Here is a 48,296-nt window from a genome sequence, read left to right as displayed (position 1 = left end):
CGAGCCCTGCCCGGTGAACAGGAACGCCAGCCGCCCGGACGTACTGACCTGCCCGGCCTGCTCGCCCTCGGCGATCGCCCGCAGACCCGCCAGCAACTCACCGCGCTCCGCGCCGACGACCACCGCCCGGTGCCCGAAGTGCGTCCGCGCCGTCGCCAACGACCGCCCCACCGCAACGAGTTCACCGTCAGCGGCCGTCTCGAGCAACTGCTGCGCCTGCGCCCGCAACGCCTGCGCACTGCGCGCCGACACCGGCCAGGCGAGGACGCCGGGCGGGGGCGGGGTGGTGTCGTCGGCGGCCGGGGCGCCGGCCTCCTCGATGATGACGTGCGCGTTGGTGCCGCTGAGGCCGAACGCGGAGACGGCCGCCCGGCGGACGCGTTCGCCTGCGGGCCAGGGCGCCTCCTCGGTGAGCAGCCGGACGCCGCCGCGGCTCCAGTCCACGTGGGTGGAGGGCGTGTCCACGTGCAGGGTGCGGGGGAGCACACCGTGCTGCAGCGCCATCACCATCTTGATGACGCCCGCGACGCCCGCCGCGGCCTGGGTGTGCCCGACGTTGGACTTCACGGAGCCCAGCCACAGCGGCCGCCCGTCCTCCGGCCGTTCGCGCCCGTACGTGGCCAGCAGCGCCTGGGCCTCGATCGGGTCGCCCAGCGTGGTGCCGGTGCCGTGCGCCTCGACCGCGTCCACGTCCGCCGCGCTCAGCCCGGCATCGGCCAACGCGGCCCGGATGACCCGTTGTTGGGCGGGCCCGTTGGGCACGGTGAAGCCGCTGGAGGCGCCGTCCTGGTTGACGGCGGAGCCGCGCAGCACCGCGAGCACCCGGTGGCCGTTGCGGCGGGCGTCGGAGAGGCGCTCCAGCAGCAGGACGCCGACGCCCTCCGAGCAGCCGACGCCGTCGGCGGCGTCGGCGAAGGCCTTGCAGCGGCCGTCGGGGGCGAGGCCGCGCTGCTCGCTGAAGTAGACGAACATGTCGGGCTCGGTCATCACCGTCACGCCGCCCGCGAGGGCGAGGGTGCACTCGCCTCGGCGCAGGGCCTGGGCGGCCAGGTGCAGGCCGACCAGCGAGGAGGAGCAGGCGGTGTCGACCGAGACCGCCGGGCCCTCCAGGCCGAGGGTGTAGGAGACGCGGCCGGAGATCAGGCTGCCGTCGCTGCTGCCGGGGCCGTAGTCGTGGTACATGACGCCTGCGTAGACGCCGGTGGCGCTGCCGCGCAGCGCGCCGGGGCGGATCCCGGCGCGCTCCAGGGCCTCCCAGGAGGCTTCGAGCAGGAGCCGCTGCTGCGGGTCCATGCCGAGGGCCTCGCGGGGGGAGATGCCGAAGAACTCGGCGTCGAACTCGTCCGCGCGCTCGACGAAGCCGCCGTCCAGCGAGTAGGTGGTGCCGGGGGCGTAGGGCGCGCCGGGGACGGCGGAGCCGGGCTCGTAGAGCCGCCCCAGGTCCCAGCCGCGGTCGGTGGGGAAGGCGCCGACGGCGTCGCCGCCGTCGGCGACCAGGCGCCACAGCTCCTCGGGGGAGGTGACGCCGCCGGGGAAGCGGCAGCCCATGCCGATGATCGCCACGGGTTCGCCCTGGGCGGCCGCGAGCCGGTCGTTCTCCCGGCGCAGCACCGCGTTGTCGGAGACCGCCTGGCGCAGGGCCGCGACGATCCGCTCGGTGGATTGGGACTCGCTCACGACTGCTCTTCCTGTCCGCCGTAGACCGACTTCATCAGTTCCTCGACGCTCATCTCGGCGACCTCCTGCCGGATCGACGCGTCCTCGGCGGCGGCGCTGCCGCCGTCCGCCCGGTCGGCCGGGGCCGCGGGGGCGTCCGGGACCAGTTCGTCGAGCAGGTAGTCCGCGAGCGGCTGCGCCGTCGGGTAGTCGAAGACCAGCGTCGCGGGCAGGCGCAGCCCGGTCTCGGCGCCGATCCGGTTGCGCAGCTCGACGGCTGCCAGGGAGTCCAGGCCCAGGTCGGTGAAGCCCTTGTCGGGGTCGATCTGGGAGGCGTCCTTGTAGCCGAGGACGCCCGCCGTGTGGCGCAGGACCACCTCCAGGACGGCTGCTGTCCGCTGCTCGGGGGCCATCGCCGCCAGCCGCACGTCCAGGGCCGCCACCGGGGCGGCACCGGCCGCCGCGGCGGCCAGGGTGCGCCGGGCCGGGCCGCGCCGCAGGCCGCGCAGCAGGGCCGGGGGTTCGGGCAGCGCCTGCCCGGCCGGGGCCTGCGGGCGCGGGACCAGCTTGATCGGGGCCAGGGCCGGGTCGGCGGTGCCGAGCGCGGCGTCGAACAGGGCCAGGCCCTCCTCGGCGGTCAGCTCGGCGACGCCGGAGCGGGCGAGCCGCTCCAGGTCGACCTGGTCCTCGCTGCCCTGCCACGGGCCCCAGGCGAGGGACTTGGCGGGCAGGCCCTGGGCGGCGCGGTGCTCGGCGAGGGCGTCGAGGAACACGTTGGCCGCCGCGTAGTTGGCCTGTCCGGCGGTGAGGACGAGGCCGCCCGCCGAGGAGTAGAGCACGAACGCCGCGAGGTCCAGCCCCTTGGTCAGCTCGTGCAGGTGCCAGGCGGCGTCGACCTTGGGCCGCAGGACGGCGTCGACCTGTTCGGCGGTCAGCGAGCCGAACACGGCGCTGTCCATCAGACCGGCGGCGTGCACGACCGCGGTGAGCGGGTGCTCGGCCGGGACGGCGCCGAGCAGGGCGGCCAGCGCGTCCGGGTCGGCCGCGTCGCAGGCCGCGACCGTCGCCTCGGCGCCCGACCCGGCGAGTTCGGCGACCAGTTCGGCGGCGCCGGGGGCGTCCGGGCCGCGGCGGCCGGTCAGCAGCAGGTGCCGCACGCCGTACCGCTCGGCCAGGTGCCGGGCCAGGTGGCCGCCCAGCAGGCCGGTGCCGCCGGTGATCAGCACGGTGCCGTCCGGGTCCCACCCGGCCGGGTCGGCGGGGAGCGCCCCGGTCCGTTCCAGGCGCGGCAGCCAGACCGCGCCCGCGCGGACCGCGGCCTCCGGCTCGCCCGCGGCGAGGACCGCGGGCAGCGCCCGCAGCGACTCGGGCGTCCCGTCGGTGTCGACCAGCACGATCCGGCCCGGGTTCTCGGTCTGCGCGGACCGGACCAGGCCCCACAGCGGCGCCTGCACCAGGTCGGGGCCTCCGCTGTCGGCCGGGGCGGTGACGGCGCGGGTGGTCAGCACGACCAGGCGGGCGTCCGCGTACCGCGGGTCGGCCAGCCAGTCGGCGACCTGCGCCAGCGTCCGCCGGACCAGCGTCCGGGCCTCCTCCGGGAGGGAGCCGGAGTCGGGGTCGGTGCCGGGGGCGCAGGCCAGGACGGCGACCTCGGGACGCCGCGCCCCGTCGGCGGGGAGCACCGGGAACGGCAGGGCGGCTGCGCCGCCGAGCAGCGCCCAGTTCGCGGGGGCGGCCGCCGGGTCGGCGACGGGGCCGGGCTGCCAGCCGATCCGCAGCAGCGCGTCCCGGGCCGGGTCGGTGCCGCCGAGGCGGTCGGCGGTGACCGGGCGGACCACCAGCGCGTCGATCCGGCCCACCGGGGAGCCGGTCGGGTCGGCCAGCTCCAGGGCGGTGCCGCGGGCGCCGGGCCGGACCGTGACCCGCAGGGCGCTCGCACCCGCCGCGTACAGCCGCACGCCCGTCCAGGCGAACGGGATGGTCGCCTCGCCGACGGCCTTCGGGCCGCCCTCGGTGAGGAAGTCCGTCGCGCCCAGGGCGGAGTCCAGCAGCGCCGGGTGGAGGCCGAAGCCGGTGGTGTCGGTGCCCTCCGGGAGGGCGATCTCGGCGAAGACCTCGGCGGGGGCGCCGTCCGCGTCGCGGCGGCACCAGATCGCGCGCATCCCCTGGAACACCGGGCCGTAGCCGAAGCCCAGCCCGGCCAGGTCCGCGTAGACGCCGCCGATGTCCACCGGCTCGGCGCCGACGGGCGGCCACGGGTCGGTGCCGGGGGCGGGCGGTGCGGCCAGGTCGTTGCGGGCGAGGGTGCCCGCCGCGTGCTGGGTCCAGGGCGCGCCGACGGCCGCCGCGTCCCGCGAGTACACGGCCAGCGTGCGCCGACCGCCCTGCTCGCCGCCGAGCACCACGCGGACGCTGGTGGCGGCGCCGTCCCGCAGGACCAGCGGGGCCTGCTGGGTCAGCTCCTCCAGCAGGTCGAAGCCGACCTCGTCGCCGGCCCGGACGGCGAGCTCCACGAACGCCGCGCCGGGCAGCAGGACGGTGTCCATCACCCGGTGCTCGCGCAGCCAGGGCTGCCGGGCGGTGGAGAGGGTGCCGGTGAGCACCACGCCGCCGGTGTCCGGGAGTTCGACCACGGCGCCCAGCAGCGGGTGCCCGGCGCGGTCGACGCCGACCGAGGTCGCGTCCCCGGCGGGGGCGGTGGCGTTGAGCCAGTACTCCTTGCGCTGGAAGGCGTACGTCGGCAGCGCGACCTTGCGGGCGTCGCGGCCCGCGAACACGCCCTGCCAGTCCACCGGGACGCCGCGCACGTGCAGCCCGGCCAGGGCCTGCAGGACCGTCCGGGCCTCCTCTCCGGTGCGGCGCAGGGTGGGCAGCAGGACCTGGCCGTCGCCGGTGCCCTGCCCGGCCATGCCGGTCAGCACGGCGTCCGGGCCGAGTTCCAGGAACCGGGCGGTGCCGCTGGCGGTGAGGGTGGTGACGGCGTCGGCGAAGCGGACGCTCTCGCGGACGTGGCGCACCCAGTAGTCCGGGGAGCCGAGCTCCTCGGCGGTGGCGAGCCGGCCGGTGAGGGTGGAGACCACCGCGGTGGTCGGCGCGTGGTAGGCGAGCCGGGCGGCGACCGTGCGGAACTCCTCCAGCATCGGCTCCATCAGGGCCGAGTGGAAGGCGTGCGAGACGGTCAGCGCCTTGGTGCGCCGGAAGCCCGCGGCGACCTTCGCGACCGCTTCGGCCTCGCCCGAGACGACCACCGCCTGCGGACCGTTGACGGCCGCGACGTCGACGCCGGGGACGAGGGCCGCGCGGACCTCCTCCTCGGACGCGGCGATGGCGACCATGGCGCCGCCGGTGGGCAGCGCCTGCATCAGCCGCGCCCGGGCGCCGACCAGGGTGCAGGCGTCCGCCAGGGACCAGACCCCGGCGGTGTGGGCGGCGGCGAACTCGCCGATCGAGTGCCCGGCGACGTAGTCGGGCCGCACGCCCCAGGACTCGTGGAGCCGGTAGAGGGCGACCTCGAGGGCGAACAGCGCGCACTGGGCGTAGCCGGTGAGGGTGAGCGCCTCGGCGTCGGACCACATGACGTCCTTGAGCGGACGCTCCAGGCCCTTGTCCAGGAAGGCGCACGCCTCGTCGAGGGCGGCGGCGAACACCGGGAAGGTCCGGTACAGCTCCTCGCCCATCCCGACCCGCTGCGAGCCCTGCCCGGTGAACAGGAACGCCAGCCGCCCGGTCGAGCGGGCGGTCGCCTTGACCAGGCCCGCGGCCGCGCCGCCTGCGGCCAGGTCGGTCAGGGCGCGCACCGCCGCCTCGCGGTCCGCGGCCAGCACCACCGCGCGGTGGTCCAGGGCGGAGCGGGTGGTGGCGGCGGAGTAGGCCGCGTCCAGCAGCGAGGTCGAGTCGTCCAGCCGCGCGGCCAGCCGGGCGGCCTGCTCGCGCAGGGCGTCCGCGGTGCTGCCGGACACCGCCAGCGGGACCAGCGGCAGCGGCGGGGCGGACGCGGCGGCCCGCTCCGGCTGCGGGCGGCGCACCGGCGGGGCCTCCTCGACGATCACGTGGGCGTTGGTGCCGCTGATGCCGAACGAGGAGATCCCGGCCCGGCGGGGGCGGCCCTGCGCGGTCCACGGCCGGGCCTCGGTGAGCAGTCGCACGTGGCCGGTGCTCCAGTCCACGTGCGGGGACGGGGCGTCGACGTGGATGGTGCGCGGCAGCAGCTCGTGGCGCAGCGCCTGCACCACCTTGATCACGGCGGCGGCGCCGCCCGCGGCCTGCGCGTGGCCGATGTTGGACTTCACCGAACCCAGCCACAGCGGCCGGTCCTCGGGCCGGTCCTGGCCGTAGGTGGCCAGCAGCGCCTGGGCCTCGATCGGGTCGCCCAGCCGGGTGCCCGAGCCGTGCGCCTCGACCGCGTCCACGTCCGCCGGGGTGAGGGCCGCCGCGGCCAGCGCCGCCCGGATCACCCGCTCCTGGGACGGGCCGTTCGGGGCGGTCAGGCCGTTGGAGGCGCCGTCCTGGTTGACCGCGGAGGCGCGGACCACGGCCAGCACCTCGTGCCCGTTGCGCCGGGCGTCGGAGAGCCGCTCCAGCAGCAGCAGGCCCGCGCCCTCGGCCCAGCCGACGCCGTCGGCCGCCGCCGCGAAGGACTTCGAGCGGCCGTCGGGCGACAGCACGCCCTGGCGGCTGGAGTCGACGAACAGGTCGGTGGCGGACAGCACCGTGACACCGCCGGCCAGCGCCAGCGAGCACTCGCCGTTGCGCAGCGACTGGGTCGCCAGGTGCAGGCTGACCAGCGAGGACGAGCAGGCCGTGTCGACCGTCAGGGACGGGCCCTCCAGGCCGAACAGGTAGGAGATCCGGCCGGAGACCACCGCGCCGGAGCTGCCGTTGGCGAGGTAGCCCTCGACGTCGGCGGGCGCGTCCTTCAGGCGGCTGCCGTAGTCGTCGTACATGGCGCCCGCGAAGACGCCGGTCAGGGTGCCCTTGAGCGACCTCGGGTCGATCCCGGCGTGCTCGATGGTCTCCCAGGCGGTCTCCAGCAGCAGCCGCTGCTGCGGGTCCATGGCCATCGCCTCGCGCGGGCCGATGCCGAAGAACGCCGGGTCGAACATGGCGGCCTCGTGCAGGAACCCGCCCTCGTGGGCGTAGGTCTTGCCGCGCTTGCCCGGCACCGGGTCGTAGACGCCGTCGACGTCCCAGCCGCGGTTGGTCGGGAACGCGGTGACCGCGTCGACCTCGTCGACCAGCAGGCGCCACAGGTCCGCGGGGGAGGCGACGCCGCCCGCGTAGCGGCAGCCCATGCCGATGATCGCGATCGGCTCGTCGGTGCGGCCGCGGGCGGTGGTCGCGGACTTCGCCGCGGCGACCGGCTCGGCGCTCTCCAGCAGCCGTCCCATGATGAAGTCGGACACGGCCCGGGCGGTCGGGTAGTCGAAGACCATGGTCGCGGGCAGCGCCAGGCCGGTCGCGGCGTTCAGCGCGTTGCGCAGCTCCACCGCGGCCAGCGAGTCGAAGCCCAGCTCCTTGAACGCCCGGTCCCCGTCGATCGCCGAGGCGTCGGCGTGGCCGAGCACCGCGGCGATCTGCCCGGACACCAGCTCCAGCAGCACCCGCTCGCGCTCCGCCCCGGCCAGGTCGGCCAGCCGCCGGGCCAGCGCCAGCCCGCCGCGGGCCGGGCCCGCGGCACGCGCCGCGCGCCGCGCCGGGGCCGGGGCGAACGCGCGCAGCAGGGCGGGCAGTTCGTCGGCGCGGGTGCGCAGCACGGCCTGGTCCAGCCGCAGCGCGGCCAGCACCGCCGCCTCCGTGCCCAGCGCCCGGTCGAACAGGGCCAGGCCCTGGTCGGTCTCCAGCGCGGGCATGCCCTGGGCGGCCATCCGGCGCAGGTCCCCCTCGCCGAGCTCGCCGCCGAGGCCGGTGTTCAGGTTCCACAGCCCCCAGGCCAGCGCGGTGGCGGGCAGCCCGGCGGCGCGGCGGTGCTCGGCCAGCGCGTCCAGGAAGGTGTTCGCGGCCGCGTAGTTGGCCTGCCCGGAGGCCAGCACCAGGCCGCCCGCGGAGGAGAACAGCACGAACGCGGACAGCTCCAGACCCGCGGTCAGCTCGTGCAGGTGCCAGGCCGCGTCGACCTTCGGCGCCAGGACGGAGTGCAGCTGCTCGTCGGTCAGCGAGCCGACCAGGGCGCCGTCGGCGGTGCCCGCGGCGTGCACGACCGCGCTCAGCGGCCGCTCGGCGGGGACGGCGGCCAGCAGCGCCGCGACGGCGGCCCGGTCGGCGGTGTCGCAGGCGGCGACCGTCACCTCGGCGCCCAACGCGCCCAGCCGGTCCGCCAGTTCGGCGGCGCCCGGCGCGGCCGGGCCGCGGCGGCTGGTCAGCAGCAGGTGCCGCACGCCGTGCGCGGTGACCAGGTGCTCGGCGAGCAGGGCGCCGAGGCCGCCGGTGCCGCCGGTGACCAGGACGGTGCCGTCGCCCAGCGGCCGGTCGGCGGGCGCGGCGGGCGCCGCCTCCTCCACCAGCCGCGGCAGCAGGACGGCGCCGCCCCGGACGGCGGCCTCCGGCTCCCCGGCGGCCAGTACCGCGGGCAGCAGGTCGAGCGCGGCGCGGCCCTGCGGGTCGGCGTCGGAGTCGACCAGGACGAACCGGCCCGGGCTCTCCGCCTCGGCGGCCCGGACCAGGCCGGGCACCGGGGCGTGACCCAGGTCGCCGGTGCGGGTGAGCACCAGCAGCCGGGAGCCGCGCAGCCGCGGCTCGGCCAGCCAGGCCTGCAGCTCGGCCAGCACCAGGGCGGCCACCAGGTGGGCCCGCTCCGGCAGTTCGGCGCCGGTGGCGGGGTCCTCGGCCGGGCAGCGCAGCACGGCGACGGCCGGGGCCGCGGCGCCCGCGTCCAGGGCGGCGACCAGCGCGGCGACGTCCCGGTGCGGGGCCGTGCCGGGGGTGTCCCCGGCGCCGACCAGCGCCCAGTCGGCGGGCAGCGGCGCCGCGGTGGCGGCGGGCAGCGGGGCCAGGTCGATCCGCAGCAGCGAGCCCTGCCCGGCCTGCGGCCCGGCGCCCAACTGCTGGGCGCCGACCGGCCGGGAGACCAGCGAGGCGACCGAGGCGACCGGGTTGCCCTCGGCGTCGGCGACCTCGATGGCGGACAGCTCGTCGCCGTCCAGCCGGGTGATCCGCACCCGCAGTTCCCGGGCCCCGGCCGCGTGCAGGGTCACGCCGTTCCAGACGAACGGCAGCAGGGTCGCGCCCTGGCCGTCGTCCAGCAGGTCGGCGTGCATCGCCGCGTCGAGCAGCGCCGGGTGCAGGCCGAACGCGGCGCCGGTGGCGCCGATCTCCTCGGGCAGCGCGACCTCGGCGAACACCTCGTCGTCGCGCCGCCAGGCGGCCCGCAGGCCCTGGAAGGCCGGGCCGTAGCCGTAGCCGCGGGCGTTCAGCCGCTCGTAGGCGTCGGTGACGTCGAGCTGCTCGGCGCCCGGCGGCGGCCACTCGGCCAGGCCCGCGGGCTCGGCGGCCCCGGCCCGGGTCAGCAGGCCGGAGGCGTGCCTGGTCCACGGGTGGTCGGGCCGGTCGTCGGGCCGGGAGTGCACCTCGAACCGGCGCCGCCCGTCCTGCTCGCCCTCCACCAGCACCTGCAGCGCGACGCCGCGGTGCGCCTGCTCGCCGCCGGGCAGGACCAGCGGCGCCTCCAGGGTCAGTTCCTCCAGCGTCCGGTGGCCGACCTGGTCGCCCGCCCGGACCGCCAGCTCCACGAAACCGGTGCCGGGCACCAGGATCGCGCCGTTGACCACGTGGTCGGCCAGCCAGGGCTGGCGGCGGGCGCTGATCCGGCCGGTCAGCACCACCGAGTCGGTGCCGGGCAGCGGCACCACCGCGCCCAGCATCGGGTGGTCGGCGGCCAGTTGGCCCACCGAGGAGACGTCCCCGGCCGGGACGGGGTCCAGCCAGAAGCGACGGTGCTGGAAGGCGTACGTCGGCAGGTCCAGGCCGCCGGGCGCCCCGCCCAGCAGCGCCGGCCAGCGCACCCCGGCGCCGCGGGCGTGCAGCAGGGCCAGCGCGGCCAGCAGCGCCGGGGCCTCCGGCCGGTCGCGGCGGCAGGACGGCACGAACACCGGCGCGGCCGCCTCCCCGGCCGCCTCCACGCAGCGGGCGCCCAGCGCGCTCAGCACCGCGTCGGGGCCGAGCTCGACGAAGGTGCGCACGCCGTCGGCGGCCATCGCCCGCACCGCGTCGGCGAACCGGACCGCCCCGCGGGCGTGGCGCACCCAGTAGTCGGCGGAGCACAGGTCGTCCCCGGCGGCGGGCGCGCCGGTCACGGTGGAGACCACCGGGATCCGCGGCGCCCGGTAGGCCACCGCCTCGGCGACGGCGCGGAACTCCGCCAGCGCCGGGTCCATCAGCGGCGAGTGGAAGGCGTGGCCGACGTTCAGCCGGTGGGTCTCCGCGCCGCGCCCGCCGACCAGGCGCACCAGCGCCTCGACGGCCTCCGCGGCCCCGGACACCACCACCGAGCGCGGCCCGTTGACCGCGGCCACGTCCACCGGCCCGACGCCCTCGGCGAGGCCCGCGAGCAGCCCGGCGGCCTCCTCCTCGGTGACGCCCAGCGCGGCCATCGCGCCGCCCGCGGGCAGCGCCTGCATCAGCGCGCCGCGGGCCGCGACCAGCCGGGCCGCGTCCGCCAGCGAGAGCACGCCCGCGGCCTGGGCCGCGGCCAGCTCGCCGATCGAGTGCCCGGCCAGCACGTCCGGGGTCACGCCCCAGGACTCCAGCAGCCGGAACAGCGCCAACTCGACCGCGAACAGCGCGGCCTGGGTGTACTCGGTGCGGTCGAGCAGGCCGTCGCCGTCGTCGCCGAACACCACCTCGCGCAGCGGCCGCCACCGCTCGGGCGCCCACGCCTCGCCGTCCGCCCGGGCCGCGTGCACGGCCCCGTCGACGGCCGCGGCCACCGCGTCGAAGGCCGCCGCGTACGCCGGGAAGGCCGCGTACAGCTCGCGTCCCATCCCGACCCGCTGCGCGCCCTGCCCGGAGAACAGGAAGCCGACCCGGCCCTCGCCCGCGGTGTCCAGCACCAGCTGGGTGCCCGTCCCGCCCGCGGCCAGCAGCTCCAGGCCGGCCAGCAGCTCCTGCCGGTCGCCCGCGAGCACCGCGCCGCGCCGCTCGAACGCCGAGCGGGACGCGGCCAGCGCGGCGGCCAGCGCGGGCAGCGGCAGCTCCGGGCGCTGCGCCAGGAACTCCCGCAGCCGCCCGGCCTGCCCGCGCAGTGCCCCGGCGGTGCGGCCGGACAGCAGGAACGGCAGCACCTGCGGGTCGGCGGCCGGGGCCGCGGCGGGCAGCGGCTCGGCCGGAGCGGCCGGACCGGCCTGGTAGTCGCCGACGATCACGTGCGCGTTGGTGCCGCTGATGCCGAACGAGGAGACGCCCGCCCGGCGCGGGCGGCCGTCCGCCGCCCAGTCGCGGGCCTCGGTCAGCAGTCGTACGTTCCCGGCGCTCCAGTCCACGTGCGGGGACGGCGCGTCCACGTGCAGGGTGCGCGGCAGCACGCCGTGGCGCAGCGCCATCACCATCTTGATGACGCCCGCGACGCCCGCCGCGGCCTGGGTGTGCCCCAGGTTGGACTTGACCGAGCCCAGCCACAGCGGCTGCTCGCGCTCCTGCCCGTACACCTCCAGCAGCGCCTGCGCCTCGATCGGGTCGCCCAGCGTGGTGCCGGTGCCGTGCGCCTCCACCGCGTCCACGTCCGCCGCGGACAGCCCGCCCGCGGCCAGCGCCTGCCGGATCACCCGCTGCTGCGCCAGCCCGTTCGGGGCGGTCAGGCCGTTGGAGGCGCCGTCGTGGTTGACGGCGCTGCCGTCGATCACGGCCAGCACCCGGTGCCCGAGCCGCTCGGCGTCGGACAGCCGCTCCAGCAGCAGCACGCCCGCGCCCTCGCCCCAGCCGGTGCCGTCGGCCGCCGCCGCGAAGGACTTGCAGCGGCCGTCCGCGGCCAGGCCGCGCTGGCGGCTGAAGTCGATGAAGGTGTCCGGGGTCGACATCACGGTGACGCCGCCCGCCAGGGCGAGCGCGCACTCGCCGCGGCGCAGCGCCTGGATCGCCCAGTGCATCGCCACCAGCGAGGAGGAGCAGGCGGTGTCGACCGTCACGGTCGGGCCCTCCAGGCCCAGCGCGTACGAGACCCGGCCGGACACCACGCTGGCCAGGCTGCCGTTGCCCAGGTAGCCCGCGGTCTCCTCGGAGACCGCGCCCCGGCCGGTGCCCCAGTCGTGGTACATCACGCCCGCGAACACGCCGGTGTCGCTGCCGCGCAGCGACAGCGGGTCGATCCCGGCCCGCTCGATCGCCTCCCAGGAGATCTCCAGCAGCAGCCGCTGCTGCGGGTCCATGGCCTGCGCCTCGCGCGGGCTGATCTCGAAGAACTCGGCGTCGAACTCGGCCGCGTCGTGCAGGAACGCGCCCTCGCGGGTGTAGCTGCGGCCCGGACGGCCCGGCTCCGGGTCGTAGATCGACGCCTCGTCCCAGCCGCGGTCGGTCGGGAAGCCGCTGACCGCGTCCACCCCGTCGTGCACCAGCCGCCACAGCTCCTCGGGGGTGGCGACGCCGCCGGGGAAGCGGCAGCTCATCGCGACGATCGCGATCGGCTCGTCCTCGCGCACCGCCACCTGCGGCCGGACGGCCGAACCCGCGGCCGCGCCCGACAGCTTCGCCAGGATGTGGTCGGCCAGCGCCCGCGGGTTCGGGTGGTCGAAGACCAGGGTCGCGGGCAGCCGCAGGCCGGTCGCCGCGTCCAGGCCGTTGCGCAGCTCCACCGCGGACAGCGAGTCGAAGCCCAGGTCGCTGAAGGCCCGGCGGACACCGATCGCCTCCGGCCCGGCGTGGCCCAGCACGGCCGCGGCCCGGGAGCGCACCAGTTCCAGCACCGCCCGCTCGCGCTCCGCCTCGGGCAGCGCGGCCAGGCCGCTGACCGCCCCGGCGGGTCGGGCCGCGGCCGCGTTCGGGCCCCGGCGGCGGGCGGCCGGGCCCGCGACGTCCAGCAGCAGGGCGGGCAGCGCCTCGCCGCGGGCCGCCAGCGCGGCCCGGTCCACCCGGACCGGCACCAGCGACGGCCGCCCGGCGCCCAGCGCCCGGTCCAGCGCGGCCAGGCTCTCGGCGGCGGTCAGCGGGGCCAGGCCCAGCCGGGAGATCCGCCGCCGGTCGGCGTCGGACAGCGCCGCGCCCATGCCGTCCACGTCCGCCCACAGGCCCCAGGACAACGCCAGGGCGGGCAGCTCCAGCGAGCGCCGGTACTGGGCCAGCGCGTCCAGGAAGGCGTTGGCGGCCGCGTAGTTGCCCTGGCCGCCGCCGTCGGCCAGCGCGGCCGAGGAGGAGAACAGCAGGAACGCGGACAGCTCCAGGCCGCGGGTCAGCTCGTGCAGGTGCCAGGCCGCGTCCAGCTTGGGCCGCAGCACCGCCTCGACCTGCTCGGCGGTCAGCGCCTCGACCAGGCCGTCGGCGACGGTGCCCGCGGCGTGCGCCACGCCCGTCAGCGGGTGCGCCGGGTCGATCCCGGCCAGCAGCGCGGCCAGCGCCCGCGGGTCGGCCACGTCGCAGGCCGCCGCCTCGGCGTGCGCGCCCAGCGCGGCCAGCTCGGCCAGCAGCTCCTCGGCGCCGGGCGTCGCCGGGCCGCGGCGGCCGACCAGCAGCAGGCGGCGCACGCCGTGCTCGGCGACCAGGTGCCGGGCCAGCACGGCGCCGACGCCGCCGAGGCCGCCGGTGACCAGGAAGGTGCCGTCCGGGTCGATCGAGGAGGCCGTCCAGGCGGTGCCCCCGGCGGTCGCGGACTCGGGCAGCCGGGCCAGCCGGGGCACCAGCAACACCCCGTCCACCAGCCGCAGTTCGGGCTCCCCGGCGGCCGCCGCGGCCGCCAGCTCGGCGGCGGTCACCGGACGGTCGGAGCCGTCCAGGTCGAGCAGCACGAACCGGCCCGGGTGCTCGGCCTGCGCCGAGCGCACCAGGCCGCGCACCGGCGCCGCGGCCAGGCCCGCCGCGGTGGACGGGACGGCGGCGCCACGGGTCACCACGACCAGCTTCGAGCCCGCGAACCGCTCCTCGGCGAGCCACTCGCGCAGCACGCCCAGCACCCGGTGCACGTCCTCGTGCGCGGCGCCGGGCAGCGCCCCCGCCGGGTCGGCGGGCAGCACCGGCAGCAGCACCACCGCGGGCGCGGCGGCTGCGTCGCCCGGCAGCGGGGAGGCCAGCACCGGCAGGTCCAGGCCCCACGGGTCCGCGCCGCCCAGCACCGCGAGCCCGGCGCCGCCGGTCGCGGCCGTCGGGGCGGCGGGCTTCCAGGCCACCTCGTACAGCGGCTCGCTGCGGGCGGTCCGCAGCGCGTCGGGCGCCACCGGCAGCGAACGGAACGCGGCGACCTCGGCGACCGGCGCGCCGGTGCGGTCGGCCAGGGTCAGCGCGACGCCGCCGCCGGGCAGCGAGTCGATCCGCACCCGGAGGGCGGTGGCCCCGGCCGCGGCCAGGCGCACGCTGCTCCAGGCGAAGGGCAGCCGGATCTCCTCCGGCTCCCGGGCCTCGCCCGGCGCGAAGTCGGTGGCGTGCAGGACGGCGTCCAGCAGCGCCGGGTGCAGGGCGAACCCGCCGCCGTCACCGGCGAGTTCGACCTCCGCGAAGACCGCGCCGTCCGCGCCGCCGGTGCCCTCGGCGCGCCAGACCCGGCGCAGGCCGCGGAACAGCGGGCCGTAGCCGTAGCCCTGGTCGGCCAGCTCCTCGTACAGGCCGTCGACCGGCACCGGGCGGGCTCCGGCCGGGGGCCACCGGGTGAGGTCGGCGGGCGCGGTGTCCCCGGCGGTGACGGCCAGGGTGCCCGTGGCGTGCAGGGTCCAGTCGGCCTCCGCGTCCCACTCGCCGCGCGAGTACACCTCGATCGTGCGGCGCCCGTCCTGCTCGGCGCCGACCACGACCTGCAGCGCCAGCGCGCCGTCCTCCGGGACGGCCAGCGGCGCCCGCAGGGTCAGCTCCTCGACCAGCTCGCAGCCGACCCGGCCCGCCGCGTGCGCGGCCATCTCGACGAAGGCGGTGCCGGGCAGCAGCACCACCCCGGAGATCACGTGCTCGGCCAGCCACGGGTGGCCGTCCGGCGCGAGCCGCCCGGTCAGCACCAGCCCGGCCGTCCCGGCCAGGCCCACCTCGGCCGACAGCAGCGGGTGCGCGGAGGCGGTCAGGCCGAAGCCCGCCGCGTCCCCGGCGCCGCGCGGCGCGGCCAGCCAGTAGTGCTCGCGCTGGAAGGCGTACGTGGGCAGCGCCACCGTGCGGGCGCCGCGGCCCGCGAAGACGCCCGCCCAGTCGACCGTGACGCCGTGGGCGTGCAGTTCGGCCAGCGCGGACAGCACCGCCTCGACCTCCGCCCCGGTGCGGCGCAGCGCGGGCACGAAGGGCAGTTCGGTCTCGCCCGCGGCGGCCGCGCACTCCTCGGCCAGCGCGCTCAGCACCCGGTCCGGGCCCAGCTCCAGGCAGGCGCCGACGCCCAGCCCGAGCACGGTGGCCACGCCGTCGGCGAAGCGGACGGCGTGGCGGACCTGCTCCACCCAGTACCGCGGGCCGGTCACCTGCTCGGCGGTGGCCAGCTTCCCGGTCAGGTCGCAGACCACCGGGATCCGCGGCGGCGCGTACTCCACCACCTGCAGGACCTGCTCGAACTCCGCCAGCATCGGCTCCATCAGCGCCGAGTGGAAGGCGTGCGAGACCCGCAGCGCGGTGGTGCGCCGCCCCTCGGCGGCGAAGGCCGCGACGAGCCGCCCGACCGGCTCGGCCGGGCCGGAGACCACGACCGCGCCGGGGGCGTTCACCGCGGCGACGTCGACGCCCGGCAGCAGCGCCGCCCGCACCTCCGCCTCGGTCGCGGCCACCGCCGCCATCGCGCCGCCCGCGGGCAGCGCCTCCATCAGCGCGCCGCGGGAGGCCACCACCAGGCAGGCGTCGTCCAGCGACCAGACGCCCGCCACGTGCGCGGCGGCCAGCTCGCCGATCGAGTGGCCCAGCAGCACCGACGGCGTCACGCCCCAGGACTCGTACAGCCGGTAGAGCGCCACCTCCAGCGCGAACAGCGCGCACTGGGCGTACTGGGTCCGGTCCAGCGCCTCGGCGTCGGTGCCGAACCACACCTCGCGCAGCGGGCGCTCCAGCTGCAGGTCGAGCCGGTCGATCACCTCGTCCAGTGCCTGCGCGAACACCGGGAAGGTCCGGTACAGCTCGCGGCCCGCGCCCAGGCGCTGGGCGCCCTGGCCGGTGAACAGCACCGCCAGGCCGCCGGGCCGGGCGGAGCCGGTGCGCACCGCCACCCCGTCCGGGGCGGCGTCGGCGGCGTCGGCGGCCAGCGCGGCCAGGCCGCGGACCGCCTCCTCGCGGCTGCCCGCCAGCACGACCGCGCGGTGCTCCAGCGCGGCGCGGGTGGTGGCGAGCGAGAACGCGGTGTCGGTCAGCGCGGCGTCGGAGGCGGCCAGGAAGTCGGCCAGCCGCCCGGCCTGGGCGCGCAGCGCCCGCGGGGTCCGGGCGGAGACCGGCAGCAGCACCGGGGCGGCGTCGGCGGGCTCGGCGGTGGGCTCCGCGGCGGCCTCGACCGCCGGGGGCTGCTCGACGATCAGGTGCGCGTTGGTGCCGCTGACGCCGAAGGAGGAGATCCCGGCCCGCCGGGGCCGCTCGCCCTCCGGCCAGGGCCGCTCCTCGGTCAGCAGCCGGACGTTGCCCAGGCTCCAGTCCACGTGCGGGGTCGGCGCGTCCACGTGCAGGGTGCGCGGCAGCACGCCGTGCTCCATCGCCATCAGCACCTTGATCAGGCCCGCGGCGCCCGCCGCGGCCTGGGTGTGCCCGATGTTCGACTTGACCGAGCCGAGCCACAGCGGCTCCTCGCGGTCCTTGCCGTACGCGGCCAGCAGCGCGCCCGCCTCGATCGGGTCGCCGAGCCGGGTGCCGGTGCCGTGCGCCTCGACGGCGTCCACCTCGTCGGGGGCGAGGCGGGCGTCGGCCAGCGCCGCCCGGATCACCCGCTGCTGGGCGAGGCCGCTGGGCGCGGTCAGGCCGTTGGAGGCGCCGTCGGAGTTGATCGCCGAGCCGCGCACCACGCCGAGCACCCGGTGGCCGTTGCGCAGCGCGTCGGACAGCCGCTCCAGCACGAACACGCCGACGCCCTCGCCGAAGCCGGTGCCGTCGGCCGCGGCCGCGAACGGCTTGCACAGCCCGTCCTCGGCCAGGCCGCGCTGGCGGGCGAAGGAGGTGAACACGCCCGGGCCGCCCATCACGGCGACGCCGCCGGCCAGCGCCAGCGGGCAGTCGCCGCGGCGCAGCGCCTGCACCGCCAGGTGCAGGGCGACCAGCGAGCCGGAGCAGGCGGTGTCCACGGTCAGGGTGGGGCCCTGCAGGCCGAAGGCGTAGGCGACCCGGCCGGAGACCACGCTCGGCGCGTTGCCGGTCAGCAGGTAGCCGTCCAGCCCGTCCGGGGCCTCGTGCAGGCGCGGCCCGTACTCCTGGGCCTCGGCGCCGATGAACACGCCGGTGCGGGTGGCGCGCAGCGAGGCCGGGTCGATCGCGGCCCGCTCCAGCGCCTCCCAGGCGGTCTCCAGCACCAGCCGCTGCTGCGGGTCCATCGCGGACGCCTCGCGCGGGGAGATGCCGAAGAACTCGGCGTCGAACTCGCCCGCGTCCGGCAGGAACCCGCCGACCCGGACGTAGCTGGTGCCGGGCGTGCCCGGGTCCGGGTCGTAGAGCGCCGCGAGGTCCCAGCCGCGATCGGTGGGGAAGCCGGAGACGGTGTGCCGCCCGTCGGCGACCAACTGCCACAGCTGCTCGGGGGAGTTGACGCCGCCGGGGTAGCGGCAGCCCACCCCGACGATCGCGACGGGTTCGTCGGCGTCCGCGGCGGCGGGCCGCTGCGGCTCCGGCTCCGGCTCGGGCTCGGCGTCGCCGACCAGGCCGGAGCGGATCAGCCGGGCCAGCGCGCCGACCGTCGGGTGGTCGAAGACCACCGTGACCGGCAGGTCGAGGCCGGTGTCCGCGACGAGCCGCGTCTGCAGCTCGACCGCGGCCAGCGAGTCGAGACCGAGCTCGCTGAGGGGAGTCCCGGGATCCACCGTCCCGGGCGCGTCGGGCACGAAGGCGCCCAGCACCGCCACCACCCGCTCCCGCACGAAGCCGAGCAGGAAGCCGTAGGACGTGTCGTCGAACAAGATGGGCATTGCCGAAACTCCCCTCATCAGGAACAGGAACCGATCACCAACCGACCGGCATGGAAACCGGTCCCCGCACGATCACGCCGAACTGCCACTGCACGGACTCGCGGCCACCGGGCAGGTGCAGGTCCGGGAAACGCTCCAGGAGGGCGGCCATCGACTCCTGCAGCTCCAGGCGGGCCAGCGCCGCCCCGATGCAGTGGTGCGGACCGTGCCCGAACGCCATGTGCGGGTTCACCCGGCGGGTGATGTCGAGCTGCTCGGGGTCCTCGAACACCTCGGGGTCGCGGTTGGCCGCGGCCAGGGCGGGCATCACCGGGTCGCCGGCCCGCACCACCACGTCGCCGAAGCGGACGTCCTCGGTGGCGTACCGGGCGAACATCGCCGCCGTGTTGACCGGCACGTAGCGCAGCAGCTCCTCGACCGCGGAGGGCAGCAGCTCCGGCCGGGAGCGCAGCAGCGCCAACTGGTCGGGGAAGTCGGCGAGCAGGGTGAAGAAGAAGCTGGGCAGGCCGGAGGAGACGGTCTCCACGCCGCCGGTCAGCAGGCCGGGGCCGGCGATCGCGATCAGCTCGTCCTCGGTCAGCTTGTCGCCGTCGTCGCGGGCGTAGACCAGGGCGCCGAGCAGGTCGTCGGTCGGCTCCTCGCGGCGCTTGGCGATCAGCGCGGACATGTACTCGCCGAGCTCGCCGCCGATCTCCTCCAGCACGTAGCCGTTCATGGTGGAGTCGTTGGTCAGGCCCTCGGTCCACTTGCGGAACGTCTGGTGGTCGGAGAACGGCACCCCGAGCAGGTCGCAGATCACCGACACCGGCAGCGGCCGCGCCATGTCCTCGACCAGGTCGGCCGGTTGGCCCTTCTCCACCATCGCGTCGATCAGGCGGGCGCAGCGGAACTTGATGTCGGCGCGCATCTGCTCGACCCGGCGGGCGGTGAACGCCTTGTTGACCAGCTTGCGCAGCCGGGTGTGGTCCGGCGGGTCCATGCCCATGATGCCGTCGCCGGTCAGCTCCTTGCGCAGCCGCGGCTGGTCCAGGCCCTGCGCCATCTCGCGGCTGAACCGCGGGTCGGCCATCACCAGTTTGACGTCGGCGTAGCGGGTGGCCAGCCAGGCCGGCTCGCCGTAGGGCAGCCGCACCCAGCTCATCGGCTCCTCGGCGCGCAGTCGGGCGTACATCGGGGAGACGTCGACTTCCGTCATGTCGAACGGGTAGTCGCGGATCTGGCGCTCGGCCGTCATGCCGGTTTCCCTTCCAGGATCTCGTGCTCTGCCGCGCCGACCGGCCGGTCGGCGCCACGGTCGAGGGCGACCGCGTCGAACCTGTCCTGCACGTGGCACAGGGCCTTCGTCAGGTCGCCCGAGGTGATCCGGCGCCCGGGGCGCACCGGGGCGATGCCCTGCAGCGGCATCCCGCCCAGCTCCGACCAGCACAGCCGGCCGGCCTCGTCCAGGTAGCTGCGGCTGCGCCCGGCGTTGTCCGGGTGCAGGCAGTACGGGACGTCCAGCAGGCCGCGCTTGAAGGCGCCGACCAGGGCGCCGCCGACGCCCCCGGTGCCGACGCCGTCGAGGACCGCCGCCACCAGCGCCGCCGCCTCCCGGTACACCTGGCTGTCGGTGCCGTCGGCGGGCGCCGCGGCGGGCGCGCCCGGTCCGGCCAACTGCCGCCTGCGGTCCCGGGCGACCGCGGCCGCGTACTCCAGGGCGTCCACGTTGTGCTGCACGGTGGGGATCCGGCTGGACTCCACCGAGGTCTTGACGATCAGCCGCTCCGAGCCGGTGTCCACGGCCAGCCGGGCCGCCGCCGCCAGCAGGGCGTTGGCGCCCGCGACCGTCCGCGGGTACACGCCCATGTACGCGTAGACCACCACGTGCCAGTCGGCGTCCGGCAGCAACCGCCCGGCCAGCGCCCGCAGCGCCCCGATCGCCTCGGCGTCCTGCCCGGGGTCGGTCTGCTGGGCGTAGCTCAGCGACAGCGAGCGGATGCCCAGGTCGCGGAAGAACACCGCCTCCAGCACGCTGATCGCCACCAGCTGGCTGGGCGGGCACAGTTGGCCCAGCATGCAGCCGCCGAAGGTCTCCAGGTGCGGCCGGACGCCGCGCTCGGCGGCGTACTCGGCGGCCAGCTCGCAGGACGCCTCCCAGTTGCGGACCGACTCGTCCAGCGGGGTGCGCCCGTAGGGCAGGCAGTAGGAGACCGGCCCGCCCTCGGTGGCGTGCAGCCCGGCGTCCAGCAGCGCGCCGAAGATGTGCAGCGGGCGGGCCGAGCCGTGCCGCACCTGCACCGGGAAGCCCCGCTCGGCCAGGCCCGCGACGACGCCGCGGGTCACCGCCGCCGGGTAGTTGACGATCGGGTAGCCGTTGAGGTCGACGCCGTCGCGCAGCGCCGCCCGGACCGACTCCAGGTCGCCGGTCCGGGTGTAGCTGTCCAGGGTGATGGTGCCGACGGTGTCGGCGTCGGCCCGCTCGACGGCCTCCAGCCCGGCCCGCATCAGCGCCGGGTCGGCCATGCCCATCCGCGGCTGCACCACCAGGGCGCCGCCCGCGTGGACGCTGCGCACGTGGTCACCGAAGTTCATGGGCCTGCCGCTCGGAGAGGCGGCCGAGCAGGCCGGTGAACGCCGCGATGCCCTCGGGCCGGTCGTCGAACACGGCGTCGAAACCGGCGCCGAGCAGCTCCTCGAGGTGCTCGGCGCTCTCGCCGCCGGTGATGCCGAGCTTGCCGCCGATCAGCACCGGCAGCCCGGCCAGGTCGGCGTCCGCGCGCAGCCGCCGGATCACCCGCAGGCCCTCGTGGTAGCCGTGCCCGTTGACGCTGGAGAGCACCAGCAGCGCCGGACCGCGCTCGCGGCACTCCGCCAGCAGCATCTCGTCGGGCACCGTCGCGCCGAGGTTTACCACCTCGAAGCCGAGCTCCTCGATCAGCAGTTGCAGGAAGACCAGGTTCCAGGTGTGCGCGTCGGAGGCCATGCTGCTGACCACCACCGTGCCGCGCGGCGGCACCGGCCCGGCGGGGCGCTGCGCGGGCAGCGGCACGGCCGGGCGGGCCACCGTCCCCGCGCCGCCGACCGCCCCGTTCGTCGGGCCGCTCACCGGGCCGCCACCTCCGCCGCGTCGGTGCGGACCAGCTCCAGCCGGGTCGCCGAGACCACCTCGTCGCCGCGCACCAGCACCTCCACCGGGGCCGGGCGGCTGAGGAAGCCCAGCAGGCTCGCACTGACCCCGTACGCGCCGACGTTCGGCACCACCACCACGTCGCCGGGCGCCAGTTCCGGCAACTGCACGTCCCGGCCCAGCGAGTCGCCCGGGGTGCACAGCGGCCCGACCAGGCTGGCCCGCTGCTCCGGCTCCGCGCCGTCGAGCTGCACCGCGGCGGGCAGCAGCCGGCCCAGGCCGGACAGCCCGCCCAGGGTGTTGATCCCGGCGTCCAGGATCACGAAGCGGTTGCCCCGGCTGTCCTTGACGTTGACCACGCCGCTGACCAGGAAGCCGCAGCCGCCGACCAGGTAGCGGCCGGACTCCACCGCCACCTGCGGCGCGCCCGCCCGCCACCCGGGCAGGTGCAGGTCGAGGATCCGCTCCAGCTCGGCCGCCAGCTTCGGGTAGGCGGCGCGCTCGCCCGGCACCGCGTACGGGGAGGAGAAGCCGCCGCCGATGTCCAGCAGCTCCAGCGGCAGGCCGACCTCCTCTGCCAGCTGCACCGCGGAGAGCACCGTCCGCTCGAACTCGCCGATCAGCCCGGCCTCGTCGACCGCGTTGCTCATCGTGAAGAAGTGCGCGCCGACCACCTCGGTGCCCGGCACCGAGGTCAGCAGCGGCATCAGCTCCGGCAGGGTCTCGCTGTCGATGCCGAACTGCGAGGGCTTGCCCATCATCCGGATGCCGGTGTTCGCGGCCTTCGTCCCCGCGCTGTTGACCCGCAGCAGGCAGCGGGCCACCGCGCCCAGGCGCAGCGCGGCCCGGCCGACGTGCTGCAGGTCGGTGTACGACTCCACCGAGAAGATCCGCACCCCGCGGCCGATCGCGTACTCCAGTTCGGACGCGGTCTTGCCGGGCCCGGTGTACAGGCACTCGGCGGCGGTGTACCCGGCCGTCAGCGCGGAGTCCAGCTCGCCCGGCGAGCTGATCTCGGCCCGGCACGGGCGGGTGCCGCCCCCGGCGCCCCCGGCACCCCCGGCGCCCCCGGCGCCCCCGGCGCCCTCGCGCAGGGCGCGGGCCAGCGCGGGGTGCGGGTTGGCCTTGAACGCGTAGTACAGCTCGATGCCCTCGGGCACCGCGTCGGCCAGCGCCCGGTGGCCCTCGTCGAGCAGGTCCAGGTCGTAGACGTACAGCGGGGTGCCGTAGCGGGCGGCCAGCTCCCGGTGGCGGTCGGTCGTCGGGCGGTTCACCGGGCGTCTCCCGCGGTCGTGGCGGCCGTGGCGGTGGCCGGGGCGGTCCCGGCGTCGGCGTCGAGCAGCCGGGCCAGTTCGGCGGTGGCGTTCTTGCCGTGCGCGGTCAGCGGGATGCGCTCCAGCACCCGGCACTGCGAGGGGACCTTCTGCGGCTCCAGGCGGCGGGCCAGCTCGCGCAGCACGGTGTGCGGCGGCAGGTCGGCCTCGACGAACAGGCACAGGTCGCGGGTGTCGGTGGGCGGCACCACGGCGGCGGCGTGCACCCCGGGGACGTCCAGCGCGGCGGCCTCGATCTCCAGGGTGCTCATCCGGATGCCCTTGCGCTTGAACATGTCGTCCCGGCGGCCCTCGAAGTACAGGTAGCCGTCCTCGTCGAGGCTGCCGTAGTCGCCGGTGTGCAGGCGCAGCGCGCCGGTGACCGGGTCGGGCCGGAAGGTGCGGGCGGTCAGCTCGGGCGCCCGCCAGTAGCCGGGCATCACGTGCGGGCCGGCGGCGACGATCTCGCCGACCTGCCCGGGGCCGAGCTCGGTGCCGTCCTCGTCCAGGATCAGCACCCGGGTGCCGGGCAGCGGCAGGCCGACCGAGTCGGGCCGGTGCTCGTCCAGCTCCGGCGGCATCACGGTGATCCGCTTGCACTCGGTCTGGCCGAACTGGCGCACCACCCGGGCCCCGTCGAAGTGCTTGCGGAGCTTCTCGATGGTGGCCTGCGGCAGCGCCGCCCCGGTGTTGGTGAACATCCGCACCCGGTTCGGCTCCTCGGTCAGCGTCTCCCGCTCGGCCAGGGTCGCGATCATCGAGGCCAGCGAGGGCACGATCGGCACCACGGTGGCGCCGGTGCTGCGGATCAGGCCCAGCAGCCGCAGGTCCGACTCGGCGCCCGCCAGCACGATCTCGGAGCGGGCGTGGCAGGACAGCAGCACCTTGTACAGGCCGTAGTCCCAGGAGACCGGGAAGCGGCAGAACACTACGTCGTCGTCCCGGTAGCCGAGCACCCGGCCGATCGACATCGTGGCGAAGGCGATCTGCGCGTGCGGCTCGACCACGCCCTTGGGGGCGGCGGTGCTGCCGGAGGTGTAGACCAGTACGGCGACGTCCTGCGGGGAGACCGCGGTCGGCTCGGCGAGCGCGCCCTCGGCCGCGGAGCGCTCGATCCCGGCCCAGGTGTCGGCGGCGTCGGCGCCGGTCAGCACCAGCACCGGTTCGGCGTTCGCGACGACCCCGTCCAGGTGGTACTGCTTCATGCCCGGGTTGAGCGGCACGAAGACCGCGCCGCGCCGCGAGACGCCGAACATCAGGGCGACCAGCTCGCGGGTGGTCTCCCACTGCACGACGACCCGGTCGCCGTGCCGCACGCCGCGCTGCTGCAACCAGTGCTCGGCGGCGCGGCTGTGGCGGGCCAGCTCCCGGTAGGTCCACCGGCCGGCCGCGTCCCGGACGGCGGGCGCGTCGGGGGCGAGGGCTTCGGCCTCGTCCAGGAAGGAATGGACAAGCATGGTGCGGGTCGGGTGACCGAGGGTGTCCACAGGCTTGCTCCAAGCCACGAGAAGGAGACGCGACGAGGCAGTGTCGCGAGGGATTCGCTGGGGTCGCGCTGGTCCGCTCCGAGAAACTAACGGCCGCTCAGGCGGGAATCACACCCCTTAAGGTCCCCTAGCCCGGGGCCGGGGACCGCCCCGACGTGCTGCTGAGGGGCGGTGCGGGGCGGCGGGGCGGGGCGGCCGTGCGGGGCGGCGGTGCGGGGGCCGGGGCCTCCTGCCGTACGGGGCGGGCCGGTCGGGGTTTCAGGCCACCGCGCCGCGGCGGCGCGGCTGCAGGGCGAGCCGCGGCGTGGCGGCCAGCACCTCGAAGTTGGCGGTGGTGCGGGCTACCCGGCCGAACAGGCTGTCCGGGCCCGCCATGCACACCGTGCCCACGCCCCGCTCCAGCAGCGTGTCGACCACGTCGGTCCAGCGCATCGGCCGCACGAAGCTGTCCAGCAGCATGGTGCGCACCTGCTCGCCGGTGCGCAGGACGGCGCCGTCCTGGTCGGCGACCACCGGCAGCCGCGGGTCGGCGAACTCCAGCCCGCCGATCACCTCGTCCTCGGCCCGACGGCGCAGCGCCCCGAACGCGGCCGAGTGCATGGGCGGCCGCATCGTGTACAGCGAGAAGCCGCCCAGCGCGCGCAGCCGCCCCAGCAGCCAGTCCAGGTTGCGCTCGCGCAGCGACACCATGAAGAAGTTGTCGTCGATGTAGCAGGAGATCTCGTGCCACTCGCCGCGGGCGGTGAGCTCGGCCAGCACCTCGTCCAACTGCTCGCGCGGGGTGCGGGTGAAGGAGTGCGTCACCACGTCCCGGAACTCGGTGGCGAAGAACTCGTCCTGCAGCGCGGCCAGTTCGGCCGTCATCCAGACCGCGTCCTCGACCTCCAGGGCGCCGCAGTACGCGGCGAGCGTCTTCTCGCCGAAGCTCGGACCGGCGCACAGGTCGGCCCGCACGCCGAGCTCCTGCTCCGCCCACTGCGCCAGCGCCAGGCAGTTCACCAGGAAGCCGACCTGCGCGGCGGTGCTGTAGTCGGAGTCGTCCCGGCGCATCCGCTCCAGCAGCGGGTAGCCGAGCCGCTTGCCCGCCGCGGCCGCCAGGCGGCGGGCGAACGGGTTGACGGCCATGAACCGGCCGACGTCGGCGAACCTGCTGGGGGCCATGCCGGGGAAGACCATCGCCTGTCCCGTCCGCGCCCCGCCCGTGGTTCCGGTGGTGCTCATCGTTTCCCCCTGTTCGTTCCGGTCGTGCCGGTCGGCCGGTCGCGGTGCGCGAAGTGCCGGGTCATGCGAGGCCCTTGAGGAACTCGACCAGGACCGCGCGGAAGCGCTCGGGCTCCTCCAGGTTCGGCACGTGGCTCGACTCCTCGAAGACCTCCCAGCGCACGTCGGGGATCAGGTCGAAGTACGGCTGCACGGTCACCGGCGTGGCCTCGTCGTACCGGCCGCTGACCAGCAGCGTCGGGACGTCGACGGCGGGCAGGCAGTCCACCACCGACCAGTCCTTGAGCGTGCCGGTGACGTGGAACTCGCTCGGGCCGTTCATCACCGAGTAGACCGTGGTGTCCTCGGACATCTCCAGGAACGAGGCCCGGTAGTCGCGGGGCCACGGCACCACCCGGCACACGTGCCGGTCGTAGAAGACCCGCACCGCCTTGTAGTACTCGTGGGAGGCCGTGGTGCCGGCCTCCTCGTGGCGGCGCAGCGTCTCGTCCACCCCCGGCGGCAGCGCGGCCCGCAGCACCGCCATCTCCTGCCGCCACAGCGGGTAGGACGCCGGGGAGTCGGCGATCACCAGGCCGCGCAGGCCCGGTGGCTGCCGCGCCGCGTGCCGGGCGCCCAGCAGGCCGCCCCAGGAGTGGCCGAACAGCACGTAGTCCTCGTCCGCGCCCAGCGAGCGCAGCAGGTTGTCCAGCTCGGCCTCGAACAGCTCGGGCACCCAGAAGTCCGCGCCCTTCTCCGGCAGGTGGGTGGAGCCGCCGTTGCCGAGCTGGTCGTAGTGCAGCACCGGCCAGCCGGAGCGGGCCAGTTCGGCCAGGTTCGCCAGGTAGTGGTGGGTGCTGCCCGGGCCGCCGTGCGCCACCACGACGACCGGACGACCGGCGCCGGGCGTGCCCGTCATCCGGTACCAGGTCCGGTGCTCCCCGAAGGGGACCGTGCCCTCGGCGACGTCCATCCCGAATCACCTCACTGCCAGTCAGCGGCCCGTCCGCCCCCCATGTCTAGCCCCGCCCCCCGCCCCGGAACCAGCCCCTTAGGGGGTGCCGCCGACGCTCCGGGACGACCACCCGCCCCGCACCCCAACCCCCCTACGGGGGCGGGGCGGGGCGCCCGGACGCGCGCGAAGGCCCCTCCGGCACGGGGAGCGGAGGGGCCTTCGGGGGAGGGGCTCAGGAGGAGGACGGGTCGGTGTCGTTGAGGTAGGCCAGGACGGCCAGGACGCGGCGGTTGTCGTCGTCGTGGGGGAGGAGGTCGAGCTTGTTGAAGATGTTGTTGATGTGCTTGCAGACGGCCTTCTCGGTGATGGTCAGGCGGCCGCCGATGCCCGCGTTGGTCCGTCCCTCGGCCATCAGGCCGAGGACCTCCTGTTCGCGGGGGGTGAGGTTCTGCAGGGCCTTGTTCTGGGAGTGGCGCGAGAGCAGTTGGTTGACCACCACCGGGTCCAGCACGGTGCCGCCCGCGGCGACGGTGCGGACGGCGTCGACGAACCGGGTCACGTCCGAGACGCGGTCCTTGAGCAGGTAGCCGAGGCCGCCGCCGCTGGCCGCCAGGAGTTCCTTCGCGTACAGCTGCTCGACGTGCTGGGAGAGCACCAGCACCGGCAGGTCGGGGGTGTGGCGGCGGGCGTCGAGGGCGGCGCGCAGGCCCTCGTCGGTGTGGGTCGGGGGGAGCCGGACGTCGACCACCGCGACGTCCGGCTTGTGCGCGGCCAGGGCCTGCACCAGGGACGGGCCGTTGTCGACCGCCTCGACCACCTCCAGGCCGTAGGCGGTCAGGAGCCGGATCAACCCGTCCCGCAGCAGGGTCAGGTCCTCGGCGATGACAACGCGCATGGCAGCTCCATGGTGATGATGGTCGGTCCCCCGGCGGGGCTCGTGACGACGAGCACTCCGTCGAAGGCTGCCAGGCGACGCTCCACCCCCGCCAGTCCGCCGCCGGGCGAGGCCGTGGCGCCGCCCATGCCGTCGTCGCCGACGATGGCGACCAACCGGCCGTCCTCGTGGCCGAGTTGCACCCAGGCGCGGCCCGCCCCGCTGTGCTTGGCGGCGTTGGTGAGGGCCTCGGCGACCGCGAAGTACATCGCGGACTCCACCGGCGCCTCGGGGCGGCCGGGCAGTTCGATCCGGACGTCCACCGGGAACGGCATGGTCAGCGCCAGCGCCCGCACCGCCCCGTCCAGGCCGCGTTCGGCCAGCACCGGCGGGTGGATGCCGCGCACCAGGTCGCGCAGGTCGGACAGGGCCTGGCCGCTGTGCTCGCGGGCCTCCATCATCAGCTGGGTGGCGGCCTCCGGGTCGTGCTTGATCAGTTGCTCGGCCAGGCCGATGTTCATGCCGAGGGCGACCAGCCGGGCCTGCGCGCCGTCGTGCAGGTCGCGCTCGATCCGGCGCAGCTCGGCCGCCGAGGCGTCCACCACCTGGGTCCGGGAGTCGGTCAACGAGTCGACGCGGGCGGTCAGTTGGCCGCGGCCGGGAGAGAGCAGCGCCGCGCAGAACAGCGCGTGCGCCTTGACGAACAGCGGGGCGCCGAACACCGCGACGGCCAGGCAGAGCGCGCCCAGCGGGATGTTCAGCGTCCAGTACAGGTGGTGGGCGCTGGTGAACGCCACCAGGAACGGCGCCACCAGCAGGCCGCCGAGCCCGTTGACCAGCAGCGCCGCGGGCAGCACCCCCAGCAGCGCGCCCACCGGCACGTTCACCAGCAGCCAGAGCAGGTCGCGCCAGGTCGCCGGGTCCTTCAGCAGCTCCCGGCAGAGCTCGACCCGGCCGATCAGGCCCGGCGCGGTGCGCGGCAGCGGCCGGTACGGGGAGGCGATCGGCACCCCGGACCACTCCCGGGCCCAGCGCCGCTCGGTGTCGGCGAACGCCCGCGCGCCCTTCAGCAGGGTCGGCGCGGCCAGTACGCCCAGCCCCAGCGGCAGGAAGGCGATCGACAGCAGCGAGCCGACCAGCAGCGGCACCCCCGCGAACTGCGAGGCCAGCGCCTGCACGAGCCCGCGGCCGCAGGCCGTCAGCATCCGGGCGACCCGGCGCCCGCCCCGGAAGCCGTCCGCCCGGGAGCCGTTCATGACTGCCCCGCCGGGGCCTGGGCGGCGGGTCGCCCGCCGGCCGCGCGTACTCGGGTCACCGTGGTCTCCTCGTGCTCGTGCCTGTCCACGGAGCCCAGTCTTCCGGCCCCGGCGACGGCTTGTCAGGGGAGTAAACACCCCGATCGGGCACCGGCCCCCCGCCCCCGCGGAGCGCCGTCCGCCGGGCCGCCCCGTGCTCTGGGGTGCCCCTAAGGGGCTGGCCCGGCCACCGGCGAGTCGCTAGACATGGGGGCGGAGGGTCGGTGCGGGGCGGGGGCTAGGCCGCCGCCCGGATCCGGGACAGGGTCTTCCAGAGCGTCTCGGGCGTCTCGAACGTCGCCAGTGACAGGGCCTCGTCCTGGAACCTGACCTCGTAGGCGTCCTCCAGCACGGAGAGCAGGTCGACCGTCGCCAGCGAGTCGAGGCCGAAATCCCGCAACGGGGCGTCGGCGACGAGTTCCTCGTCGGCGGGCAGGTACGGCAGAAAACGGCGCACGGATTCTTCGAATCTCTCATCCCACATGTCGGCGACCCTACCGACGGCGCCAGTTCGGGTCGATGAGTACGAACCCCTATTTCATTCCCGGCCACCGGAGGCGACATGGAATTCCCCACCGAGAACACCCTCCCGCTGCGGTTCCTGCGCGGCCTGGCCGCCTCCCCGGACGGCGTGGCGGTGCGCCACGGCGACACCGTGCTGACCTACCGGCAGCTGCACGAGCGGGCCCTGCTGTGGGCGGGCGCCCTGGTCGCCGAGCGGGCCCGCACCGTCGGCGTGCTGGCCCGCAAGGGCCCCGAGGCGTACACCGCGATCCTGGCCGCGCTGTTCGCCGGGGCCGCCGTGGTGCCGCTGCGCCCGGACTTCCCGGCCGCCCGGCTGGCGCAGATGGCGGACGCCGCGGGCGTGCAGGTGCTGGTCGCCGACCGGGAGGCGGTGCCCGCGCTGGCGGAGGTCCGCGGCGGCCGGGCGGTGCTGCTGGTCGGCCCGGAGGGCGCCGTGCAGGCCGACGAACTGCCGTACGCCACGCTGAAGACCGACCCGGCGGCGGCGCTGGCCGCGCCCCGGCCGACCGCCCCGGACGACCTGGCGTACGTGCTGTTCACCTCGGGTTCGACCGGCCGCCCCAAAGGCGTCCGGCTCACCCACGGCGCATTCGCGCATTACTTCTCGCTGCTGGACGCGCGCTACGACTTCGGCCCCGCCGACGTGTTCTCCCAGGTATTCGACCTGAACTTCGACTGCTCCGTGTTCGACCTGTTCTGCGCCTGGGGCGCGGGCGCCGAATTCCTCACCCTGCCGCCGCAGGCGTTCCGGGCGCTGCCGGAGTTCCTGGCCGAGCACGGGGTGACGGTCTGGTTCTCCACCCCGAGCGCGATCGCCCTGGTGCGCCGCACCGGCGGCCTGGCCCCGGGCGCGCTGGGCGGGCTGCGCTGGAGCTTCTTCGCCGGGGAGGCGCTGACCTGCCGGGACGTCGAGGACTGGCGGACGGCCGCGCCCGCGGCCACCGTCGAGAACCTGTACGGCCCGACCGAGCTGACCGTCACCGTCGCCGCCTACCGCTGGTCCGACACCGGGACGCCCGCGGTCGCGGTCAACGGCGTGGTGCCGATCGGCGCCGTCCACGCCGGGCACCGGGTGCTGCTGCTGGACCCGGACGGGCAGCCCGCCGAGGAGGTGGGTGAACTCTGCATCGCCGGCCCGCAGTTGACCCCCGGCTACCTGGACCCGGCCGACGGCGCCGGCCGCTTCCTGGAGCGCGACGGGCTGACCTACTACCGCACCGGCGACCGGGCCCGCCGGATCGGCCCGGACGGCACCGACCTGGCGTACCTGGGGCGGCTGGACTCGCAGATCCAGGTGCAGGGCTGGCGGATCGAGCCCGCCGAGGTCGAGCACGCGCTGCGCGCCCTCGGGGTGCGCGACGCGGTGGTGGTCGGTGCCCCGACCCCGGCCGGGACGGTGCTGGTGGCGTACTACACCGGCGCGGCGGTGCCCGCGGTCGACCTGGTGCGCGGGCTGCGCGAACTCGTCCCGGCCGGGGCGATCCCGCGGCGCTTCCTGCCGGTGGAGGAGTTCCCGCTGTCGCCCAACCGGAAGGTCGACCGGGGCGCGCTCACCGCCCGGGCCGCCGAACTCCAGGGCCTGTGACGGCGGGGGCCGGTGACGGCGGGGGCCGGTGACGGCGGCCCCCGCAGCACGACGGGGAGGGCCCGGGAAGCGTGTGGCTTCCCGGGCCCTCCCCGTCCCGCGTCCGCCGTGTCCGCGGGCTGCGCCCGGCCCACGGCCGGCGGGGCGTCAGATCGCCGCCGCCAGCGCCTCCAGCGGGCGCTCGCGCAGCGTCCTGCGGGTGGCGCCGATGTTCGCCGCGAAGGTCAGCACCACCACGATCGCGACCACCACCAGGTAGATCTGCGGGCCCGCGTCCGGGATCGCCTCGTCCGAGAGGGCCAGGCTGAACGGGACGATCGAGGCCAGCGCCGCGACGGTGCCCGCGACCAGGCCGGTGACCACCGTGATCACGCTCTCGAAGGTGACCGTGCGGACGACCTGCCCGGGGGTGGAGCCGATCAGCCGCTGCTGGCCGAACTCGCGGCGGCGGTAGACCGTCGCGGTGACCGCCAGGTTGATCAGCACGATCGCCGCGAAGACCGCGATGGTGGAGACGATCACGAAGTTCAGGGTCTCGACGTTCTTGTCGTCCTGGGAGCGCACCAGCCGGCCCGAGGAGACCGCGTCGTTCTGGATGACCTGCATGTACAGCGACCCGGCGGCCATCCCGACGAACAGGATGATCGGCATCAGGACGCCCGCCATCCGGCCCGAGCGCTGCCGGATGTTGGCCTGGGCCAGGTAGGCGGGGGTGCCGCCGAAGCCGCGGACCACGCCGCCGACCAGCGCGCTGGCGACCCGCAGCAGGATCGGCGAGAGCAGCGCCAGGCCGATCGAGACGTGGATGCAGGCCTCGCCCGCGATCGACATGGTCAGGTAGCCGCGGTCCTTGAGCACGGTCGGGACCAGCACGCCCGCGTCGGTGCCCAGCAGCAGGAAGAAGATGCCGAAGCCGATCCGCTTCTTGGTCATCTTGGTGGTGCCCGCCGCGCTGGTGACCAGCGCCTCGCGGGTGCTGACGGTGGAGGCCCGGCGGCCGGTGACGTACGCGGCGATCGCCGCGGCCAGGAAGGTCACGCCCAGGCCCATGCTCAGCGCCATCAGGCCGAACGCGTAGTCGGTGCCCTTCGCCACCTGGTGGCTGGAGACCAGGGCGTCCACCACCGCGTTGCCCGCCAGGTAGCCGACCGGCACCGCCAGGACGGCGGCCAGCAGGGTGACCACCGCGGTCTCGCCGATGATCATGCGGGTGATCTGGCCCGGGACCGCGCCCGCCGACTTCAGCAGCGCGATCTCGTTGCTGCGCTGGCGCACCGTCAGGTTGAGGGTGGCCGCGATGCCGAAGGCCACGATCAGCACGCCCCAGCCGTCCACCACGTAGCACATGGTGGTCAGGGTCTTCTCGTCCTGGGCCGAGACGCCGTCGGCCGTGCCGGTGTCGAACAGCGAGGAGAAGGCCATCAGGATGGTGGCGCCGAGGAACACGTTCAGGAAGGTCGCGGCGAAGCTGCCCTTGCGCAGGCGCAGCGAGCTGAGGGCGAGGCGGAACATGGCTCAGGACTCCGATCGGGCGTGGCGGCGGGCGACTTCCTCGCCCAGGCGGGCCATCTCCTCGGCGACGGTGGCCGGGTTGGGGCGGGCCATCTCGTCGACGATCTGGCCGTCGACCAGGAAGAGCACCAGGTCGGCGTGCGAGGCGGCGATCGGGTCGTGGGTCACCATGATCACGGTCTGCCCGAACTCGCGCACCGCCTGGTCGAACAGGTCGAGCACCTCGGCGGCCCGGTGGGTGTCGAGCGCGCCGGTCGGCTCGTCCGCGAAGATGATCTTCGGGTTGGAGACCAGCGCCCGGGCGATCGCCACCCGCTGCTGCTCGCCGCCGGACAGCTGCGCCGGGTGGTGGTCCAGCCGGTGCAGCAGGTCCACCCGCTCCACCACGGCCTCCAGTCGCTGCCGGTCCACCCGCTTGCCCTCCAACCGGGACGGCAGGGTGATGTTCTGACGGACCGTCAGCGAGGGCAGCAGGTTGAACTGCTGGAAGACGAAACCGATCCGGCCGCGGCGGAACCTGGTCAGCTCGGTCTCGTTGCCGAAGGTCATCTGCTGCCCGGCGATGTACACCTCGCCGCTGCTCGGCTGGTCGAGCCCCGACGCGCAGTGCAGCAGGGTGCTCTTGCCCGAGCCCGACGGGCCCATGATCGCGGTGAAGGTGCCGGGGGCCAGCGAGAGGTTCACGCTCTTCAGTGCGGTGACCGGAACGCCGGTCGTGTCATAGACCTTGCTGACCGAGGCCAGTCGGAGTACGTCCCCCGCCACCGGACGGCCGTGGGCGCCTGCTCGGTTCATCATTCCTCATCTCGTCGGGCGCATTTCCTGCTGCTAAAGAGCATTCCGCGCGGCGCCCGCCGCGTCAGGGGTGGAAACTCCCCGACCCGGGTAGGGAAAACACCCCCCTGTTCCGCCCGCCCCGCCCCGACCCGCCCCGGCAGGGCCGACACCCCCCGACCCCGGCCCCCGCACCCGCCGATAGGGGTTGAAGCCCCCGGACGAGACTGCCACATTCGAGGCACTATGACGACGACCGTACCGACCCAGAACGGGGCCCGAGAACTGGGCGCCTGGATCCGCCGCTTCCGGCCGGCCGAGGACGCCGCCGTCCGGCTCGTCTGCCTCCCGCACGCCGGCGGGGCCGCGACCTACTACTTCCCGGTGGCCAAGGCCCTGGCCCCCGAACTCGACGTGCTCGCCGTGCAGTACCCCGGCCGCCAGGACCGGCGCACCGAACCCGTCATCGAGGACGTGCGCGCCCTCGCCGACCGGATCACCGCCGAGCTGCTCCCCTGGACCGACCGGCCGCTGGCGCTGTTCGGCCACAGCATGGGCGCCCTGGTCGGCTACGAGGTCGCCCGCCGCCTGGAGGCCGCGGGCAGCGCCCCGCTCGGCCTGTTCGCCTCCGGCCGGCGCGCCCCGTCCACCGTCCGCGAGGAGGGCGTCCACCGGCGCGACGACCAGGGCATCGTCAGCGCCCTGCGGGAACTCAGCGGCACCGGCGACGAGGTGCTCGACGACGCCGACCTGCTCGGCATGGTCCTCACCGCGGTGCGCGGCGACTACAAGGCCGTCGAGACCTACCGGGCCGACGCCGGACCGGTGCTGACCTGCCCCGTCGAGGTGCTCACCGGCGACAGCGACGCCATGACCAGCCCCGAGGAGAACCGGGCCTGGGAGCGCCACACCACCGGCGGGTGCCGGGTCACCGAGTTCCCCGGCGGCCACTTCTACCTGGTCGACCAGGCCCCCGCCGTGCTCGCCACGATCCGGGAGCGCACCCGCGCCTGGGCCGCGGCCGCGCCGCAGCGCCCCTGATGGCCCGTCAGCACCCGGCGAGCCACCGGGGAGCGCGGTGAACGGCCACCCCGACGACGGCCACCCGCGGATCTGGGCGGTCAGCGACCTGCACGTCGCCCACCCCGACAACCGCGCCGTCGTCGACCGGCTGCGACCCGCCCACCCCGGCGACTGGCTGCTCGTCGCCGGTGACGTCGGCGAACTGTACGCCGACGTCACCGCCGCCCTCGACCTGCTGGCCGCCCGCTTCGCCAAGGTGGTCTGGACCCCCGGCAACCACGAACTGTGGACCCACCCGCACGACCCGGTCACCCTGCGCGGCGAGCACCGCTACCACCGCCTCGTCGAGCACTGCCGCAGCCGCGGCATCGCCACCCCGGAGGACCCGTACCCGGTCTGGACCGGGCCCGGCGGACCCGCCGTGGTCGTCCCGCTGTTCGTGCTCTACGACTACAGCTTCCGGCCCCCCGGCACCCGCGACGCCGCCGAGGCGCTGGCCGTCGCCGAGGCCGCCGGGATCGTCTGCACCGACCAGTTCCTGCTGCACCCCGACCCGTACCCCAGCCGCGAGGACTGGTGCCGGGCCCGGGTCGCCCGCACCGAGGAGCGGCTCGCCGCGCTGCCCGCGGACCTGCCGACCGTCCTGGTCAACCACTACCCGCTGGTGCGCGAGCCCACCGAGGTGCTGCGGCACCCCGAGTTCGCCCAGTGGTGCGGCACCGAGGCCACCGCCGACTGGCACACGCGCCACCGGGCCGTCGACGCCGTCTACGGCCACCTGCACATCCCGCGCCGCACCGTGTACGACGGCGTGCGCTTCACCGAGGTCTCGCTCGGCTACCCGCGCGAGTGGAGCCGCCGCCCGCCCGCCGAACCGCTGCGGCAGATCCTGCCCGCACCGGTGCCCGCCTGGGGAGGACGACTGTGATCGAGCGCATCCTGCCGGCCGCCGCGGTCGCCGTGCACACCGCCGAGGACGCCGACGACGGCTACCCGCAGGAGGCCGCCCTGGTCGCCCGGGCCGTCCCCGGGCGGCAGCGCGAGTTCGCCGCCGCCCGCTGGTGCGCCCGCCGCGCGCTGGCCGGGATCGGCCACCCCGCCGGGCCGATCCTGACCGGCCCGCACAACGAACCGCTCTGGCCGGACGGCGTCGTCGGCAGCCTCACCCACTGCGCGGGCTACCGCGCCGCCGCGGTCGCCCGGGCCGGGGAGATCGCCTCGCTCGGGATCGACGCCGAACCCCACCTCGCCCTTCCCGAGGGCGTGCTGGAGGCCGTCACCCGGCCCGAGGAGCTGCCCGCCCTCGCCGAACTGCGGGCCGCGCACCCCGCCGTGCACTGGGGCAAGGTGCTGTTCAGCGCCAAGGAGTCCGTCTACAAGGCCTGGTTCCCGCTCCAGCGGCGGAAGTTGGGCTTCCAGGACGCGGTCCTGCGGTTCGACCCGCAGGAGTGCGCCTTCCGCGTCGCCCCGGCCCAGGTCCGGCCGGTGGACGGCGGCGAGCTGCTGACCAGGATGCGCGGCCGCTTCCTGGTCGACGGCCCACTGGTCGTCACCTCCGTCGTCGTCGAGGACTGAGGACCCCGCCCCCTTCCCGGCCCCTCCGCGCAGCGGGGGAGCGGAGCAGGGGTGGCACAGGGGTGGGTGGGACAGGGGTGGCCCGAGTGCCCGGCGGGACGACCGCCGAGGGCCGCCGGCCACCCCCGCAAAGATGCCGAACACCGCAGGCGGGGCCCGATGCCGCCGCCGCGCGAGACCCCCGCACGGCACCGCGCGGGCACCCGTCCAGGGGCCCGGCCCGGGGTCGGCTAGGGGTAGGGGGACGCCTTCCGGCGCTCCTACTGTGAGCCACTGCACCAGGTCAGCCGACACGTGATTGAAGGGTGAGGGCACCATGGACAAGCCCGAAGAGAAGCTGCTCCACGCCCTCCGGGTCTCCCTCAAGGAGACCGAGCGTCTGCGCGAGCAGAACCGCAAGCTGGCGGACGGCCCGCGCGAACCGATCGCGATCATCGGCATGGCCTGCCGCTTCCCCGGCGAGGCGGCCACGCCCGAACAGCTGTGGCAGCTGCTCGCCGAGGGCGTCGACGCGGTCGGCCCGTTCCCCACCGACCGCGGCTGGGACCTGGAGCGCTTCTACGACCCGACCGGGGAGCGGCCCGGCACCAGCTACGTCGACGAGGGCGGCTTCCTGCACGACGCCCCCGAGTTCGACGCCGACTTCTTCGGCGTCTCCCCGCGCGACGCCCTGCTGATCGACCCCCAGCAGCGGATCCTGCTGGAGACCTCCTGGGAGGCGTTCGAGCGGGCCGGGATCGTCCCGCAGTCGGTCAAGGGCAGCCAGGTCGGCGTCTTCAACGGCGTGATGTACCACGACTACCCGGGCGGCTTCGGCTCCTCCGGCGTCGTCTCCGGCCGGGTGTCCTACCACTTCGGCCTGGAGGGCCCGGCCGTCACCGTCGACACCGCCTGCTCCTCCTCCCTGGTCACCCTGCACATGGCCGTCCAGTCGCTGCGCCAGGGCGAGTGCTCGCTCGCCCTGGCCGGCGGCGTCAGCGTCATGTCCACCCCCCGGATCTTCGCCGAGTTCAGCGCCGGACGCGGCATGGCCTCCGACGGCCGCTGCCACTCCTTCGCCGACGCCGCCGACGGCACCGGCTGGGCCGAGGGCGCGGGTGTGCTCCTGCTGGAGCGCCTCTCCGACGCCCGCCGCAACGGCCACCCCGTCTGGGCGGTCGTCCGCGGCACCGCCGTCAACCAGGACGGCGCCTCCAACGGCATGACCGCCCCCAACGGCCCCGCCCAGCAGCGCGTGATCCGCGCCGCCCTCGCCAACGCCCGGCTCTCCGCCGACCAGGTCGACGCCCTGGAGGCGCACGGCACCGCCACCACCCTCGGCGACCCGATCGAGGCCCAGGCCCTGATGGCCACCTACGGCCGGGGCCGCCCCGAGGACCGCCCGCTGTGGCTGGGCTCGGTCAAGTCCAACCTCAGCCACACCCAGGCCGCGGCGGGCGTCGCGGGCGTGATCAAGATGGTGATGGCGCTGCGCCACGGCGTCCTCCCGCAGACCCTGCACGTGGACGAGCCCACCCGGCACGTCGACTGGACCGCGGGCAACGTCCGGCTGCTCACCGAGCGCCGCGACTGGCCGGAGACCGGACAGCCCCGCCGAGCCGCCGTCTCCGCGTTCGGCCTCAGCGGCACCAACGCGCACGTGATCCTGGAGCAGTACGAGGAGCCTGCGGCCGAGCCCGTCGCGGTGCCCGGTGTGGTCGCCTGGCCGCTCTCCGGCCGTAGTGCGCAGGCGTTGCGGGCGCAGGCGCAGCAGTTGCTCGAGACGGCCGCTGACGGTGAACTCGTTTCGGTGGGGCGGTCGTTGGCGATGGCGCGGACGCACTTCGGGCACCGGGCGGTGGTCGTCGGCGGCGAGCGCGGCGAGCTGCTGGCGGGTCTGCGGGCGATCGCCGAGGGCGAGCAGGCCGGGCAGGTCAGTTCTTCCGGGCGGCTGGCGTTCCTGTTCACCGGGCAGGGCTCGCAACGCCTCGGCATGGGTGAGGAGTTGTACCGGGCCTACCCGGTGTTCGCGGCGGCGCTGGACGAGGTGTGCGGGCTGCTGGACAAGGGGCTGGAGCGTCCGCTCAAGGAGGTGATGTGGTCGGACGCGGAGGCGCTGAACCTCACCGGGTACGCGCAGTGTGCGCTGTTCGCCCTCGAGGTGGCGCTGTACCGGCTGTACGCCTCCTGGGGCGTGCTGCCGGACGCGGTGGCCGGGCACTCGATCGGTGAGTACGCGGCGGCGTACGCGGCGGGGGTGTGGTCGCTGGAGGACGCCTGCACCCTGGTCGGTGCGCGGGCGCGGTTGATGCAGGCGCTGCCGACGGGTGGCGCGATGGTCGCGATCGCCGCTGCGGAGGCGGAGGTTCGGGCCGCCCTGGTGTCGGGCGTGGACATCGCGGCGGTCAACGGGCTGCGGGCGGTGGTGGTTTCGGGTGAGGCCGAGGCGGTGGCGAAGGTCGCGGCGGGCTTCGAGCGCACCAAGGCGCTGACGGTCTCGCACGCCTTCCACTCCGCCCTGATGGAACCGATGCTCGCCGAGTTCCGTACCGTGGCCTCCCAACTCACCTACCAACAGCCGACCTTGACGGTCGTCTCGACCCTCACCGGCCAGGTCGCCGAGGAACTCACCACCCCCGACTACTGGGTGCGCCAGGTCCGCGAGAACGTCCGCTTCGCCGACGCGATCACCACCCTCACCACCCTCAACACCACCCGCTTCCTCGAACTCGGCCCCGACGCCGTCCTGACCGCCATGGCCGCCCAGAGCACCGAGGACCACCTGCTGGTGGCGGCCCTGCGCCGCGACCGCCCCGAACAGCACACCGCCGTCACCGCCCTCGCCACCCTCCACACCCACGGCACCCCCGTCGACTGGCACGCCTTCTACCCGCACCCCACCCCCCTCGCCGACCTCCCCACCTACCCCTTCCAACGGCAGCGCTACTGGCTGGAGCCGTCCTCCGCCGACGGTGACCCGTCCGCGCTGGGCCTGGAGGCCGTCGGCCACCCGCTGCTCGGGGCGGCCACCGTGCTGGCCGACTCGGAGGGCGTGGTGCTGCTGGGCCGCCTGTCGGCCACGACCCACTCCTGGCTGGCCGACCACCGGGTCGGCGGCCGGACGCTGCTGCCCGGTACGGCCTTCGTCGAGCTGGCGCTGCGGGCCGGTGAGCGGGTCGGGTGCGCGGCGGTGCGCGAACTGACGCTGCAGGCCCCGCTGGTGCTGGACGGGCAGCACGGCGTCCGGATCCAGGTCGGCATCGGCAACCCGGACGAGGACGGGGCCCGCCCGGTCACCGTCCACTCGCAGCCCGACGCCGAGCACAGCGAGGAGCCCTGGACCCTGCACGCCGAGGGCCTGCTCGCCCCGACCGGCGGCGCGGCCTCCTTCGACCTCGCCGCCTGGCCGCCGAAGGGCGCGCAGCCCGTCGACCTGGACGGCATGTACGAGGAGCTGGCCGCCGCGGGCGGCCTGGACTACGGGCCGGTGTTCCGGGGGCTGCGGGCGGCCTGGCGCCTGGGCGGGGAGGTGTACGCCGAGGCCGCGCTGCCCGAGCGGGCCCGGCACCAGGCGTCCGACTTCGGCCTGCACCCGGCGGTGTTCGACGCCGTGCTGCACGCGATCGGCCTGCTCGACGGCGATGGCGACGCCGGTGGTGACGGCTCCGCCGCGCTCCCGTACGCCTGGTCCGACGTGGAGCTGTTCGCCGCGGGCGCGGAGGCCGTCCGGGTGCGGATCGGCCGGGTCGGCGGGCCGGGGGCCGACGGCGCCCGGACGGTCGCGCTGCAGCTCGCCGACCCGACCGGGCAGCCGGTCGGCTCGGTCGGCGCGCTGACCCTGCGGACCCTCGCCCCGGGCGCCGCCCGCCCCGAACTGCTCCACCGGGTCGAGTGGACCCGGCGCACCGCCCCCGAACCGGCGCCGGACGCCGCCGCGCGGGTCGCCCCGCTCGACGGCCTCGCCGCGGACGGGCCGGTGCCGCCCGTCCTGGTGCTGCCGGTCGACGGCGGCCCGGACGCGGACGCCGCGCGGGCGGCGCTGCACGGGGTGCTCGACCGGTTGCAGGCCTGGCTCGCCGAGGAGCGCTTCGACGACGCCCGCCTGGTGCTGCTCACCCGCGGCGCGGTCGCCCTGCCCGGCGAGGAGCCCGCCGACCTGGCGGGCGCCGCGGTGCACGGCATGGTCCGCTCCGCGCAGGCCGAGTACCCGGGCCGCCTGTTCCTGGTCGACGCCGCCGCCGGGCAGGACGTCACCGCCCTGCTGCCTGGCATCGTGGCCGCCGAGCTGGCCGAGAGCGCCGTCCGCGGCACCGAGCTGTGGACCCCCCGCCTGGTGCGGGCCGCGGCCGCTCCCGAGGCCGGGCACCGGCCCTGGGCCGTCGCCGCGGCGCACCCCGGACAGGTGCTGGTCTCCGGCGGCACCGGCGCCCTCGGCGCCCTGCTGGCCCGTCACCTCGTCCGGCGGCACGGCATCCGCCGCCTGCTGCTGGTCAGCCGCAGCGGCGCCGCCGCGCCGGGCGCCGAGCGGCTGGTCGCCGAGCTGGGCGCGCTGGGCGCCGACGCCGAGGTCGCCGCCTGCGACCTGGCCGACCGCCAGGCCGTCCGGGCGCTGCTCGCCGAGCGGGAGATCGCCGCGGTCGTGCACACCGCGGGCGTGCTGCGCGACGGCACCTTCGCCGGGCAGAGCGCCGAGCGCTTCGACGCCGTGCTGGCCGCCAAGGCCGACGCCGCCTGGCACCTGCACGAACTGACGCAGTGCCACGAACCCGCCGCGTTCGTGCTGTTCTCCTCCGCGGCCGGTGTGCTCGGCGCCCCCGGTCAGGCCAACTACGCCGCCGCCAACAGCTTCCTCGACGCGCTCGCCGCGCGGCGCGCCGCCGACGGCCTGCCCGCCCAGTCGCTGGCCTGGGGCCAGTGGGCGCTGGCCGACAGCATGGGCGGCACCGGGAAGGCCGCCGCCGACGCGCTCTCCGCCGAGGAGGGCCTGGCCCTGTTCGACGAGGCCGCGGCCCGCGACGAGGCCGTCCTGGTCCCGATCCGGCTCGACCTCGCCGCGCTGCGCGCCGACCCGGACGCCTTCCCCGACCGGCTGCGCGGCCTGGTGCCCGCCGCCGTCCGCCGCCCCGCGGCCGCCGACCGGCAGGCCGGGGCCGAGCCGCTGCGCGCCCGGCTGGCCGGCCTGCCCCGGGCCGGGCGGCTGGCCGCCCTGACCGACCTGGTGCGGGTGCACGTCGCCGCGGTGCTCGGCCACGCCGGGGCCGAACTCGTCGACGCCGACCGGGTGTTCAAGGACCTCGGCTTCGACTCGCTGACCTCCGTCGAGGTCCGCAACCGGCTGACCGCCGCCACCGGCGTCCGGCTGCGGGTCACCGTGGTCTTCGACCACCCCACCGCCCGCGACCTCGCCGAGCACCTGCACGGCGAGATCTTCGGCGCCGACGCGGAGGCCGACGGGCCCGCGGACGCGCTCCCCGGCGCGGCGCAGGACGAGCCGATCGCGATCGTCGGCATGGCCTGCCGCTACCCCGGCGGCGTCGAATCACCCGACGACCTCTGGCAGTTGGTCACCTCCGGCGCCGACGCGGTCGCCCCCTTCCCGACCGACCGCGCCTGGGACATGGACTACTGGACCGAGCTGGTCGCCGCCACCGGCAAGCAGCCCGAGGGCGGGTTCCTGCGCGACGCCACCGACTTCGACGCGCCCTTCTTCGGGATCAGCCCCAACGAGGCGCTGATGATGGACCCGCAGCAGCGCAAGTTCCTGGAGGTCTGCTGGGAGGCGCTGGAGAGCGCCGGACTCGACCCGGCCGCCCTGCGCTCCACCCCCACCGGCGTCTTCGCCGGGGCCATGCAGAGCGACTACGACGCGGGCCCCGCCGGGCTGCTGCCCGACAACCTGTTCCACCGCGGCACCGGCACCCTCGGAAGCGTCGTCTCCGGCCGGGTCTCCTACCTGCTCGGCCTGGAGGGGCCCGCCGTCTCCGTCGACACCGCCTGCTCCTCCTCGCTGGTCGCCCTGCACGTCGCCGCCCAGGCGCTGCGCAACGGCGACTGCACGGTCGCGCTGGCGGGCGGCGTCACCCTGCTCGCCTCGCCGGAGGCGTTCGCGCTCTCCGACATCCAGGGCGGCTCCTCGCCCGACGGCCGCTGCAAGGCGTACTCCGCGCAGGCCGACGGCGTCGGCTGGGCCGAGGGCGTCGGCGTCCTCGTCCTGGAGCGGCTCTCCGAGGCGCAGCGGCGCGGCCACCAGGTGCTCGCCGTGGTCCGCGCCAGCGCCGTCAACCAGGACGGCACCTCCAACGGCCTCACCGCCCCCAACGGCCTCGCCCAGGAGCGGATGATCCGCCGGGCGCTCGCCGTCGCCGGGCTCGAGCCCGGCGACGTGGACGCGGTCGAGGGCCACGGCACCGGCACCACCCTCGGCGACCCGATCGAACTCGGCGCCCTGCTGGCCACCTACGGCCAGGGCCGGCCCGCCGACCGGCCGCTGTGGCTGGGCTCGGTCAAGTCCAACATCGGGCACAGCCAGGCCGCGGCGGGCGTCGCGGGCGTCATCAAGATGGTGCAGGCGCTGCGCCACGGCGTGCTGCCCCGCTCCCGCTACGCCCAGGAGCCCACCGGCGGCGTCGACTGGTCCACCGGGCAGGTCCGGCTGCTGGCCGAGAACCGCCCGTGGGAGGAGAACGGCCGCCCGCGCCGGGCCGGGGTCTCCGCGTTCGGCTACAGCGGCACCAACGCGCACGTCATCCTCGAACAGGCCCCCGCGCCCGCCGACGTCGAGCCGCCCGCCGCCGCGGCGCTGCCCGCGGTGCCGCTGCTGCTGTCCGCCCGCACCGACGAGGCGCTGCCCGCCCAGGCGGCCCGGCTGCACGCCCACCTGCTCGCCCACCCCGAACTCGAACTCGCCGACGTCGGCGCCCAGTTGGCCGCCACCCGGGCCGCGATGCCGTACCGGGCGGCCGTGGTCGGCGCCGACCGCGCCGAGGCGCTGGCCGCGCTGGCCGCCCTCGCCGAGGGCCGCACCGGGCCCGCCGCCCTCCGCGGCGCCGTGCGCACCGGCCGCCGCACCGCCTTCCTCTTCCCCGGCCAGGGCACCCAGCGCACCGGCACCGGCCGCGAGCTGTACGCCGCGCTGCCCGCCTTCGCCCGCGCCTACGACGAGGTCGCCGAGGCCTTCCGCCCCCACCTGGAGCGCGACCTGCGCGCGGTGGTGTTCGCCGAGCCCGGCAGCGCCGACGCCGCCCTGATCGACGAGACGCCGTACGTGCTGGCCTCGGTCTTCGCGCTGGGCACCGCGCTGTTCCGGCTGCTCGAATCCTGGGGCGGGCGCCCCGACTTCGTCCTCGGCCACTCGGTCGGCGAACTCGCCGCCGCGCACGTCGCCGGCGTCCTGCCGCTGCCCGACGCCGCCCGGCTCACCGCGCACCGCGGCCGCCTGATGGCCGCCCTCACCGGCGGCGCCGCCGTCGCCGTCGAGGCCACCCCCGAGGAGCTGGAGGCGCTGCTCGGCGACCGGGTCGCCCTCGCCGTGGTCAACGGCCCGCGCTCGGTCGTCATCTCCGGCGACGAGCAGCCGGTGCGGGAACTCGCCGCCCACTGGAGCGCCCTCGGCCGCCGCACCCGCCGCCTGAACGTCAACCAGGCCGTCCACTCCCCGCAGATGGACCCGATCCTCGACGAACTGCGCGCCGTCGCCGCCGACCTCTCCTACGGCGAGGCCCGCATCCCGATGGCCTCCACCGTCACCGGCCGCCTCCTCGAACCCGGCGAGGGCGCCACCCCCGCGTACTGGGTCGCCAACTGCCGACAGACCGTCCGCTTCCTCGACGCCGTCCGCACCCTGGAGCAGGCCGGCGTCACCCACTACGTCGAACTCGGCGCCGACGGCACCCTCAGCGCCCTCGCCCAGGCCTGCCTGACCGACCGGGACGGCGGCGCCGCGACGCTCCCGCTGCTCGACAAGGAGCGCCCCGAGACGCTCACCGTGCACCGGGCCGCGGCCCGCCTGCACGTCGAAGGGCTCGGCCTGGACGCCACCGCGCTGTTCGCCGGGCGCCCCGCGCGCCCCGTCCCGCTGCCCGGCTACGCCTTCCAGCGCCGCCGCTACTGGCCCGAGGTCGACCCCAAGGCGCTGCGCGGCGGCGGCGACCTCGCCGCCACCGGCCTGGAGGCCGTCGCGCACCCGGTGCTCGGCGCCGCCGTCGGCTTCGCCGACTCCGACGGCACCGCCCTGCTCGGCCGCCTCTCGCTCGGCACCCACCCCTGGCTGGCCGACCACCGGGTCGGCGGGGCCGTGCTGCTCCCCGGCGCCGCGCTGGTCGAACTCGCCGTCCGGGCCGGGGACGAGGTCGGCTGCCGCCGCCTGGAGGACCTCACCCTGGAACAGCCGCTGATCCTCGCCGAACGCGGCCGGGCCCAGCTCCAGGTGCAGGTCGCCGTCGGCGCCCCCGACCCGGACGGGCGCCGCGCCGTCGCCGTCCACTCCCGGCCCGGCCCCCGGGACCCGTGGACCCGGCACGCCGCGGGCACCCTCGCCGTCGACACCGGGGCCGACCCCGCCCCGCTCGCCGACTGGCCCCCCGCCGGGGCCGAGGCGATCGACCTCACCGGGCTCTACCCCGGCCTGGCCGAGGCCGGGCTCTCCTACGGCCCGCTGTTCCGCGGCCTGCGCGCCGCCTGGAGGCTGGACGGCGAGGTGTACGCCGACGTCGCCCTCGACCATTCCCCGGGCTCCCAGGTGCTCGGCTTCGGCCTGCACCCCGCCGTCCTGGACGCCGCCCTGCACGCCATCGCGCTCGTCGAGGGCGAGGTCACCCGCGGCCTGCCGTTCGCCTGGTCCGGCGTCGAGCTGTACGCCACCGGCGCCACCAGGGTCCGGGTCCGGGTCCGCCCGCTCGGCGGCGGCGCCGTCTCGCTCACCCTCGCCGACCAGGCCGGCGCCCCCGTCGCCGCCGTCGAATCGCTGCTGCTGCGCGGCGGCACCGAGCTCGGCACCCCCGTCGCCGCCGGACGCCACGAGTCGCTGTACGCCGTCGACTGGCTGCCCGCCGCCCTGGACGCTGTTCCCGGCGGGGCCGTCCGCGCCGTCGAGCAGCCGCACCCCGGCAACGACGCCGCCGCCGTCCACCGCGCCGCCCGCGCCGTCCTCGACCTGCTGCAGCGCGAACTCGCCGAGCGGGACGAGGCCGGGCCCGACGGACCGCTGGTGATCGTCACCCGCGGCGCCGCCGCCCTCCCCGGCGAGGACACCACCGACCTGGCCGGAGCCGCCGTCACCGGCCTGGTCCGCTCCGCCCAGTCCGAGCACCCCGGCCGCTTCGTCCTCGCCGACCTCGACGCGGACCCCGCCTCGGCCGCCCTGCTCCCCGCCCTGGCCGCCTCCGGCGAACCGCAGGCCGTCGTCCGCCGCGGCCGGGCGTCCGTCCCGCGGCTGGTCCGCCCCCGCCCGCTGCCCACCGACGGCAGCGCCGCCCCCGGCAGCACCTTCGGCGGCGAGGGCACCACCCTGCTCACCGGCGCCACCGGCACCATCGGCGCCCTGCTCGCCCGCCACCTGGTCACCGCCCACGGGGTGCGCCGCCTGCTGCTGGTCAGCCGCAGCGGCACCCTGCCCGCGGCCGCCGCCGAACTCACCGCCCTCGGTGCCCACGTCGAAGCCGCCGCCTGCGACCTCGCCGACGCCGACGCCGTCACCGCCCTGCTCGCCGCCGTCCCCGCCGAGCACCCGCTCACCGCCGTCGTCCACCTGGCCGGCGCGCTCGACGATGGCGCCCTCACCGCCCTCACCGGCGACCGGCTCGCCACCGTGCTGCGCCCCAAGGTCGACGCCGCACTCAACCTCCACCGGGCCACCCTGGACGCCGAGTTGAGCGCCTTCGTGCTCTTCTCCTCCGCCTCCGGCCTGTTCGGCAACCCCGGCCAGGGCAACTACGCCGCCGCCAACTCCTTCCTCGACGCCCTGGCCGCGCACCGCCGCGCCCACGGCCTGCCCGCCCAGTCCCTCGCCTGGGGCCTGTGGGCGGACACCCTCACCGGCGCCCAGCAGGCCCGGATGGCCCGTGCCGGAATGGGCGCGCTCTCCGCCGCCGAGGGCACCGACCTGCTCGACACCGCGGCCGTCCGCCCCGAGCACCTCCTCGTCCCCGCCAGGCTGCTGCTCACCACCGGCAGCACCCCCGCCACCGGCACCCCCCACCTGCTGCGCGCCCTCACCGCACCCGCCCGGCGCACCGCCGCCACCTCCGCCGCGCCCGCCGACCCGGCCGAGCTGCGCCGCCGCCTCGCGGCCCTGCCCGCCCCGCGGCGCGCCGAAGCCGTCCGCGACCTGGTCCGCGAGCACGTCGCCCACCTCCTCGGCCACCCCGACGCCGGAGCCGTCGACGCCCACCGGCCGTTCCTCGAACTCGGCTTCGACTCGCTCACCGCCGTCGACCTGCGCAACCGGCTCGCGGCCAGCACCGGACTGCGCCTGCCCGCCACCGTCGTCTTCGACCACCAGGACCCCGAGGCGCTCGCCGCCCACCTGCTCACCGAACTCGCCGACGCCGCCGCACCCGCCGGGGACACCGCCGCCGACACCCCCGACACCGCCTCCGACACCGCCTCCGACGGACTGCGCCAGCTCTTCGTCGAAGCCGTCCGGGCCGGGAAGACCCGCGAGGGACTCGCCGTCCTCGCCTCCGCCGCCCACCTGCGCCCCTCCTTCGCCTCGCTCGCCGAACTCGGCACCGCACCGACCGCGTTCAAGCTCAGCGAGGGCGCCGGACTGCCCCGCCTGCTCTGCCTGTCCACCCCCGTCGCCACCGGCGGCGCCTACCAGTACGCCCGGATCGCCGCCCAACTGCGCGACCACGCCCAGGTCTCCGTCCTGCCGATGCCCGGCTTCCTGCCCGACGAGGCCCTCCCCGCCACCGCCGACGCCGTCGTCGAAGCACTCGCCGCCGGCGTCCTGGCAGCCGCCGACACCGCCGGGGACACCCCCTACGCGCTGCTCGGCTACTCCTCGGCGGGCGTCTTCGCCTACGCCGTCGCCGCCCGCCTCGAAGCGGCCGGCCGCGGCCCGGCCACCGTGCTCCTGCTCGACACCTACCCCGTGGGCGGCGCCGCCGTCGGCGACGGCTCCGCCGAGGCCACCGCCTCCCGAGCCGGGACGGTCGTCGAGATGGCCGCCGGAATGCTCCGGCAGGAGTCCGGCCAGGACGGCCTCGACCGCACCAAGCTCACCGCGATGGCCCGCTACATGGAACTGCTCCCCACCGTCCCCGTCGCACCGCTGGCCGCCACGAGCGTCCTGCTGCGACCCGAGCACCGCTTCACCACCGGCGACGGCACCCCTGCCGGTACCCCTGCCGACGGCTCCGGGGACGACACCTGGCGCACCGACTGGAGCCTCGCCGACCAGGTCCGCACCGTCCCCGGCGACCACTTCAGCATCGTCGCCGACGACGCCCCGTCCACCGCGGCGGCCGTCACCGCCTGGCTCGCCGCGGAACTGGGGCCCGAGCGGTCCGAATAGGGGTGGGTCGGGCCAAGCACACGTCTATAGCGTTCGAAACGGGAGACGGACAGTGACGGACAACGCCGAGGGAATGGTGGCCGGTACGCCCATGGCCAGCGAGGAAAAACTGCTCAGCTACCTCAAGCGGGCCACCACCGACCTGCGGGAGGCCCGGCGGCAACTGCGCGACCACGAGCAGCGCGCCACCGAACCGATCGCGATCATCGGCATGGCCTGCCACTACCCCGGCGGCATCGCCACCCCCGAGGACCTGTGGCGCCTGGTCGCCGACGGCGTCGACGCCGTCGGCACCTTCCCCGCCGACCGCGGCTGGGACCAGGAGCGGTTCTTCGACCCGACGGGCGAGCGCCCCCGCACCAGCTACGTCAACCAGGGCGGCTTCCTCACCGACGCGGGCGACTTCGACGCCGAGTTCTTCGGCATCTCCCCCCGCGAGGCCCTCACCACCGACCCGCAGCAACGCCTCCTCCTCCAGGCCGCCTGGGAGGCCCTGGAACGCGCCGGGATCCGTCCCGGCACGCTGCGCGGCAGCGCCACCGGCGTCTACGCGGGCGTCATGTACCACGACTACCCGAACAGCAACTGCATCGGCAGCCTGATCTCCGGCCGCATCTCCTACACCCTCGGCCTGGAGGGCCCGGCCGTCTCGGTCGACACCGCCTGCTCCTCCTCCCTGGTCGGACTCCACCTCGCCGCCCAGGCCCTGCGCCGAGGCGAGTGCACCCTCGCCCTCGCGGGCGGCGTCGCCGTCATGGGCACCCCCGGCACCTTCATCGACTTCAGCGAACAGCGCGGCCTCGCCCCCGACGGCCGCTGCAAGCCCTTCGCCGACGCCGCCGACGGCACCGGCTGGGCCGAAGGAGCCGGCGTCCTCGTCCTCGAACGCCTCTCCGACGCCCGCCGCAACGGCCACCGCGTGCACGCCGTGCTGCGCGGCTCCGCCGTCAACCAGGATGGCGCCTCCAGCGGCTTCAGCGCCCCCAACGGCCCCGCCCAACAACGGGTCATCCGGGCGGCGTTGGCCGATGCCGGGCTGAGCGCGGCGGACGTGGACGCGGTCGAGGCGCACGGCACCGGCACCACGCTGGGCGACCCGATCGAGGCCCAGGCGCTGCTGGCCACGTACGGGCGCGAACGGCCGGAGGACGGGCGGCCGCTGTGGCTGGGCTCGATCAAGTCGAACATCGGGCACGCGCAGGCTGCGGCGGGTGTCGCGGGCGTGATCAAGATGGTGATGGCGCTGCGCCACGGCGTGCTGCCGCGCACCCTGCACGTGGACGCGCCGTCCAGCCACGTGGACTGGAGCGGCGGCGGCGTGCGGTTGCTCACCGAGGAGGTGCCCTGGCCCGCAGGCGAGCGCGTCCGCCGGGCGGCCGTCTCCGCGTTCGGGTTCAGCGGCACCAACGCGCACGTGATCCTGGAGCAGTACGAGGAGCCTGCGGCCGAGCCCGTGGAGGAGCCCGGTGGGGTGGTCGCGTGGCCGCTCTCCGGCCGTAGCGCGCAGGTGTTGCGGGCGCAGGCGGAGAGGCTGTTGGGGGCGGCTGACGGTGAACTCGTTGCGGTGGGGCGGTCGTTGGCGACGGCGCGGACGCACTTCGGGCACCGGGCGGTGGTCGTCGGTGCGGAGCGCGGTGAGCTGCTGGCGGGTCTGCGGGCGATCGCCGAGGGCGAGCAGGCCGGGCAGGTCAGTACGTCCGGGCGGCTGGCGTTCCTGTTCACCGGGCAGGGCTCG

General features: G+C 76.2%; 17 protein-coding genes and 3 pseudogenes. 6 read left to right on the top strand and 14 right to left on the bottom strand.

Features of this window, described 5'->3' with window-relative positions:
* From ACFY00_RS35575 to ACFY00_RS35520, 12 genes and pseudogenes are all read right to left on the bottom strand, one after another.
* Nucleotides 1-1,668: pseudogene (locus ACFY00_RS35575) on the bottom strand (beta-ketoacyl synthase N-terminal-like domain-containing protein); the annotation flags it as partial.
* Between the two features lie 5 nt (nt 1,669-1,673).
* A complete protein-coding gene (locus ACFY00_RS35570; protein ID WP_388037694.1) occupies nt 1,674-17,795 on the bottom strand; it encodes a type I polyketide synthase in 16,122 nt (5,373 codons plus the stop codon).
* Between the two features lie 82 nt (nt 17,796-17,877).
* Nucleotides 17,878-19,077 (bottom strand): cytochrome P450, encoded by a 1,200-nt coding sequence (locus ACFY00_RS35565; protein ID WP_388037682.1) that lies wholly within the window; start codon nt 19,075-19,077, stop codon nt 17,878-17,880.
* The gene (locus tag ACFY00_RS35560) at nt 19,074-20,414 is read right to left on the bottom strand and encodes a methylaspartate mutase (RefSeq protein ID WP_388037680.1); all 1,341 of its coding nucleotides are present in this window, start codon (nt 20,412-20,414) and stop codon (nt 19,074-19,076) included. Before ACFY00_RS35560 ends, ACFY00_RS35565 begins: the two co-directional genes overlap by 4 nt.
* A complete protein-coding gene (locus tag ACFY00_RS35555) occupies nt 20,401-20,805 on the bottom strand; it encodes a cobalamin B12-binding domain-containing protein (protein WP_388037691.1) in 405 nt (134 codons plus the stop codon). Before ACFY00_RS35555 ends, ACFY00_RS35560 begins: the two co-directional genes overlap by 14 nt.
* Nucleotides 20,806-20,924: 119 nt before the next feature.
* A complete protein-coding gene (locus ACFY00_RS35550) occupies nt 20,925-22,223 on the bottom strand; it encodes a type III PLP-dependent enzyme (RefSeq protein ID WP_388037677.1) in 1,299 nt (432 codons plus the stop codon).
* The gene (locus ACFY00_RS35545; protein WP_388037688.1) at nt 22,220-23,719 is read right to left on the bottom strand and encodes an AMP-binding protein; all 1,500 of its coding nucleotides are present in this window, start codon (nt 23,717-23,719) and stop codon (nt 22,220-22,222) included. The genes ACFY00_RS35550 and ACFY00_RS35545 overlap by 4 nt, the downstream gene beginning before the upstream one ends.
* A 288-nt stretch (nt 23,720-24,007) precedes the next feature.
* Nucleotides 24,008-24,970 (bottom strand): ACP S-malonyltransferase, encoded by a 963-nt coding sequence (locus ACFY00_RS35540; RefSeq protein WP_388037675.1) that lies wholly within the window; start codon nt 24,968-24,970, stop codon nt 24,008-24,010.
* 61 nt (nt 24,971-25,031) lie between these two features.
* Entirely contained in the window at nt 25,032-25,922 is an 891-nt protein-coding gene (locus ACFY00_RS35535; protein WP_388037673.1) for a proline iminopeptidase-family hydrolase, read from the bottom strand.
* A gap of 214 nt (nt 25,923-26,136) precedes the next feature.
* Nucleotides 26,137-26,799 (bottom strand): response regulator, encoded by a 663-nt coding sequence (locus tag ACFY00_RS35530; RefSeq protein ID WP_388037670.1) that lies wholly within the window; start codon nt 26,797-26,799, stop codon nt 26,137-26,139.
* Complete coding sequence (locus ACFY00_RS35525) at nt 26,772-28,034, bottom strand: sensor histidine kinase (RefSeq protein ID WP_388037668.1); 1,263 nt, start codon at nt 28,032-28,034, stop codon at nt 26,772-26,774. Before ACFY00_RS35525 ends, ACFY00_RS35530 begins: the two co-directional genes overlap by 28 nt.
* A 277-nt stretch (nt 28,035-28,311) precedes the next feature.
* On the bottom strand, nt 28,312-28,557 hold the full coding sequence (locus tag ACFY00_RS35520) for a phosphopantetheine-binding protein (RefSeq protein WP_388037665.1): 246 nt from the start codon (nt 28,555-28,557) through the stop codon (nt 28,312-28,314).
* Nucleotides 28,558-28,635: 78 nt separating this feature from the next.
* Between ACFY00_RS35520 and ACFY00_RS35515 the strand changes: the two genes are divergently transcribed.
* Nucleotides 28,636-30,183 (top strand): AMP-binding protein, encoded by a 1,548-nt coding sequence (locus tag ACFY00_RS35515; protein WP_388037663.1) that lies wholly within the window; start codon nt 28,636-28,638, stop codon nt 30,181-30,183.
* 147 nt (nt 30,184-30,330) lie between these two features.
* On the opposite strand, the gene ACFY00_RS35510 is transcribed toward ACFY00_RS35515, so the two are convergent.
* Nucleotides 30,331-31,695: an FtsX-like permease family protein gene (locus ACFY00_RS35510; protein ID WP_388037661.1), complete on the bottom strand. Its 1,365-nt coding sequence runs from the start codon at nt 31,693-31,695 to the stop codon at nt 30,331-30,333.
* Between the two features lie 3 nt (nt 31,696-31,698).
* A complete protein-coding gene (locus ACFY00_RS35505; RefSeq protein WP_388037685.1) occupies nt 31,699-32,490 on the bottom strand; it encodes an ABC transporter ATP-binding protein in 792 nt (263 codons plus the stop codon).
* Between the two features lie 225 nt (nt 32,491-32,715).
* Here ACFY00_RS35505 and ACFY00_RS35500 point away from each other — a divergent pair, with 225 nt between their 5' ends.
* From ACFY00_RS35500 to ACFY00_RS35480, 5 genes and pseudogenes are all read left to right on the top strand, one after another.
* On the top strand, nt 32,716-33,510 hold the full coding sequence (locus ACFY00_RS35500) for a thioesterase II family protein (protein WP_388037658.1): 795 nt from the start codon (nt 32,716-32,718) through the stop codon (nt 33,508-33,510).
* Nucleotides 33,511-33,547: 37 nt separating this feature from the next.
* Nucleotides 33,548-34,420 (top strand): metallophosphoesterase family protein, encoded by an 873-nt coding sequence (locus ACFY00_RS35495; protein WP_388037656.1) that lies wholly within the window; start codon nt 33,548-33,550, stop codon nt 34,418-34,420.
* Nucleotides 34,417-35,067, top strand: a complete 651-nt coding sequence (locus ACFY00_RS35490; protein WP_388037654.1) for a 4'-phosphopantetheinyl transferase — start codon at nt 34,417-34,419, stop codon at nt 35,065-35,067. The genes ACFY00_RS35495 and ACFY00_RS35490 overlap by 4 nt, the downstream gene beginning before the upstream one ends.
* A gap of 328 nt (nt 35,068-35,395) precedes the next feature.
* A pseudogene (locus ACFY00_RS35485) lies at nt 35,396-46,561 on the top strand (SDR family NAD(P)-dependent oxidoreductase); the annotation flags it as partial.
* 91 nt (nt 46,562-46,652) lie between these two features.
* Nucleotides 46,653-48,296, top strand: a pseudogene (locus tag ACFY00_RS35480) (type I polyketide synthase); the annotation flags it as partial.

The organism is Kitasatospora sp. NPDC001540, from assembly GCF_042894345.1.
In the GTDB taxonomy this organism is placed as follows: Bacteria; Actinomycetota; Actinomycetes; order Streptomycetales; family Streptomycetaceae; genus Kitasatospora; species Kitasatospora phosalacinea_C.
Note: the sequence above shows the minus strand (reverse complement) of the source record. Positions and strands in the feature narration are given on the sequence as shown.

Excerpts from the sequence above, each read along its gene's own strand:
- ACFY00_RS35565 (WP_388037682.1), bottom strand. The coding sequence starts at position 19,077 with ATGACGGCCGAGCGCCAGATCCGCGACTACCCGTTCGACATGACGGAA.
- ACFY00_RS35560 (WP_388037680.1), bottom strand. The coding sequence starts at position 20,414 with ATGAACTTCGGTGACCACGTGCGCAGCGTCCACGCGGGCGGCGCCCTG.
- ACFY00_RS35555 (WP_388037691.1), bottom strand. The coding sequence starts at position 20,805 with ATGGCCTCCGACGCGCACACCTGGAACCTGGTCTTCCTGCAACTGCTG.
- ACFY00_RS35545 (WP_388037688.1), bottom strand. The coding sequence starts at position 23,719 with ATGCTTGTCCATTCCTTCCTGGACGAGGCCGAAGCCCTCGCCCCCGAC.
- ACFY00_RS35540 (WP_388037675.1), bottom strand. The coding sequence starts at position 24,970 with ATGAGCACCACCGGAACCACGGGCGGGGCGCGGACGGGACAGGCGATG.
- ACFY00_RS35535 (WP_388037673.1), bottom strand. The coding sequence starts at position 25,922 with ATGGACGTCGCCGAGGGCACGGTCCCCTTCGGGGAGCACCGGACCTGG.
- ACFY00_RS35530 (WP_388037670.1), bottom strand. The coding sequence starts at position 26,799 with ATGCGCGTTGTCATCGCCGAGGACCTGACCCTGCTGCGGGACGGGTTG.
- ACFY00_RS35525 (WP_388037668.1), bottom strand. The coding sequence starts at position 28,034 with ATGAACGGCTCCCGGGCGGACGGCTTCCGGGGCGGGCGCCGGGTCGCC.
- ACFY00_RS35520 (WP_388037665.1), bottom strand. The coding sequence starts at position 28,557 with ATGTGGGATGAGAGATTCGAAGAATCCGTGCGCCGTTTTCTGCCGTAC.
- ACFY00_RS35515 (WP_388037663.1), top strand. The coding sequence starts at position 28,636 with ATGGAATTCCCCACCGAGAACACCCTCCCGCTGCGGTTCCTGCGCGGC.
- ACFY00_RS35510 (WP_388037661.1), bottom strand. The coding sequence starts at position 31,695 with ATGTTCCGCCTCGCCCTCAGCTCGCTGCGCCTGCGCAAGGGCAGCTTC.
- ACFY00_RS35505 (WP_388037685.1), bottom strand. The coding sequence starts at position 32,490 with ATGAACCGAGCAGGCGCCCACGGCCGTCCGGTGGCGGGGGACGTACTC.
- ACFY00_RS35500 (WP_388037658.1), top strand. The coding sequence starts at position 32,716 with ATGACGACGACCGTACCGACCCAGAACGGGGCCCGAGAACTGGGCGCC.